Annotated in this window: 32 protein-coding genes and 1 pseudogene; 15 read left to right on the top strand and 18 right to left on the bottom strand. The window is 73.6% G+C overall.

Translation table 11 applies throughout. The annotated features are described in order from the left end of the window. Positions 1–294: 294 nt before the first annotated feature. Positions 295–1,338: a helix-turn-helix domain-containing protein gene (locus A6A06_RS08455; RefSeq protein ID WP_242440634.1), complete on the bottom strand. Its 1,044-nt coding sequence runs from the start codon at positions 1,336–1,338 to the stop codon at positions 295–297. Positions 1,339–1,506: 168 nt separating this feature from the next. After that, the gene (locus A6A06_RS08450) at positions 1,507–2,646 is read right to left on the bottom strand and encodes a S1 family peptidase (protein ID WP_079193893.1); all 1,140 of its coding nucleotides are present in this window, start codon (positions 2,644–2,646) and stop codon (positions 1,507–1,509) included. 455 nt (positions 2,647–3,101) lie between these two features. Here A6A06_RS08450 and A6A06_RS08445 point away from each other — a divergent pair, with 455 nt between their 5' ends. The 4 genes from A6A06_RS08445 to A6A06_RS08430 all read left to right on the top strand — a co-directional run bounded on the left by A6A06_RS08445 (position 3,102) and on the right by A6A06_RS08430 (position 7,943). After that, positions 3,102–4,604: an SDR family oxidoreductase gene (locus tag A6A06_RS08445; RefSeq protein ID WP_073760548.1), complete on the top strand. Its 1,503-nt coding sequence runs from the start codon at positions 3,102–3,104 to the stop codon at positions 4,602–4,604. A gap of 250 nt (positions 4,605–4,854) precedes the next feature. After that, entirely contained in the window at positions 4,855–5,667 is an 813-nt protein-coding gene (locus tag A6A06_RS08440; RefSeq protein WP_073760547.1) for a DNRLRE domain-containing protein, read from the top strand. A 156-nt stretch (positions 5,668–5,823) separates the two neighbouring features. After that, the gene (locus A6A06_RS08435) at positions 5,824–7,104 is read left to right on the top strand and encodes a VWA domain-containing protein (RefSeq protein WP_073760546.1); all 1,281 of its coding nucleotides are present in this window, start codon (positions 5,824–5,826) and stop codon (positions 7,102–7,104) included. Beyond that, positions 7,104–7,943, top strand: a complete 840-nt coding sequence (locus A6A06_RS08430) for a hypothetical protein (RefSeq protein WP_073760545.1) — start codon at positions 7,104–7,106, stop codon at positions 7,941–7,943. The genes A6A06_RS08435 and A6A06_RS08430 overlap by 1 nt, the downstream gene beginning before the upstream one ends. Positions 7,944–8,025: 82 nt before the next feature. Here A6A06_RS08430 and A6A06_RS08425 read toward each other — a convergent pair whose 3' ends face one another. The 5 genes from A6A06_RS08425 to A6A06_RS08405 all read right to left on the bottom strand — a co-directional run bounded on the left by A6A06_RS08425 (position 8,026) and on the right by A6A06_RS08405 (position 12,740). Beyond that, positions 8,026–8,256 (bottom strand): phosphopantetheine-binding protein, encoded by a 231-nt coding sequence (locus tag A6A06_RS08425; protein WP_073760544.1) that lies wholly within the window; start codon positions 8,254–8,256, stop codon positions 8,026–8,028. A 5-nt stretch (positions 8,257–8,261) separates the two neighbouring features. Continuing rightward, the gene (locus A6A06_RS08420) at positions 8,262–8,894 is read right to left on the bottom strand and encodes an isochorismatase family protein (RefSeq protein WP_073760543.1); all 633 of its coding nucleotides are present in this window, start codon (positions 8,892–8,894) and stop codon (positions 8,262–8,264) included. Between the two features lie 56 nt (positions 8,895–8,950). Next, positions 8,951–10,612 carry a (2,3-dihydroxybenzoyl)adenylate synthase gene (locus tag A6A06_RS08415; protein ID WP_073760542.1) on the bottom strand — a complete coding sequence of 554 codons (1,662 nt, stop codon included), beginning with the start codon at positions 10,610–10,612 and terminating at the stop codon, positions 8,951–8,953. Continuing rightward, positions 10,609–11,814, bottom strand: coding sequence for an isochorismate synthase DhbC (dhbC, locus tag A6A06_RS08410; RefSeq protein ID WP_073760541.1), 1,206 nt, complete (start codon positions 11,812–11,814; stop codon positions 10,609–10,611). The genes A6A06_RS08415 and dhbC overlap by 4 nt, the downstream gene beginning before the upstream one ends. A gap of 137 nt (positions 11,815–11,951) precedes the next feature. Continuing rightward, positions 11,952–12,740: a 2,3-dihydro-2,3-dihydroxybenzoate dehydrogenase gene (locus A6A06_RS08405; protein WP_073760540.1), complete on the bottom strand. Its 789-nt coding sequence runs from the start codon at positions 12,738–12,740 to the stop codon at positions 11,952–11,954. Between the two features lie 109 nt (positions 12,741–12,849). Between A6A06_RS08405 and fhuB the strand changes: the two genes are divergently transcribed. Together fhuB and fes are read left to right on the top strand one after the other, a co-directional pair. Continuing rightward, entirely contained in the window at positions 12,850–15,195 is a 2,346-nt protein-coding gene (gene fhuB, locus A6A06_RS08400; protein WP_242440633.1) for a Fe(3+)-hydroxamate ABC transporter permease FhuB, read from the top strand. An 87-nt stretch (positions 15,196–15,282) separates the two neighbouring features. Next, on the top strand, positions 15,283–16,458 hold the full coding sequence (gene fes / locus A6A06_RS08395) for an enterochelin esterase (RefSeq protein ID WP_073760576.1): 1,176 nt from the start codon (positions 15,283–15,285) through the stop codon (positions 16,456–16,458). 72 nt (positions 16,459–16,530) lie between these two features. Here the strand turns inward: fes and A6A06_RS08390 are convergent, their stop codons facing one another. Then, positions 16,531–17,973, bottom strand: coding sequence for a DHA2 family efflux MFS transporter permease subunit (locus tag A6A06_RS08390; RefSeq protein ID WP_073760538.1), 1,443 nt, complete (start codon positions 17,971–17,973; stop codon positions 16,531–16,533). 4 nt (positions 17,974–17,977) lie between these two features. After that, the gene (locus tag A6A06_RS40720) at positions 17,978–25,735 is read right to left on the bottom strand and encodes an amino acid adenylation domain-containing protein (protein ID WP_079193883.1); all 7,758 of its coding nucleotides are present in this window, start codon (positions 25,733–25,735) and stop codon (positions 17,978–17,980) included. 98 nt (positions 25,736–25,833) lie between these two features. On the opposite strand from A6A06_RS40720, the gene A6A06_RS08375 reads away from it, so the two are divergent. Then, a complete protein-coding gene (locus A6A06_RS08375; protein ID WP_443333725.1) occupies positions 25,834–27,084 on the top strand; it encodes a M20 family metallopeptidase in 1,251 nt (416 codons plus the stop codon). 148 nt (positions 27,085–27,232) lie between these two features. Here the strand turns inward: A6A06_RS08375 and A6A06_RS08370 are convergent, their stop codons facing one another. After that, on the bottom strand, positions 27,233–28,231 hold the full coding sequence (locus tag A6A06_RS08370; protein ID WP_073760537.1) for an ABC transporter substrate-binding protein: 999 nt from the start codon (positions 28,229–28,231) through the stop codon (positions 27,233–27,235). Between the two features lie 154 nt (positions 28,232–28,385). Between A6A06_RS08370 and A6A06_RS08365 the strand changes: the two genes are divergently transcribed. Then, positions 28,386–29,183, top strand: coding sequence for an ABC transporter ATP-binding protein (locus A6A06_RS08365; protein ID WP_073760536.1), 798 nt, complete (start codon positions 28,386–28,388; stop codon positions 29,181–29,183). 224 nt (positions 29,184–29,407) lie between these two features. Here A6A06_RS08365 and A6A06_RS08360 read toward each other — a convergent pair whose 3' ends face one another. Beyond that, positions 29,408–30,667 (bottom strand): glycosyltransferase, encoded by a 1,260-nt coding sequence (locus A6A06_RS08360; protein WP_073760535.1) that lies wholly within the window; start codon positions 30,665–30,667, stop codon positions 29,408–29,410. Between the two features lie 340 nt (positions 30,668–31,007). Between A6A06_RS08360 and A6A06_RS08355 the strand changes: the two genes are divergently transcribed. Next, positions 31,008–31,775: a 2OG-Fe dioxygenase family protein gene (locus A6A06_RS08355; protein ID WP_199930760.1), complete on the top strand. Its 768-nt coding sequence runs from the start codon at positions 31,008–31,010 to the stop codon at positions 31,773–31,775. 8 nt (positions 31,776–31,783) lie between these two features. Here the strand turns inward: A6A06_RS08355 and A6A06_RS08350 are convergent, their stop codons facing one another. Then, positions 31,784–32,962 carry a carboxylate-amine ligase gene (locus A6A06_RS08350; RefSeq protein WP_073760573.1) on the bottom strand — a complete coding sequence of 393 codons (1,179 nt, stop codon included), beginning with the start codon at positions 32,960–32,962 and terminating at the stop codon, positions 31,784–31,786. A 133-nt stretch (positions 32,963–33,095) separates the two neighbouring features. Between A6A06_RS08350 and A6A06_RS08345 the strand changes: the two genes are divergently transcribed. Then, entirely contained in the window at positions 33,096–33,758 is a 663-nt protein-coding gene (locus A6A06_RS08345) for a HemK2/MTQ2 family protein methyltransferase (RefSeq protein WP_079193881.1), read from the top strand. Next, entirely contained in the window at positions 33,739–34,191 is a 453-nt protein-coding gene (locus A6A06_RS43885) for a CDGSH iron-sulfur domain-containing protein (RefSeq protein ID WP_443333724.1), read from the top strand. Before A6A06_RS08345 ends, A6A06_RS43885 begins: the two co-directional genes overlap by 20 nt. Here A6A06_RS43885 and A6A06_RS08335 read toward each other — a convergent pair. Next, complete coding sequence (locus A6A06_RS08335; protein WP_073760533.1) at positions 34,171–35,148, bottom strand: iron-containing redox enzyme family protein; 978 nt, start codon at positions 35,146–35,148, stop codon at positions 34,171–34,173. The two genes, A6A06_RS43885 and A6A06_RS08335, sit on opposite strands and share 21 nt — an antisense overlap. A 169-nt stretch (positions 35,149–35,317) precedes the next feature. Beyond that, positions 35,318–36,679 carry an FUSC family protein gene (locus A6A06_RS08330; RefSeq protein WP_073760532.1) on the bottom strand — a complete coding sequence of 454 codons (1,362 nt, stop codon included), beginning with the start codon at positions 36,677–36,679 and terminating at the stop codon, positions 35,318–35,320. 455 nt (positions 36,680–37,134) lie between these two features. Between A6A06_RS08330 and A6A06_RS08325 the strand changes: the two genes are divergently transcribed. Together A6A06_RS08325 and A6A06_RS08320 are read left to right on the top strand one after the other, a co-directional pair. Further along, complete coding sequence (locus A6A06_RS08325) at positions 37,135–37,377, top strand: hypothetical protein (protein WP_199930759.1); 243 nt, start codon at positions 37,135–37,137, stop codon at positions 37,375–37,377. 148 nt (positions 37,378–37,525) lie between these two features. Next, entirely contained in the window at positions 37,526–38,182 is a 657-nt protein-coding gene (locus tag A6A06_RS08320; protein ID WP_073760530.1) for a hypothetical protein, read from the top strand. Between the two features lie 111 nt (positions 38,183–38,293). Here A6A06_RS08320 and A6A06_RS08315 read toward each other — a convergent pair whose 3' ends face one another. Beyond that, positions 38,294–39,391 carry a cytochrome P450 gene (locus A6A06_RS08315; RefSeq protein ID WP_073760529.1) on the bottom strand — a complete coding sequence of 366 codons (1,098 nt, stop codon included), beginning with the start codon at positions 39,389–39,391 and terminating at the stop codon, positions 38,294–38,296. Positions 39,392–39,440: 49 nt separating this feature from the next. Next, positions 39,441–39,521 carry a tryptorubin family RiPP precursor gene (locus A6A06_RS43880; RefSeq protein ID WP_385238127.1) on the bottom strand — a complete coding sequence of 27 codons (81 nt, stop codon included), beginning with the start codon at positions 39,519–39,521 and terminating at the stop codon, positions 39,441–39,443. A gap of 457 nt (positions 39,522–39,978) precedes the next feature. Here A6A06_RS43880 and A6A06_RS42610 point away from each other — a divergent pair, with 457 nt between their 5' ends. Next, positions 39,979–40,320 (top strand): hypothetical protein, encoded by a 342-nt coding sequence (locus A6A06_RS42610; RefSeq protein ID WP_242440644.1) that lies wholly within the window; start codon positions 39,979–39,981, stop codon positions 40,318–40,320. A gap of 72 nt (positions 40,321–40,392) precedes the next feature. On the opposite strand, the pseudogene A6A06_RS42605 reads toward A6A06_RS42610, so the two are convergent. Beyond that, positions 40,393–40,461, bottom strand: a pseudogene (locus tag A6A06_RS42605) (hypothetical protein); the annotation flags it as partial. A gap of 114 nt (positions 40,462–40,575) precedes the next feature. Then, complete coding sequence (locus A6A06_RS08300) at positions 40,576–41,175, bottom strand: DUF2637 domain-containing protein (RefSeq protein ID WP_073760528.1); 600 nt, start codon at positions 41,173–41,175, stop codon at positions 40,576–40,578. Here A6A06_RS08300 and A6A06_RS08295 point away from each other — a divergent pair. Then, positions 41,167–41,446 (top strand): hypothetical protein (locus tag A6A06_RS08295; RefSeq protein WP_443333723.1); only part of this gene is annotated, 280 nt, incomplete at its 3' end. The genes A6A06_RS08300 and A6A06_RS08295 overlap by 9 nt on opposite strands.

The following is a 41,446-nucleotide window of genomic DNA, read 5'->3' as shown; positions in this document are numbered from 1 at the left end:
TCCGCTTTCCGTTTCCGGCCCCTGTTGGAGCGGGTTTGTTTCGCGCCTTCCGGCGTGATCACTACTTTAGCGGTTTTCCCCGGTGACTGCTAATCGAGTCGCGGTTCTGAATTTCGGCATGCCGAAATTCATCCCGTTCGAGGGCCGTGCAGTGGTGATGGTGCCGCCGGTGTGGCGTGAGGGGCTGCCGCGGTTCCTGTCGGCTCCGTGGCAACTCGGAGAACACTACACGAAGGCCGGGGGCTGGAGACGCCCCCCTCCACCCCCACGCCGGGCGCCGATTCGATGGTCGGATCAGCCCGGTGCGCCGCGCCGCCCGTTCCAGAGGATGCCGTAGACGCCTGCGCTGCATTTCGCGGGCAGGATGTGGACGCTGTGCGAGACGTCCAGGGTGAGAGGCCGGATGTCGGACCGGTCGGCTCCGGTGTTCTGCCGGTAGTAGCCGTAGGCGGCCGACGGAACGTGCCGCGGGTGGAAGTAGATGTGCAGGAGGTACTGCCGCACGCTCAGGGGCAGGGTGCGCTCGTGGTGCTCCGAGGGCTTCCAGCGGAGGCCGACGTCGAGGGTGTAGTTGATGATCGCGGTTTCGCCGCGGCCGAGGGCGCGGCCGAAGTCGATGTCGAAGACCGCGGACCCCAGCTCCTGCCGGAACCGCAGGGCGCTCAGGCGCCCGCAGTCAACGGTCACCTGGACGGAGGGGGTGTCGGGGTCGTCCAGCTGGTGGTGGGCGGTCAGCCGGCGTACGCCGTCCCGTGTGGCCCGTACGACGTTGCTGACCGTGTAGCGCGCTATGCACCCGTAGGCGTCGAGGTGCACGGTTTCCTGGACGGAGAGGGAGACCAGGTGCTCGTTGAACCGGTAGGCGTCGGCGCCGAGCGCTTCCGGCAGCGGGGAGCCGGGCGGGTGGACGTGGGACAGGGCTTCGGCCATCTTGACCCCCGTGACCAGGGCATTGCCCCGCGGGCGGCGGTGGCTCAGGAGACTCTGCAGGGCGCCCGGCGCGGTGCCGAGGATGGCTTCGACCTCGCCCACGGCGCGCAGCGACTGCCGGCGCTCGGGCTGGCTGCGGCCACGCTGCCAGTGGCTCAGTGTCGCGGAGCTGATGGAGATGCCGCGTACGGCGAGGTGGTGGTGCAGCCGTTGCAGGGTCAGGCCGCTGGCCTTGAGTGCCTGGCGGAACGCTTCCCCGAACGTTTCGTGGACCGGCTCCCCCGCCCGTTCCGATATCCCTTCCGGCCGCGTGTCCGAGCTGCCCGGCCGCGTGTCCGGCCCGTCCGCCCACGCCGCCGCCCCGTCCGGTGGCTCCGCTGCCGGTTCTGGGTGATCTGACGGGTTCATCGGCGAGGTGCTCCCGGTCGGCGGAAGAAGTCGGCAGGACTGCCGCTCCGGAGGGAGGGCAGTCCTGCCGCTGCGGATCATCGGCAGAGTGTTACCGACGGTATACCTACGCCGTGCGGTGGGGCGCCGTCAGCCGGCCGCCGTACCGCGGTGTGCATCACCGCCCGGTCAGGCGGTGGTGAGGCGCAGTCCGTAGTGGTTCAGTGCGTCGTCGAGGGGCTGGAAGTAGGAGGTGCCCTCGCCGTACACACCGTTGCACCGGTTGGCGGTGAGGCCGCCGGAGGTCACGCCCTGGCCCTGATTGCCGGAGACCCAGGCGCCGCCGCTGTCGCCGCCCAGGGTGCACACGGTGCTCAGGCCCAGGTGGGAGACGAGGGTGTCGGGCTGCCCTTCGTCGGAGTAGGTCACCGAGTAGTTGTAGGACTTGATGGATCCGCAGGTCCAGCGTGAGGTGGCGCCGGATTTGCAGATGTCCGAGCCGACCGGTGCGCGTCGGCTGCCCTTGACGGCGACCTCGCCGCCGTTGCCCCACGTACCTATCCGGGGGGCGATGGCCGTGCCGGGGTCGACGGCGGCCAGCCCCATGTCGATGCTGTTCCGGCCGTGCTGGAAGCGGGTCGTGATGCCCTTGGCGAAGTGGGTTCCGTCGTAGGTGAGGTCCGGCAGGTTCTCGACGCAGTGCCCTGCGGTGACCAGGACCTGTCGGCCGGCGGAGTCGCGGGCGCCGAAGCCGACCGAGCAGTAGTGGTTGCCGTAGTCCATGCGGCTTCCCGGGTAGACGGTGGCGGCGGTCGTCGCCGCCTCGCCGTGGCCGCTCTTCAGCGCGACTGCCGGACCGTAGGACGCGGCCTGCCGGAGGAATGCCGGGTCGGCTGCCGCGGAGTCGCCGCTGAGCCGGACGACGACCTGGTTCGACGCGGGCTCCACACCCCAGCCCTGTACGCCGGCGGGCAGGTGGCGGGCGGCCGCCTTGTCGAGCGCTGCCTTGATCCCGTCCAGCTCGTCGGCGGTGTGCCGGACGACGCGTGCCGTGAGGCCGGCGGCTTCGACGTCATGGGCCGCCTGCCGGGCCGTGACGTTGACCGTGAGCTTGCCCTTGGCGTCGAAGAAGGCGCCTCGCGTGTCCGCGCCCGAGGATTGCAGCGATTTCTGCTGGGCGGCCTGCGAGTCCAGTCTTCGTACGGCGATGGTGTCGTCGATGCCGAGTGAGTCGGCGAGGGCCCGGACCAGCTGCTTCTGGTAGTGCCCCGGTCCGGTGGCGGAATCGGCCGGGGGAGCGCCGTGGGCCGTTACCGCACCTGCCGACATGAGCAGGGCCGCCGTAGCGGCGCCGGATACCAGGATTGCGCGTGGACGCAGCACGGTGTCTCCATTTCCGAGAGGCCGCTGACCGCGGCCCGGCGAGGGGGAAGGAATGCGGACCGGTGTGGGGGACCGGCCCGCATTCGAGGAGAACTCTCGTGGCGAGGCCCGTGCATGACAAGACTGGTGATCGAAGGTGAAATCAACAGAACCGCGGCCAACTGTTTACGGTGAAGTTCGGCGCCCCTTTTCCGGAATGGCCTGGACCAGTCGATTCCCCGGGTCTGCGGACCCGACCGCCACGCGCGGCGGTGCTGATCATGGCGCCGTCGGCGCCGGGGTTTCGCCCATCCGGCAGGCCCCCGATCCGGTGGAGGGGGCAGCCCCAGCCCTCGCGGCGTGGGTCATCGGTGCCGGTGCGGGTACCGGTACGGGCCTGGGACGGCTAAGGGAGGCGTGGCGTGGAACGGTGTCTGGTGACCGGGGCGACCGGGTACATCGGCGGGCGGCTGGTGCCGGAGCTGCTGGCGGCGGGGTATCCGGTGCGGTGTCTGGCGCGTACGCCGGGCAAGCTGCGGGACCATCCCTGGTCGGGGCAGGTGGAGACGGTGCGGGGCGACGTCACGGACGCGGAGTCGCTCACGGCGGCGCTGGAGGGCGTCGGGGTCGCCTACTACCTGGTGCACGCGCTGGGTTCGGGCCGGGACTTCGAGGACACCGACCGCCGGGCGGCCCGTACCTTCGCCGCGTGCGCGCGGAAGGCGGGGGTGCGGCGGATCGTCTATCTGGGCGGTCCGGTGCCGGAGGGCGTCGACCGGGACCGGCTCTCGCCGCATCTGCGGTCGCGGGACGAGGTGGGCCGCATCCTGCTGGAGTCCGGGGTGCCGACCGCGGTGCTGCGGGCCGCCGTGATCATGGGTTCGGGCTCGGCGTCCTTCGAGATGCTGCGGTATCTGACCGAGCGGCTGCCGGTCATGGTGACGCCGAGCTGGGTGCGTACCCGTATCCAGCCGCTGGCGGTACGGGACGTGCTGCACTACCTGGTGGGGTGCGCGGCGCTGCCGGAGTCGGTGAACCGGGGCTTCGACGTCGGCGGGCCCGATGTGCTGACGTACCGGCAGATGATGCAGCGCTACGCGCGGGTGGCGGCGCTCCCCCGCCGGCTGATCGTGCAGGTGCCGGTGCTCACGCCGGGGCTGTCCAGCCACTGGGTGGGGCTGGTGACGCCCGTGCCGGCGGGCATCGCCCGGCCGCTGGCGGAGTCGCTGCGCCACGAGGCGGTGGCCGCGGAGCACGACATCGCGCGGTACGTGCCGGATCCGCCCGGCGGGCTGACGGGCTTCGACCGGGCGGTGGAGCTGGCGCTGCGGCGCGTACGGGAGGCGCGGGTCGCCACCCGCTGGTCGTCGGCCTCGGTGCCCGGTGCCCCCAGCGACCCGCTGCCGACCGATCCGGACTGGGCGGGCGGCAGTCTCTACACGGACCGCCGGGCACGCGCGGTGGATGCCTCGCCGGAGGCGCTGTGGGAGGTCGTCGAGGGCATCGGCGGTGAGAACGGCTGGTATTCCTTCCCGCTCGCCTGGTCCCTGCGGGGGTGGCTGGACCGGCTGGCGGGCGGCGTCGGGCTGCGCCGGGGGCGGCGGGACGCCCAGCGGCTGCGTGCCGGGGACTCGCTGGACTTCTGGCGGGTCGAGGAGATCGAGCGGGGGCGGCTGCTGCGGCTGCGTGCGGAGATGCGGCTGCCCGGCCTCGCGTGGCTGGAGCTGCGGGCCGCCCGGGACAAGGCGGGCCGTACGGTCTACCTGCAGCGGGCGGTGTTCCATCCGCACGGGCTGGCGGGTCACGCGTACTGGTGGAGTGTCGCGCCGTTCCACACGCTGGTGTTCGGCGGGATGGCGCGCAACATCGCCGCCGCGGCGCGCGAGCGGGACGCGCAGCGGGCGCGGGAGGGGCGAGCCGCGTAAGCGCGGGGAGCCGCGTAGGGAAGCCGACGCCGCCCGCCGCCGGTCCGGCAGCACCCGCCGTACGCCCGGCTGCACCCGCCGTACGTCCGACACCACCCGTCTGCCGTCACCTCCCGTCCTCGCCGTTCCGACGAACGAGTGAATTACCGGGTGGGTGGCGTCCCCGGTCGGGCGCAGGGGCGGCGCGGCGTGCGGGCGGCGGTGGCGGGCCCTTGTACGTTCGGCCCCTCCCGGCAATGAGAGGTGCGCAATGCCCACATCCCGTTCCCTCACCGGCTGGAGACCGTCCGGCCCGTGGTATCCCGTACTGGTCTGCGGCGTCGTCGGCGGACTGGCCGTTCCCACAGCATGGGCGGCGGGTTCCGACGCCCACGACACGAAGTCACGGCAGTCGGCGGCGCAGCAGGCCGAGTTCCGGCAGGCCTCCGAGAAGGCGGCCGATTCCGGTCAGCGGGTGGAGGTGCAGTCGCAGCGCACCGACACCGCGCGTGTGTACGCCAACCCGTCCGGCACGTACACCACCGAGCAGAGCCTTTCCGGGCCGCGCACCCCGCGGGGCCCCGTGGGCCTGTGGACCAGCGTCAACAAGAGGTATCCCGACACGTCCTACTGGGCGAAGACGGGGGACGTGGCGCGCGTCGGCCACGAGAGCCAGACGGGCGGCACCTGGCGCTCGTTCATCACCATGGGCACCAGGGATCTGCAGCGGACCGGAAAGATCGAGAGTGCCAGGTTCCGGATCAGGAACACCTACTCCTGGTCGTGCGCCAAGCGGCCCGTCCAGCTGTGGGACACCGGCCGGGCCTACAAGAGCACGACCTGGAACAAGCAGCCGAGATGGTACAAGCTGCTGGACACGGTCAACGAGGCGAAGGGCCACGACAGGCGCTGCCCGGCCGGTGACCTGTCCTTCAACGTCACCGGCAACGCCCGTACGGCGAAGGCCAACAACTGGGCGGACATGACCCTGGGGCTGCGGGCCGCGAACGAGAACGACACCTACGCGTGGAAGAAGTTCGCTCCGAGCACCGCCAAGCTGGACGTCACCTGGACCAGGGGCTGAGTCCACCGCGTTTCCCCGGCCGCCCCGGTGACCTCACGGTTCGCCGGGGCGGCCGGCTGCTGTCCGCGGGCGGCTGCCGCGGCCCTGGCGCCCCATCAGCACCTCCCGTGAAGCCTCGTTTTGGAACCGGAGCCGGATCCTCACTACGATCCGGCGATGATCACAAGAAAACGGCTGGCGGCCGGGGCGTGCGGCCTGCTCGCCGCCCTGGCCGTGGGGCTCCTTCCCACCTCCGCCGCGGCGGCCGACGAACCGGATGCGAAGAAGCCCTCCCCCAAGGTCGAGCTGGTGCTCGACGTCAGCGGCTCGATGCGGGCCCGCGACATCGACGGGCAGAGCCGCATGTCGGCGGCGAAGCAGGCGTTCAACGAGGTGCTGGACGCGGTGCCGGGCGAGGTCCAGCTCGGTATACGTACCCTCGGCGCGAACTATCCGGGACCGGACCGGCAGACCGGGTGCAAGGACACCAAGCAGCTCTACCCGGTCGGGCCGCTCGACCGGACCGAGGCGAAGACGGCGGTGGCGACGCTCGCCCCCACCGGCTGGACGCCGATCGGCCCGGCCCTGCTGGGCGCGGCCGACGACCTCAAGGGCGGTGACGCGACCCGCCGGATCGTGCTGATCACGGATGGCGAGGACACCTGCGCCCCGCTCGACCCGTGCGTGGTGGCGCGGGAGATCGCCGCCAAGGGCATCCACCTGACCGTGGACACGCTCGGTCTGCTGCCGGACGCGAAGACCCGCAAGCAGCTCAGCTGCATCGCGGAGGCCACCGGCGGCACGTACACCTCCGTCCAGCACACCAGCGAACTGCGGGACCGGGTGCACCAGTTGGTGGACCGTGCGGCCGATCCGGTGGTGACTCCGGTGGCGACGCAGGGCGCGGACCAGTGCGCCAAGGCTCCGGTGCTCAAGCCGGGCCTGTACAGCGACCGGGAGAAGTTCGCCGAGCACCGCTGGTACCGGGTGGACGTACGGCCGGGTCAGGAACTGCGGGCTTCGGTGAGCATCGGCGCCGACCGCGCCGTCGGCAACGACTACGGCGTCCTGCTGCGGGCCTCGACCGTGCACGGCCGGGAGATCGTGCGCGGTTCGGAGGCGGGCGACGGGCGCACCGACGTCATCTCGTCCGGGCTGCGCTACCCGAAGGCGCCGCTGAAGAACGCCGACGGTGACGCGAAGGACGCGCCGGAGACCGTCTGCCTCCAGCTGAGCAACTCCTTCGCGGCGCCCGCGTCGGTCAAGACGGAGCCGGGGCTGCCCGTGGAGCTGGCCGTCGACGTCGTGGACGGTCCGTCGGACGCCTCGGACGTGGCGTCCTTCGGTCTGGGCCGCGGCTGGTGGCTGCTGGGCGCGCTGGCGCTGGCCGGTCTGGTGGCCGGTCTGCTGTGGGGCTGGCTGTCGCGCTGGCGTGTCGCCGTCTGGAGGACCAACTGATGCGTACGCGTACGTTCGTGACCGCCGCGCTGCTGGCGGGTACCGCGCTCTTCGGTGCGGCGGGCCCGGCGGGGGCCGACAGTCCGTCGCCGTCAGCGTCGCCGAGCGGCAGCGCCGCGGGGCCGACGGAGGCGGGTACGTCGTTCCGTACCGCGACGCCGGTCAAGGCGGGGCAGCGGGCGACGGCCGGGGCGTCCACCGGTGACTACCTGTACTGGGCGGTGCCCGTGGACACCGGGCAGCGCGCCACCATGAAGGCGAAGGTGTCGCTGCCCAAGGCGGCCCGCCACGGGGCGGCGACCTGGCAGCTCGACGTGTACGACGGGCTGCGGCGCCGTCAGGCGTGCTCGTACGGCGCGCAGACGAGGGCGGCGGCAGCGGACGCCGCTTCGGTGGAGCTGTCCTGCACGCTGCGGACGGTCCGTTCCTGGGCGGAGCAGTCGTCGAACGATCCGCTGCCGGGCACGTACTACGTGCGTCTGACGGTCACCGATCTGCCGCAGGACGATCTGGGGCTGCCGGTGCACGCCGAGTTCGAGCCGGTGGTCGACGAGGCGGGCGGTGCGTACGCGGTGGACGGGAAGCTGGCCGCGCCGCTCGTGCCGGGGGCGGCCACGGCGAGCCCGGAAGGCGTGCAGAGCGCGTCGCCGGAGCCGTCGGCGACGGGCAAGCGGTCCGCCGCCGCGTCCGAGCCGGACGGCGGCTGGTCCTCGGGCCGGTGGTCCGACCGGTGGGTGTGGACGGCGGTGGGCGGTCTGCTGGCGGCGCTCGCCGGGATCGGCGGGTACGCCATGACGCGCGGCAGGGGCCGCCCGTCGCGGGTGCCGCCGGGCGTCTGACAGCACCTCGGTCATACGGAGCGGGGCGGTGCGCGGAGTGGTCCGCGTACCGCCCCGCCGCCGTACGGAAGGGCGCCGGCGCTCAGCCGGTGACGCCGAGCAGCACCGCCCACTTCTCCAGGGCGGGCTCCTCCGACAGGTCGGTGACGGCGACCTCGATGCCGTGGTCGCGGTTCCAGCGGCCGGCCAGGGACATCAGGCGGACCGAGTCGAGGCCGTAGTCGACGAGGTTCTCGTCGTCGGGGATGTCGGCGGGGTCCTCGCCGAGGACGTCCGCCACGTCGTTGCGCAGCTGCGCCAGCGTCATTGCCATGGTGGTCAGTTCCCTTCGAAGACGGTGCCGGTGGTGGTGACCACGGCGCACTTGCCGGCCGCCCAGCGCAGCGCCATCGCGTGGTCGTCCGCGGAGAAGTCGGCCACCGCGTCGGCCACGAGGAACGCCTGGAGGTCGCGCATCCACGCGTCGCAGGCGGTCATCAGCACGCCGATGTGGGCGTAGACGCCGGTGATGACGAGCTGGTCGCGGCCCAGGTCGCGCAGTCGTTCTTCGAGGTCGGTGCGGACGAAGCCGCTGTACTTCCACTTGGTCAGCACGGTGTCGCCGGGTCCGGGGGCGACCGCGTCGGCGATGGCCGCCGCGTGCTCGTCGGCGGGCAGGCCGGGGCCCCAGAAGTCCTGCTGGAGGCCGCGTTCGGCGGGGCTCTGGCCGCCGGGCTGCGCGGTGTAGAGGACGGGGATGCCGAGCCGGGCGGCCTCTTCCTTCAGCGTTGCGACGTTGCGCAGCAGGTCGGTGACGGGGGATGCCTGGGTGTCGTAGGCCGTCAGGAAGTAGTTCTGCAGGTCGTGGACGATCAGGACGGCGCGCGAGGGGTCGGCCTTCCAGTCCACGCGGTTCGCGGGCAGGTCGCCGGCGGACGGCATGGGGTAGGGGGCGATGGCGGGCAGGGCCATGGTGCGGTGCGGTCCCTTCAGGACGGGTCGGTGCGGTGCGGTGCGGGGTCGGGCGGTCAGGACGGGTCGGCGGCGCCGGTGGCGGCGGACCTGAGGTCCTTCTTGGAGATCTTGCCGACGCCGGTCTGCGGGAAGGCGTCCACGAACACGACGCGGTCGGGCACCTTGTAGGCGGCGAGGCCGCGGGCGCGGATGAACTTCTTGACGGCGACGGAGGTCACCGGTTCGGCGCCGGAGCGCAGGATCACGTAGGCGAGGGTGCGTTCGCCCAGGTACGGGTCGGGTTCGGCGACCACGTTGGCGTCGTGGACCGAGGGGTGGGCGAGCAGGTGGTTCTCGACCTCCTCGGCGGCGATCTTCTCGCCGCCGCGGTTGATCTGGTCCTTGGCGCGGCCCTCGACGACGAGGTGGCCGGTGGGGGTGAGCCGGACGACGTCGCCGGTGCGGTAGAAGCCGTCCGCGGTGAAGGAGCGGGCGTTGTGCTCGGGTGCCTTCCAGTAGCCGCGGATGGTGTAGGGGCCGCGGGTGAGCAGGTGGCCGGTCTCCCCCACGGGCAGGTCGTGGTCCTGGTCGTCGACGACGCGGATCTCGTCGTCCGGGGAGATGGGCCGCCCCTGGGTGGTGACGATGGTCTCCTCGGGGTCGTCCAGCCGCGTGTAGTTCACCAGGCCCTCGGCCATGCCGAACACCTGCTGGAGGGTGCAGCCGAGGGTGGGGCGCACCCGCCGGGCGGCCTCCTCGCTGAATTTGGCGCCGCCCACCAGCAGGACGTCGAGGCTGCTCAGGTCGTGCGGCGTGTCCGGGGCGGCGTCCGTCCAGACCAGTGCGAGCGGCGGGACGAGGCCGGTGAGGGTGACGCGTTCGCTCTCGATGAGGGGGAAGGCCACTTCGGGGGTGGGCTGCGGGCTCAGCACGACGCGGGCGCCCGCGTACAGGGCGCCGAGGGAACCGGGCGAGGAGAGCGGGAAGTTGTGCGCGGCGGGCAGCACGCACAGGTAGACGCTGTGTTCGTCGACGCCGCACAGCTCGTTGGAGCCGCGCAGCGAGTAGATGTAGTCGTCGTGGGTGCGCGGGATGAGTTTGGGGACGCCGGTGCTGCCGCCGGAGAGCTGGAGGAAGGCGAGGTCGTCCGGTGCGGGCTCCTCCCGGGCCGTCGTGCCGGCGGGCGGGTCGGCCGGTACGGCGTCGAGCGCCTCGAAGGGGCCCGGGTCGCCGCCGGTGACGAAGACCTGGCGCAGGCCCGGGACCTGGTCCTGGACCGTCGCGGCGAGGCCGCGGTAGTCGTAGCCGCCGTGTTCGGCGGCGATGACGTAGGCGGCGGCGCCGGTGAACTCGCAGAAGTAGCGGATCTCGGTCTCGCGGTGTGCGGGCAGCGCGAAGACCGGGAGGGCGCCGAGGCGGAACAGCGCGAAGACGACCTCGAAGAACTCGGCGACGTTGGGGAGCTGGACCACGACGCGGTCGCCCCGGCCGATGCCGCGCGCGTGGAGTCCGGCGGCGAGCCGGTCGGCGCGGCGGTCGAGTTCCGCGTACGTCCAGCGGCGGCCGTCGCCGGCCGGGTCGACGACGGCGACCCGGTCCGGGTGGGCGGCGGCCCGGTCGCGCAGCATCTGCCCGAAGGTCTCGCCGCGCCACCAGCCCGCGGCGCGGTAGCGCTCGGCGAACTCCGCGGGCCAGGCGGGGGCGTGGGTGTGGGCGTAGGTGTACTGATCGGTCACAGCTCGGCTCCGACGGCGCTGAGGAAGGTACGGAACTTGGCTCCGGTCTCGGCGGTCTCGGCGCCGGGATCGGAGGCGGCGACGATGCCCGCGCCCGCGTACAGGCGCAGGGAGCGTTCCTCGGCCTCGGCGCAGCGGATGGTCACCACCCACTCGCCGTCGCCGGAGGCGTCGCCCCAGCCGACCATACCGGTGAAGAAGCCGCGGTCGAACGGTTCGGTGTCGGCGATCACCTGGCGGGCGGTGGCGGTGGGGGTGCCGCAGACCGCCGGGGTGGGGTGCAGGGCGCAGGCCAGTTCCAGCGCGGAGGTGTCCGGCGTGGCGAGGGTGGCGGTGACGGTGGTGGACAGGTGCCACATGGTGGCGGTGCGCAGCAGGGTGGGCTGCGCGGGGACGTCGAGGCCGGTGCAGTACGGGGCGAGTGCCCGGTGGACGGCGTCCACGACGACGGCGTGCTCGTGCAGGTCCTTGGCGGACTCCAGCAGCGCGGCGGCCCGGCGGACGTCCTCGGCGAGGTCGTCGCTGCGCGGGATCGAGCCGGCCAGCGGGTTGGCGACGACCCGCTGGCCGCGGCGCGAGACCAGCAGTTCGGGGCTGGCGCCGAGGAGGGTGCGGCCGGGTGCGGTGGGCAGCGCGAAGGTGTAGCCGGAGGGGTCGCGGCGGGCCAGGCGCTGGAGCATCGCGGGGATGTCGAGGGCTTCGGGGGTGGTCAGTTCGAGGGTGCGGGCCAGGACGACCTTGCTGAACTCGCCGCGCCACATGCGCTCGACCGCGGCGGCCACGCCGGCGCCGTACACCTCGGGGGCCGGTACGGGTCTGATGTCCCAGGCGGCGGCCGCGGGCGGGTCGGCGGGCAGCGCTATCAGCGGGTCGGCGGTCAGCGGCGGCGCGGTCTGCGCGGTGGCGGGTACGGCGAGGGCGGCGGGGGCCGTCTGGTCGAACGGTACGGCGCCCATGACCAGGGGCGCGGCGTGTCCGGCGGCCTGCGCGGCGTCGAGGGTGGCAGCGACCCGCTGCGGCAGGGGGCGTTCGTCGTGGGGGACTTCGCTGTGGGTGCCCTGCGCGAGGATGGTGCGCGTGGGCGTGCCGAGGAAGCGGGCGCCGGGGGTGTAGGCGCCCAGGAGTGAGGTGACTGCTCCTACGGCGGGGTGGGCCGTCTCGGCGAAGGGGACGTGCGTGGCGACTTCGGGTGCCGTCGGCACGGGAGCTCCAATTCTCGGAAGGGTGCGAGGTTCCGGGGAAGGCTGATACGGGTCGTGGTGCGCAGGGGTGTCCGGTGAGCGGTTGCGCGGTGGTGCGTGCGTCCCCGGCGGCCGGTGGGCGGCGGGGCGCGGGCGGGTCAGCGCAGGGTGGCGCCGCCGTCGACGTACAGCTCCTGCATGGTGATGTGCCGGGCCCGGTCGGAGGCGAGGAAGACGACGGCGTCCGCGATGTCGGACGGGTCGGCGATCCGGCCGAGGGGGATGCCGGTGCGGTACGTCTGCGGGTCGCCGGCGATCACGCGGCGGGGTGCGTCGTCGTCGGTCCACAGGGCGCGTTGCATGGCCGTGTCGGTGGAGCCGGGCGCGACGATGTTGCAGCGCACGCCGCTGCGGGCGAGTTCGAGCCCCAGGCACTTGGTGTACATGGCTGCCGCGGCCTTGGAGGCGGCATAGGCGGCCATTCCGGTACGGGGGACTCCGGCGGCGTTGGAGCCGACGGTGACGATGCTCCCTGAGCCGCGTTTGACCATGTGCGGTGCGATGGCCCGGGTGGTGTGGAAGACGCCGGTGGTGTTCACGGCGAAGGTGTCGGCCCAGTCCGCGTCGGACAGCTCGGCGGCCGGGCCGGGACGCAGGATGCCGGCCACGTTCACCAGGACGGCGATCGGGCCGAGTTCGCGCTCGACGCGTGCGACGGTGGTGTCGACCGCGGTGCGGTCGGTGACGTCCATGACCTCGGCGGTAACCGTTCCCGTGGTGCCGCTCTCGGGCGGCGGGACCGCGGGTGCGGTGCGGTCGGTGGCCACGACGTGGGCGCCCTGTCGCGCCAGGGCCGCGGCGACAGCGGCACCGATGCCCTGCCCGGCGCCGGTCACCAGCGCGATGCGCCCGGTGAATTCGGCGCGGCCCGGTATGTGCTCAGGCATGAGCAACCTCCCCATTTGTTAGGCAAGCCTAACCTAATATAGGACAGGAGCCCAGCCACTCCGGCATTCCGCGCGCACGCGGGGCAAATGGTTAGGCTAGCCTCACCTTATGCAAAAGCAGTGCACGGGTATAGCCGCCCCGCCCCACGAACACGGCGCCGAGGGCGGCACGTTGCCGGGCGCGGTGGCGCAAAAGGACGCCCGGCCCGCTGCCGATGACCCGCGCTTTGCCTCCGCGGAGCCCGGAGCGGCCCCCGGAGCGGAGCCCGGATCGGACCCCGGCGGCCGTCCCGCGGACAGCACGCGCCGGACCGTCGCGCTCGCCGTGGCGGGCTTCGCCGCCGCCGTCCTCGTCCTCGCCGCGGTGTCCCTGTGCGTCGGCGCCGGGGAGGTCGGCGCGAGCGGCGTCCTGGACTACCTGCTCGACCGCGGCGGCGCGCGCAGCGACCCGCGGCTGGCCCTGGTCGTCGGCGACCTGCGGCTGCCCCGTACGCTCACCGCCCTGCTCGTGGGCGGCGCGCTCGGCGTCGCCGGGTGCCTGCTCCAGGCCGTCACCCGCAACCCGCTCGCCGAGACCGGGCTGCTCGGCGTCAACGCCGGGGCCTCGTTCGGTGTCGTCGCGGGCATCGCGCTGCTGGGCCTGGACAGCGGCTACGCCTACCTCGTCTGCGCGTTCGCCGGGGCGGTCGTCGCCAGCGGTCTGGTGCTGCTCATCGCGGGCCGCCGGGGCGGCGGTTCGCCGATGCGGCTGGTGCTGGCCGGGTCCGCGCTGGGCGCCACCTTCGGCGGGCTGACCAGCGTGATCGTGGTGAACTCGGCCGAGACCTACGACCGGTTCCGGTTCTGGGTGCTCGGCTCGCTGGCGGGTGTCGAGGGCTTCGGCGAACTCGGCCGGCTCGCGCCCGTGCTGGCCGTGGGTTTCCTGGTGGCGCTGCTGGTCGCGCGGCCGCTGTCCGCGCTGGCGCTCGGCGACGACCTGGCCCGCAGCCTCGGCCACCGGCCGCCGGTGATCCGTACCGTCGTCGCCGTCGGGGTGACGCTGCTGACCGCGGCGGCCGTGGCGCTGGCCGGTCCCGTCTCGTTCCTCGGGCTGCTGGCGGGCTTCCTGGCGCGGGCGGTCGCCGGGACCCGGCTCGCCGCCCGGCTGCTGCTGGCCGGGCTGATCGGCGCCGCCGTCCTCGTCCTCGCGGACGTGGCGGCCCGGGTGGTCTCGCGCCCGTTCGAGGCGCCGGTCTCCGTCATCGTGGCGCTGATCGGCGCGCCCGTCCTCATCGGCATCGTCCGGTCCCGGCAGCTCACCGCGATGGGCATGACCGAGCCGGCCACCGAGGAGCGGGCGCCGGGCAAGGCGGCGCGCGGGGCGCTGCACGCGCTGCGGCAGCGTCTCCCCCGCCGCGGGCCGAAGTCCGCCCGGGTGCGCCCCGCCGACACGTTCGTGCTGCGCCGCGGCCCGCTCTCCTTCCTCGTCGCCCGGCGCGCCACGCTCGCGGCGCTCCTGCTGGCCGCGCTGCTCCTGCTGGCCGTGGTGCTCTCCGCGTACGCCGGGCAGAGCGAGATGGGCGTGGGCCGTACGTTTCGCGCGATCTTCGGGGAGGGGGACCGGTTCGACGTCCTGCTGGTGCAGAAGTTCCGGCTCGGCCGCATCGTGGCCGGGCTGGCGGCGGGCGCCGCGCTGGGCCTGGCCGGCTGTCTCACGCAGACGCTGGCCCGCAACCGCCTCGCCACACCCGAACTGCTCGGCGTCAACGACGGTGCCACCGCCGCCGTCCTGCTGTCCGTCACGCTCAGCGCGACCGGCACGTTCGGCGCCTGGTGGGCGGGTCCGCTGGGCGCGCTGGCCGCGGCGGTCGTGGTCACGGTGGTCTCCGGCGGTCTCGGGCAGCGCGGTTACCGCGTGCTCGTCGTCGGCCTGGCGATGTCCGCGCTGGCCTCCGCCGTCACCCAGGTGGCACTGTCCCGGCGCTCGCTCAACTCGGCGAGTTCGCTGTACGTGTGGACCTCGGGCAGCCTCAACGGGCGCAGCTACGCCGTCGCCGTACCCGTCCTGATCGGCCTGGCCGTCCTGGTCCCGCTGAGCCTCGCGGTCGCGCGCCATCTGGGCGTGCTGCGCTTCGACGACGCCACGGCCTCGTCGCTGGGTTCCGCTCCGGGCCGTACCCGCGCGGTGTGCCTGCTGCTGGCGGTGGCACTGGCGGGGCTGGCCGTCGGCATCTGCGGGCCGGTCGGTTTCGTGGCGCTGGCCTCCCCGGTCATCGCGTCGCGGCTGGCGGGGCCGCTGCGGGTGCCGCTGGTCGGCACGATGCTGACGGGCGCGCTCCTGGTGGTGGCGGCCGACACGGTCGGCAGGATCGTTTTCGCGGGCACGGAGGTGCCGGTGGGCGTCGTGACGACCGTGCTGGGCGGGCCTTTCCTGCTGTGGGTGCTGCTGGGCCGTTCGGCAGCCACCCGTGTATGACGAACGCGTCGTTCTGACGCCACCCCTGAGAGGAAGACGCAAGTGACCGCTGTCCGAAGCCCGCTGCTGCGCAGGCTCGCCGCCGACATGCGGGCCGGGCGCCCCGACGCCGAGGAGGAGTTCTGGCGCCGTGCCGCGGCGGCCGGGACGCCGCTCGTCGAACCGGACCCGGACGGCGATCCCGGGCACGCGCTGGTCACCTTCGTGTGGCGGGACGACCCCGCGTCCCCGGCCACGGACGTGCTGGCGCTCCTGCACACCGTCACCGACCGGGACCGGCACGCGGGCGATCTGACGCCGCACCTGATGACCCGCGTCGAGGGCACCGCGGTGTGGGCGCTCAGCCACCGGCTGCGGTCCGACCACCGCGCCTCGTACCAGTTTCGCCCCGGCAGCGGACCGCGCGAGGACCTTCTGCGTACGGACCGCAAGGCGTGGCTGAAGGTCCTGGACAGCGCCGTGCCCGACCCGTTGAACACCGCGCCCGTCCTGCCGTCGCGGGACGGCCGCAACCCGGCCTCCGTCCTGGAACTGCCCGGCGCTCCGGCGCAGCCGTGCACCGGGCGCAGGCCGGGCGCGGCACGCGGCACGTCCGTACGGACCGAGGTGGACGGCAGGCACGTCACGGTGCACCTGCCGCCCGGCCACCGTGACGGCGGCGGCCCGTACGCGGTCGCCGTGCTGCTGGACGGCGAGATGTGGGGGCCGGTCCTCGGCGCCGGTGACCTGCTGGACAATCTGCACGCCGATGCCGCTGTGCCGCCGACCGTCGCGCTGCTCGTGGACACGATGGGGCGGCGGATGGAGGACCTCAGCTGCAACGGTGAGTTCGTCGACTGGCTGGCGGACACGCTGCTGCCGTGGGCGGCCGACGCGTACGGAGCCGGCGCGCGCCCGGAGCGCACCGTCGTCGCCGGGCAGAGCGCGGGCGGCCTGACCGCGGCGTTCGCCGCGTTCCGGCGGCCGGACCGGTTCGGCCTGGCCCTGTCGCAGTCCGGCTCCTTCTGGTGGCCGGACGACGCGGAACGCGGCACCGAGTGGCTGACCCGCCAGTACGCCACCGCGGAACGCCGTCCGGTCCGGCTGCGGCTGGAGGTCGGTCTCCAGGAGTGGATGCTCCTCGCGGAGAACCGCCGCCTGCGCAACGTGCTGCGGGCCCGCGGCTACGACGTGGCGTACGAGGAGTTCAACGGCGGCCACGACTACGCGTGCTGGCGCGGCGGGCTCGCCGCCGGGCTGGGGGCGCTGCTGTCCGGCAGCTGACCCGCAGGCCATGGGCCGCGCCCCGGACCCATCCGCGGGTCCGGGGCGCGGTCGTTTCTCTCGCGACGGGGGTCAGCCCGCCGCCGGGGCCTGCGCCGCCTCCTCCCCCGCTTCCTCGTCGTCGAACGGCGGGGGCTGCGGCGGGTCCTTCGGCAGCCGCAGCGCGATCAGCGCGCCCACCGCGACCAGCGCGGCCGTCACCCACACCGCGACCCGGTACGGGCCCGGACCGGTGGCGCCGGTGCCGTGGCCGCCGATCACTCCCGCGCAGACGGCGATGCCGAGGGCGCCGCCCAGGGTGCGCACGATCTGGAAGAGGCCCATCGCGCGTCCCATGTCGGGCGGGGCGATGTCCTCGAACCCGGCGAGCTGGACGGTGAGCACGGCCGTGCCGAGCACCAGGCCGATGGCGAACATCAGGCCGCGTACGAGCCAGGCGCTGTCCGCGGCTCCCGGCACGGCGAGGGCCGCGAAGACCACCGCGGCAAGCAGCAGCGCGGGCACCGCGAGCCGCCGCGGGCCGATGCGCGGCAGCAGCCGGTCCACGACCTGGGAGGCGAGCATCAGGCCGACCGCTTCCGGGAAGACGCTCAGGCCCGCGTCCAGGGCCGAGGCGCCCAGTGCCGCCTGGTAGAGCAGCGGGAAGACGAACAGGACGCCCATCAGACCGGCGGCGGTGAGCACGGCGAGCGCGGAGGCCGTGCCGTACGCCCGGCCCGCCAGCAGCCGCAGTTTCAGCAACGGCTCCGGCGTGCGGAGCTGGTGGACGACGGCGGCGGTCAGCAGGGCCACGCCGAGCACGGCGCCGACCGCGACGGCGGGTTCCGTCCAGCCGTGGGAGGGGCCGAACCCGAGCGCGTACGTGAGCAGTCCGAGCCCCGGGGTGGCGAGCCAGAACCCGGCGCGGTCGAACGGTCCCGGTACGCCCTCGACGTGCTCGCGCAGTCCGACGACGCCGAGCAGGACGGCTGCGATGCCGATCGGCACGTTCACGAAGAACAGCCAGTGCCAGGACAGGTGCTGGGTCAGGAAGCCGCCCAGCGGCGGGCCCAGGGCGGGCATCAGGGCCGTCGGCACGATCAGGACCTTCGACAGCTTGGCCCGTTCGTGCGGCGCGAACGCGCGGAACAGCAGGGTCATGCCGACCGGGGTGAGCAGGCCGCCCGCCAGGCCCTGCACCGCCCGTGCCACGACCAGCGCGGGCAGGCCGGGGGCCAGGCCGCAGGCGGCCGAGGCGGCGGTGAAGACGGCGAGCGCGCCGAGGAAGACGCGTTTGGTGCCGAAGCGGTCGCCGAGCCAGCCGGCGGCCGGCAGGGCCAGTGCGAGGGCGACGAGGAAGGCGGTCTCGACGGTGTTGGCCGCGGAGACGGGCTGCCCGAAGTCGCCCGCGATGGTGAACAGGGCGGGGTTGACGATGGTCGAGTCGAGGCCGTTCATGCACATGGCGGCCGTGTAGACGAGGACGACGGCGGTCTTCGGGGACAGCCGGGGCCGGGTGGTCGGTGCGGTGGTCACCGGGTCACCCCTCCAGTTCGGTGAGGCGGTCGGCCACCACGCGGGCGATGTGCGCGATCGGCGCGGGCAGGGTCATGTCCTTGTGGGAGCACGCGATGTTCGTGTTGTCGATGCGGCCGGTGACGTAGGGGGTCCAGGTGTCGGGGGTGAGGGTGTCGTCGATGGTGTCCACGACGGCCCGGAAGAAGAGCACGTCGCCCCGGAAGACGCGGTGGTCGTAGGCCCGTACGAGGTCGTTGGTGTTGAGGTAGACGGTGCCGAGCGCCTTGATGGTGTCGGTGGACAGGGTGGACAGCGGGCTGCCCTCGCGTTGCAGGACCTCCACCACGTTGGCGGTGGTCAGCGGCTTGCCCTCCAGGCTGTCGGGTCCGTAGCCGCCCATGGTGAGCAGCGATTCGAGCGCTTCGGCCTCGTCGGGTACGGGCAGGCCGCGGAAGCCCTCGGCCGGGTAGGCGTCCAGGACCGCCAGCAGCTCGACCTCGTGTCCCTCGTCCTGGAGGTGGGTGGCCATGGCGTGCGCGATGATGCCGCCGGTGGACCAGCCGAGCAGCCGGTACGGGCCTTCGGGCTGCACCTCGCGGACGCGGGCGGCGTAGTGGGCGGCCAGTTCCTCCAGGGTGGCGGGCAGCGGCTCGTCCGCGGTGGCGGCGCCGACGCCCTGGGCCTGGAGGCCGTAGATCGCTACGTCGGCGGGCAGGTGGCGGATGAGTCCGGCGTAGCACCAGCTCAGGCCGCCTGCCGGGTGGACGCAGTGCACGGGGGTGCGCCCGCCCTCGGCGCTCGGGGCGATGGGGCGCAGCGGCAGCAGGACGTCGAGCGGGTCGTCGTGGCGTACGGCGTCCAGGGCGGCGTCGAGGGCCGCGACGGTCGGCGACTGGAAGACCGTACCGATGGACACCTCGGTGCCGAGGACGGCCTTGACGCGGCCGGCCAGCCGGACCGCGAGCAGCGAATGCCCGCCGAGGTCGAAGAAGTTGTCCTCGACGCCGACCCGGTCCAGGCCCAGTACCTCGGCGAAGACCGAGCAGAGCAGTTCCTCGCGGGGGGTGCGGGGCGGGCGGCCGGTGGCGGCCGGGCGGTCGGGCGCGGGCAGCGCCTTACGGTCCAGTTTGCCGTTGCCGGTCAGCGGCAGCCGGTCGAGCAGGACGACGGCGGACGGCACCATGTGGGCGGGCAGTTCCGCGGCGGCGTGGTCGCGGAGGGCGGCGGGGTCGGGGGCCGCGCCGGTGGCCGGTACGGCGTAGCCGACGAGCCGCTTGTCGCCGGGAGCGTCCTCGCGTACGACGACGGCCGTGTCCGCGACGGCGGGGTGTGCGGCCAGCACGGCCTCGATCTCGCCGAGTTCGATGCGGAAGCCGCGGAGCTTGACCTGCTGGTCGGCGCGGCCGAAGTACTCCAGGGCGCCGTCGGCGCGGCGCCGGGCGAGGTCGCCGGAGCGGTACATGCGGCTGCCGTGCCCGCCGAACAGGTCGGCGTACGGGTCGGCGACGAAGCGGGTGGCGGTCAGCTCCTCGCGCCCCAGGTAGCCGCGGGCCAGGCCCTCGCCCGCGACGTACATCTCACCGGTGACGCCCGGCGGTACCGGCTGGAGCCGGTCGTCGAGGACGTAGACGCGCAGGTCGGGGATGTTGACGCCGATGGTGCTGGAGGTGGCGCCGGAGGCGGTGGCGCGGTCGAGCGGGACGTACGAGACGTGCACGGTGGTCTCGGTGATGCCGTACATGTTGACCAGGACCGGCGCGTCGTCGGCGTGCCGCTCGTACCAGTCGCCGAGCCGTCCCAGCTCCAGCGCCTCGCCGCCGAACACCACGTACCGCAGGGCCAGTTCCGCCCCGTCGCTCTCGCGGTCGGCGGCGGCGAGCTGGTAGAAGGCCGACGGGGTCTGATTGAGGACGGTGACCTGCTCGGTGGCCAGCAGCCGCCGGAAGGCGTGCGGGTCGCGGCTGGTCAGGTGGGGTACGACGACGACCTTGCCGCCGTACAGCAGCGCGCCCCACAGCTCCCAGACGGAGAAGTCGAAGGCGTAGGAGTGGAAGAGCGTCCAGACGTCTTCGGGGCCGAAGCCGAACCAGTGATCGGTGGCGGTGAACAGGCGGGTCACGTTGTGGTGGGTGACGACGACGCCCTTGGGGCGGCCGGTGGAGCCCGAGGTGTAGATGACGTACGCGGCGTCGTCGGGGCGCAGCGGCCTGGTGCGGTCGGCCTGGGTCAGCGGTTCGGTGCCGTATCCGTCGGCCGCGCCGCCGTCCACGGTGATCAGCGGCAGGGTATGGGCCGGGAGCCGGGGCGCGGTCGCGGTGTCGGTGATCAGCGCGGCCGGGGCGGCGTCGCCGAGCATGTAGGCGAGGCGGTCGGCCGGGTAGCCGGGGTCGAGCGGCAGGTAGGCGGCTCCGGCGAGGGACACCGCGAGCAGGCCGGTGACCAGGTCGGCGGAGCGCGGCAGCGCGAGCGCCACGATGGCGCCGGGGCCGATGCCGCGGGCGGCGAGCAGCCGGGCCAGGCGGTGGGCGCGGGCGGAGAGTTCCGCGTAGGTGAGGGACTGGCCTTCGCAGCTGACGGCCGTGCGGCCGGGGTGGCTGCGGGCGGCGGCCTCGTAGACGTCGGCGAGCGTCGTGGCGGGGCGGACGGTGCGGGGCCCGGCGGGGGTGTTCCACTCGACGAGGGCGCGGTGGCGCTCCTCGGCGCCGAGCAGCGGCAGCAGGCCGAGCGGGGTGTCCGGGCTGTCGGCGGCCGCGGTGAGCAGCCGGGCCAGCCGGTCGGCGAGGCCCTGTACGGTCGCGCGGTCGAACAGGTCGGTACGGAACTCGAAGAAGCCGCCGATGCCGCCGCCGGGCTGCTCGCCCGCGTTGAGCGTGAGGTCGAACTTGGCCGTACCGGACGGCACGGCCGTCATCCGGGCGGTGGCCTGCGGACCCAGCGCGAACGCGGCGTCGGGCAGGGACTGCCAGGCCAGCATCGTCTGGAACAGGGGGTGCCGGGCCAGCGAACGCCGCGGGTTCAGTGCCTCGACGAGGTGGTCGAAGGGCAGCGTGTCGTGCTCGTACGCGGCGAGGGTGGCGGACCGTACCCGCTCCAGGAGCGTGCGGAACGCGGGGTCGCCGGAGGTGTCGGTGCGCAGCACGACGGTGTTGGTGAAGAAGCCGACGAGGGCGGCGGTGGTGTCGTCGGCGCGGCCGGCGACGGGGGTGCCGAGGGGGATGTCGGTGCCGCAGCCGTGCCGGGTCAGGAGGGCGGCGAGGCCGGCCTGCACCGTCATGAAGACGCTGGTGCCGGTGGACCGGGCGAGGCGCTGGAGCGCGGTGTGCGCTGCCGCGTCGAGGGTGAAGGGGACGGTGTCACCGGCGTGCGAGGCGACCGCCGGGCGCGGCCGGTCGGTGGGCAGGTCGAGCGTGTCGGGCAGACCGGCGAGGGCCTGCTTCCAGTGCGCGAGCTGGGCGGCGGCGAGCGGGGTGGGCTCGGCGGGCGTGCCGAGCAGCTGCTGCTGGCGGGCGGCGTGGTCGGCGTACTGGAGGGGCAGCGGAGCGAACTCCGGTTTCCGGCCCGCGCGTCTCGCGGTGTAGGCCGTGGCGAGGTCGCGGGCCAGGGGCGTGGTGGAGGCGCCGTCACCGGCTATGTGGTGCAGCAGCAGGAGCAGGGTGTGACGGTCGGGGCCTTCGCTGAACAGGGTGGCGCGCAGCGGGGGTTCGGCGGCCAGGTCGAAGCAGTGGCGTACGGCCTCGGTGAGGTCGTCGCCGGGCCCGGCGACGTGCACGCCCGGCCGCGACATCGGGTCATCCGCGGACAGTATCCGCTGGTAGGGCTGCTCTTCCCCGCCGTTGTCAGTGGTCGGATATACCGTTCTGAGTGTCTCGTGGCGAGCGGTCAAGTCGCGCAGGGCGAGCTGGAGCGCGCCACGGTCGACGGGTCCGTCGATGCGCAGCACGAGCGGGATGTTGTAGGTGGGGCTGGGACCTTCGAGCCGGTGGAGGAACCAGAGCCGCTTCTGGGCGGGCGAGAGGGGGAGGTGTCCGGTGCGGGGTACGGGGGACGCGGGCAGGGACGCGGACGGCTCCGCGGTGCCGTCCGCCGGGTCGGCGGAGTGGACGAGCGCGGCGAGCGCGGCCGCGGTGGGGTTGCGGAAGACGTCCGCGGTGCTCATGGGCGCCTGGAAGATCTCCCGAATACGGGCGGCCAGGCGGGCCGCCAGCAGCGAGTGACCACCCAGGTCGAAGAACCCGGCGTCCGCCGGGGGGCTCGTGTCCAGTGAGAGGAGATCGGCCAGCAGACCGCGGATGATGTCGGTGTGGGGGTTGCCGGTGAGGGCGGGGGCCGGGTCGGCGGGGGCGGTGTCGGGGGTGCTGCCGCTGCCGAGGCCGAGGCGGAGGCTGGTGTCGCTGCCGAGGTTGGTGCCGGGGCCGGTGCCGTCGGGGCTGCCGTTGCCGGGGCCGGGGACGCCCGGTTCGGGGTCCGGCAGGGCGCGGTGGTCCAGCTTGTCGTTGGCGGTGCGCGGCAGTTCGGCGAGCAGCGTCACCGTGGCCGGGACCATGTGCGCGGGAAGCGCCGCGGCGAGGTGCGCCCGGAGGGCGGCGGGGGTGGGGACGGGGGTGGGCGGGGTGGGGGTGGGGGCCCCGGGGGAAGCGGAGGACGGAACGTCGCCGGTCCCCGCGCCAACGGTCCCCGCGCCCACGGCCCCCGCGCCATCGTCCTCCGTGCCACCACCCCCGGTCCGCGGCACCGCGTACGCCAGTAGCCGCTTGCCCTGTGGGGTGTCGCGGGCGATCACCGCGGCGTGGGCGACGGACGGGTGCTGGGCCAGGGTCGCCTGGATCTCGCCGAGTTCGATGCGGAAGCCGCGGATCTTGACCTGGTCGTCGCTGCGCCCCAGGAACTCGACCGTGCCGTCCGCCCGGCGCCGTACGAGGTCCCCGGTGCGGTACATGCGGCTGCCGGGCGCGCCGTGCAGGGCGCCGTACGGGTCCGCGATGAAGCGTTCGGCGCTCAGGTCGGGCCGCCCGAGGTAGCCGCGGGCCAGGCAGGCGCCCGCCACGTACAGTTCCCCGGCCACGCCGTTGGGCGCGGGTCTCAGGCAGTGGTCGAGGACGTAGGCGCGGGAGCCCCGCACGGGCCGCCCCATGGGGGACGCGGTGTTGCCCGCGTCGGTCGCGCTGGCCGCGCCGGTCGTGCCGCTCGTGCCGCTCGTGCCGCCCGCGCCGGTCGCGCTGCCCGCGTCGCTCGTGCCGCTCGTGTTGCTCGTATCGCTCGTGGCGCGGTCCGCCGCGGGTGCCGTCCAGTAGTACGCGTCGACGGTCGTTTCCGTCGGCCCGTAGAGGTTGACCGCGTGCAGCCCGTCGGTCGTGGTCAGCCGTTCCCACAGCGGTACGGGTACGGCCTCGCCGCCGACGACGACCACGGCCGGGTGGTGCCGGCCGTCGTCCAGCAGCCCTTCTGCGAGCAGGGCTTCGGCGTAGGACGGGGTGACGTCGAGGTAGTCGATGCGGTGCTCGTCCACGTAGCGGGCGAGGGCGGCGGGGTCGCGGTACGACGCGTCGTCGAGGAGGTGCAGTTCGTGCCCGTGCACCATCCACAGCACCGGGTCCCAGGACGCGTCGAACGCGAACGACGCACTGTGCGCGACCCGCAGCCGTTGCCGGCCGGTGCGGGCGACGGCGGGGGCGATGTGGTCGCTGCCGTGCCCGGCGTACAGGTTGGCGAGCGAGGCGTGGGTGACGACGACGCCTTTGGGGCGCCCGGTGGAGCCGGAGGTGTGGATGACGTAGGCGGCGTGGCCGGGCGCGGGCGGAGCCGCGGGCGCCCCGGCGGGCTGTGCGGCGAGTGCTTCGGCGGTGGCGGTGTCGTCCAGCGCCACGGCGGGCAGGCCGTGCGGCGGGAGCGCGGCCAGCGTTCCGGTCGTACCGACGACGCATACGGGACGGGCGTCTTCGAGGACCGCCAGTGTCCTGGCCGCCGGGTGGCCGAGGTCGAGGGGCTGGCAGACGGCGCCCGCCTTGAGGACCGCGAGCAGCGACACCATCATGTCGGTGCCGCGCGGCAGCGCGAGGGCGACGGGGCGCTCCGGGCCCGCGCCCAGGCCGGCCAGCAGGTGGGCCAGCCGGTCGGCGGCGGCGTCGAGTTCCGCGAAGGTCAGTGCGGTGCTGCCGGTGCGGACGGCCACGGCGTGCGGGGTGCGGGCGGCCTGTTCGCCGAAGTACGCGGGCAGGGTGCGGGCGGCGGGCGGTTCGTCGCGCCCGGTGGTGGCCCGGCGTACGTCGGCGGCGTCCAGCAGGTCGATGGTGCCGACGGGGCGGTGCGGGTCGGTCAGCAGCAGCTCGGCGAGCCCGTCGAGGTAGTGCAGGAACGATTCCTGGTGCCCGGCGAGTTCGGCCTCGGCGTACCGTCCGGTGTGGGCGTCGAGGCTGATGCGCAGCCCGCCGTCCGCGGCGGGCGAGGCGGTGACGGCGAGGTCCTCGACGGGGCCTGCGGCGAGGTTGTGGACCGTACCGGTCAGGCCCGCGAAGTCGAGGCCGCCGTCGAACGGCTTGATGTTGACCATGGGACCGGTCAGCGGCGTACCGGCCGAGGAGAGCGCGAGGTCGCGGCGGATGTCGGCCTGCGGGTAGCGCTGGTGGCGGCGTACCGCACGCATTTCGAGGACGACGCGGCGCAGCAGACCGGCGCCGGTGTCCTGGGGGCGTACGGCGATGCGCAGGGGCAGGACGTTGACGGTCATGGCCGGGGTGCGCAGAGCGGCGGGGCCGCGCCGGTTGGTCAGCGGCAGGCCGAGCACCACGTCCTCGGCGCCGGTGACGCGGTGCAGGTGGCCGGCGGTCGCGGCGATGACGAGTTCCGCCCAGGTCGCCTTGACCGCTTCGGCGGCCCGGGTGAGCCGGTCCAGTGCTTCGGCGGGCAGGTCGGTACGGGTGCGGAGCACGTCGTCGGCGGCGATGGCGTCGGCGAGCGAGGCGGCCGACGGGGCCGAGGAGTCCGAGGCGGCCGAGGTACGGGGTGCTGCGGCCCCGGCGGCTCCGGCGGCCCCCACGGTCCCAGCAGACCCGGCATCCCCCACAGCCCCGCTCGCAAGCGTCACCGGCTCCGGCCGTCCCGCCATCCGGCCGGCCCAGAACTCCCGGTCGGCCGTGTACTGCTCGCCCTCCAGGTACCGCGTCTCGTCCTCGACCAGGTCGCGCAGCGGCGCGAACCGGGTGGCCGTGGGCTCCTGCCCGGTGGCGAAGGCGGTGTAGAGCTCGGCGACGCGGCTCCCGACGAGTTGCAGGGCGTACGCGTCGACCGCGATGTGGTGCACCCGCTGGTACCACCAGTACCGGTCGTCGGCGAGGCGCAAGAGGGCCTCGGTCGTGAGCTGTCCGGCCTGGCCCAGGTCGGCGGCCCTGGTGAGGTCGGCGTGTATCCAGTCGCGCGCCGCCTCCTCAGCGGGCCGGTCGGCGTCGCGCAGGTCGATGCGGTGCAGGAGGCGTTCCGCGTCCGGCGGTATGACGCGCTGCTGCGGAAAGCCGTCCGTCTCGCTCACACACACGCCGAGCGTCTCGGCCTCGGTGACCGTGCACAGCAGGGCACGCTCGAACAGCGCCTCGTCCAGGACGCCCTGGATCTCGACGACGTCCGCCGTGTTGAGTGCCGGGCTCTTGGGGTCCAGTTGACTTGCGTAAAGGATGCCGGACTGCGAGGTGAGCAGGGCGAAATCGGCGGGCTCCGCGGGCCGTGGCGAAGGGGCGCTGGGGCGCGACAGTGCCGCGGGGGCTGCCTGGTCGACCGGACGCTGATGCATGTGTGTGACAACTCCCAGGGAGAAAACCGACCTTCGCGGGCGGGCCGGCAGCCCGCGCACAAACTTAGGGAAGCCTAAGTTATTTTTACTCTTCTGCGGTGCCGAGGGCCGCCCCCGGCACCGCCACCGAGCCCGAAGAGGAGACGATGACGCCCGCACCAAGCTCCACCCCCGGCGCCACCCCCGGCCCCACCCCCGGTCCCGCCCCGCTCGACGCCGTCAAGGACGCCATACGGCAGCACATCACGGGCAAAATCGCCGCCCTGACCGACCTCAGCCACCGCATCCACAGCCATCCGGAGACAGCCTTTACCGAGCACCGGGCCGCCGCCTGGTGCGCCGGACTGCTGCGCGAGCACGGCTTCGAGGTGACCGCGCCCGCCCACGGCCTGGACACCGCGTTCGTGGCGACCGCCGGGTCAGGGCCGGTCACGGTGGCCATCGCCTGCGAGTACGACGCCCTGCCGGACCTCGGTCACGCCTGCGGCCACAACCTGATCGCCGCGGCCGGCGTCGGTGCGGCGCTGGGTCTGGCTCCGTACGCGGCGGAACTGGGCCTGACCGTGCGGGTCGTGGGCACGCCGGCCGAGGAACGCGGCGCGGGCAAGGCGCTGCTGCTGGAGGCCGGCGCGTTCGACGGGGTGGACGCGGCGATGATGGTGCACCCCTGCCCGTTCGAGGTGTCCGACTTCCGGTCCTTCGCGCTCGGCACCCTGTCCGTCACGTACACCGGCCGTACCGCCCATCCCAGCCTCAACCCGCACGAGGCCCGCAACGCGGCCGACGCGCTGACCGTCGCCCAGGTCGCCCTGGGCCTGCTGCGCCAGCAACTGCCGCCGCAGTGGCGGGTGCACGGCGTCACGACATCGGCGGGTTCCGCGCCGAACGCGATACCCGACCGCGCGACGGCCGAGTACGAGATCCGGGCGCTGGCCGCCGAGGACCTGCGCGAGCTGCGGGAGCGCGTCGAGGCGTGCTTCCGGGCCGGTGCGCTGGCGACCGGCTGCGAGGTGACCCTGGAGCGCCCGGAGCCCGACTACCTGGACTTCCGCGGCGACCCCGGGCTGATCGCCCTGTGGGAGGCCAACGCGCGCGCCCTGGGCAGGCCGGAGCCGGTGGAGCGCGGGCCCTTCGCCTGTACGGACATGGGCAACGTGTCCCACGTGGTGCCCGCCATCCATCCCGTGCTGGACATCAGCGGGGGCGCCTGCGGGCCGCACGAGCCGGAGTTCGCCGAGGCCGCGGTGTCACCGGCGGCCGGACAGGCCCTGTTCGACGGCGCGGTGGGCCTGGCCTGGACGGCCGCGGACTTCGCGTACGCCAGGAACGGCGGCGCGCCCCGGACGTGAGCGGGCACCGGCGGCGCCCCGGGTCTCCCGGAGGCGCCGCCGGCGCCACGACGGCCGCACGGGTCGCCGTACGAGTCGCCGTACGAGTCGCGATACCACCCGGCCGTACGATCAGCCCCGTACGATCAGCGCCGTACGGCCGCCCGGCTCAGGCCCCGGACAGTGCCTTGCTGATGTCGCTCATGACGACATCGCTGGCCAGCGGGCCGCCGCGGGTGGACCAGACGGAGCCGTTGACCGTCACCACGTGGCCCTTCTTCACCGCGCCCAGCTCCTTGTAGGCGGGCTTGGTCTGCACGTCCTTGAGGGCCTTCTCGCCGTCGGCGGTCAGGGTGGACAGGAACAGCCAGTCGCCGTCGATCTCGTTGATCTTTTCGAGGCTGAGTGACGGGGCGTGCGCGTTGCCGTCCTTGTTCTGGTTGGCGGGCCGCTGGAGGCCCATCTCCAGGGCGACGCCGCTGGCGAACTGCTTCTTCTCCATCCAGCTCGGCCCGTCCGGGTTCCAGCGCACGATGGAGACGGCGGCGCCCTTGCCCGCGCCCAGCTTCTCGCCCGCCTTCTTGGCGGCGGCCTCGTGGTCGGCGATGACCTTGTTGGCGTCGCCGAGCTTGTTGACGGCGTTGCCGATGCCCCGGAACGACATCTTCCAGTCGTCGGTGGGCGCCATGGTGACCAGGGTGGCGGGGGTGATCTCGCGCAGCTGCTTGAGCACCTGCTCGTCCTGCATGTCACCGGCGAGGATCAGGTCCGGCCTGGCCGCGACCACCTTGTCCATGACGGGCTTGAGCAGGCCGCCGACGATGTCGATGCCCTTGACCTTGCCGGCCAGGTAGGCCGGCGGCTCGTCCAGGCCCTGCCCGTTGGTGATGCCGACCGGCTTGATCTTCAGCGCGAGGACCGCGTCCAGGTCCTCCTGGGTGAGCGTGACGATGCGCTGCGGGTTCGCGGGCACCTCGACGACCTTGCCGGTGGCGTCCTTGACCGTACGGGTACCGGAGGCCGCCGCGTCCTTGCCGTCGCCCTTCGCCCGGTCCGCGCCGGAGTCCGAGCCGCAGCCCGTGAGCAGCAGCGCCGCGGCACCGAGGGCGGCGACGGCCGATGCGGTACGGCGTCGGGCGGTGAGAAGCGGGCGGCGGGACACGGTCATCGGGAACTCCGGGTTCAATGGGGCATGACGTGACGAGGCGTGCGCACGGCTGCCGCGGCAGCCGCACTTCCGCCGATTGGCGTTAAGGTTAGCCTTACCTTATGACAAATAGGCAAGAGGTGTGACCTCTCGCCCCGGGGAAAGGCCGGCTTCAGTGGAACTCCGCGTCGAGCAGCTCACCGCCGGATACGCCGGACACCCGGTCGTCGACCAGGTCGATCTGACGGTCGGTTCGGGTCAGGTGGTGGCGGTGGTCGGGCCCAACGGCTGCGGCAAGTCCACTCTGCTGCGCTGCATGGCCCGGCTGCACGAGCCCGCGTCCGGCCGGGTGTTCGCGGGCGACGCCGACGTCTGGCGGCTCAAGCAGCGGGAGGCGGCCCACCGCATCGCGCTGCTCCCCCAGTCCCCGCAGGCACCCGAGGCGGTCACGGTGGCGGGCCTCGTACGGTACGGACGCCACCCGCACCAGGGCCTGTTCCGCCAGTGGTCCCACGAGGACGAACGGGCCGTGACGCGCGCCCTGGAGGCGACCGGCACCACCGGCCTGGCCGGCCGCCGCCTCGACCAGCTCTCCGGCGGCCAGCGCCAGCGCTGCTGGCTGGCCATGGCACTCGCCCAGGAAACGCCCGTCGTCCTGCTCGACGAACCGACCAGCGCCCTCGACATCGGCCACGCCGTGGAGGTGCTGGACCTGGTCCGTGAGGTCGCGGCGGCCGGGCGGACCATCGTCATGGTCGTCCACGACCTCGCGGCGGCGGCCCGCTACGCCGACACGGTCGTCGCCATGCGGGCGGGCCGGGTGGTCGCCGCGGGCCCGCCGCGCAAGATCATCGACGCGGCGCTCGTGAAGGAGCTGTACGGCGTCGAGGCGGAGATCCTCGCCGCGCCCTCCGACGGCGCTCCGGTGGTCGTCCCGACGGCCCGCACGGCGGCGGAACCCGTCCGGTCCTGACGGCGCCCGACGCCCGGCCGGGCCGTCGCGCGTACGGCGGGAACGGTTCACGTCCCTCGGCCGGGCTCGTCATACGTACGGCGGGAACGGCCCGCGCCCCACGTACGGCGGCGGGAACGGCCCGCGCCCGCCCCGTCACACACACGCGCCCACCCCGTCGCACAGCAGAGGGACGGCGGCCCGCCCCGTGACGGGCCGCCGTCGTCCCCCTGCCGGTGAACGTCTCAGGCCACCAGCTTCTCCAGGTCGTCCACGACCTGCCCGACGTCCGGCAGGGCGAGGCTGGCCAGCTGTGCCTTCCGTACCCGGGCGGCGATGCCGCGGTCGTCCAGGATCTCCTGGCAGACGGCGGCCACGGCCTCGGGCGAGGTGTCGGTCAGATGCCGGCCCAGGCCCAGCTCCTGCACCCGCTCGGCGTTGGGCGGCTGGTCTCCGAAGTTCGGCAGCACCGCCATCGGCGTACCCGTGCGCAGCGCTTCCCTGATGCTGTTGTACCCGCCGTGGGTGAGGAACAGGTCGGCGCACTCCAGCAGCAGCGGCTGTGCGAGGCGGTCCGTGAGGTGGACGTGCGGGGCGGGTTCCGCGCCGGCCGGTTCGATGCCGCCGGTGGCCACCACGGCCGTGCAGTCCAGCCGGTTCAGGCCCGCGATGATGATTCCCAGCTGCTCGGCCGGGTCGGTCATCCCGACCGGCAGCGGGGCACCCTCGGGCAGCACCTCGCGGAACATCGGCAGCGCGGTGCCCACCGCGGCGAACACCAGCGGCCGGTCGGTGGGCAGTTCGGCGACCCAGCCGGGCAGCCCGGCGGTGCGGTCCACCACGGTGGTCTGGCGGTAGGCCAGGACCTTCGCCGGGAACCGGGCGAAGGAGTACGCGGCGGGCAGGTAGTCGAAGCGGCCGTGCGGGTAGAGCGAGCCGGGCGACTCCTGGACGGGCAGCCCCAGCTGCTCGCGCAGCCGGTTCAGCGCGGGCAGCAGGAGCGCCGGGTCGAGGACGTTGACCGTGCCCGCGGGGATGGGCAGCTGGGGTACGCCGAGCTGCTCGGCGAGCAGGCACGCGGCGACGTCCATGCCGTCCCGGATGATGGCGTCCGGGCGTACGGTACGGGCCAGTTCGGCCAGTACGCGGTGGCTCTCGATGGCCATGTCGCCGGTGAGCCGCTCTATCAGTACCCGCAGGTGCTGCTCCTGACCCGACTCCTCGCCCTGGCTCTGGTCCGACTCCTGGCCCGACTCCTCGCCCTGGCCCTGGGCCGCTCCGGCGTCCGTGCCCGTCGCGTCACCGGTGTCCTCCTGCTGGTCCGTCCCGAAGTCGAGCCGCGGCAGGCACGGCTCCACCGTGACGGCGTCGGCGGCGAATACGGACGCCACGTCGGTCGTCGTGGCCACGGTGACGTCGTGGCCGGCCCCGGCCAGCGCACGGGCCAGGGGCAGCAGAGCTCTGCCGTGCGACGGTGAGCCGGTCGCGGTGCACAGGACGCGCATGGTTCCTCTTCTCAGGGCGGGGGGGGAGGCGTGTGATCACCGTAGAAAGCGCCGAAATGGCATGTCAAAGCAGGCTGACGACTTACGGCGACATTGAGTCATCAGGCATGGAAGGGCCGTCGGGCGGGCAGTGCCCGGCCCCGGAGCCACCGCGACGGCCCCGTGCCGCGGACCGGGTGCGCGCAAGATGCGATCAGCGTCCGTCCCCCACACGATGGGACCACGCGTGCGCCACGGCGCACGCCCGGTAAAACCTGGCAGAACCCGGCAGAAACCGACAGAACCCGGCAGAGCCGGGCAAGGACACGGCAGGCCCCCGGCAGGAAGGCGGACATCCGACGTGGAGCACATCGACGACCGCTCGGCACCGTCCGGCACCGGTGGCGCGGCCGGGGCCGATTCCCCGGTCGAGGCCGCCCGCTCGTGCCTGACCCGCTCCTCCGTCTGCCTGATGTCCCCGGCCTCGGTCCGGGAGCAGATGGGCGCGGACGACCAGTCGTGGGCGCGCTTCGCCGCACACTGGGACGAGCTGGGCGAGGACCGGTACGCGGCCGAGCAGGGCACCCGCAGGCTGCGCCGTTACGGCCGGTTCTCCCTCACCCCGGCCACCGGGGAACTCGTCCAGCTGCCCCACACGCCGTTCGTGCAGCCGAAGGACACCAACCCGCTGTACGAGACGATGGACCGCGACTTCGAGCCGCTGACCGGCACGTTCGTCTCCGACCCGCTGCTGCGCCCGCTGTTCGCCCTGCTGGGGCGGGCGGCGGCCGCCCTGGACGACGCCGGGCAGTGGATCGTCAAGGTGCACCCCTTCCGGGTCGTCGCGACGGCCGACGACAAGGGGGACCCGACTCCGGAGGGCCGTCACAAGGACGGCGTCACCCTGGTGTCCTCCCTGCTCGTCAACCGCGAGAACGCCAGCGGCGGCCAGAGCAGCGTCTACACCCACGACGGGCGGGAACTGCTGTCCACCACCCTGCACCGGCCGGGCAGCCTGCTGCTGTCGGACGACCGGGACTCGCTGCACTGCGTCTCCCCGATCCGCCCCATGGACCTCTCACGGCCCGCATACCGCGACGTGCTGGTGACCACGCTCACCGCCGCGTGACGGCAGGCTCACCGCCGCGTGACGGCAGCCACCGGGCGCTCCGGTGCGCCGGCGGTCAGGTCCGCGAGGTCGTCCACGATGTCGCTCAGCCGTGATCGCCGGTTCCACGAGGCACGCTGGCGCTGGGCGCCGCTCCCGCGTTCCGCGAGGCGGCGCAGGAACGCCGTGACGGTGTCCAGGTCGCCGTACTCCTCCAGCTCCGGCCGTACGTGGCCCACCAGCCGGTCCGCCTGGACGCGGGACGGGAGCACCTCACCGCTCAGCGCGTCCACACCGTCGCCCGGCCAGCCGTCGCGCGCCGCGCGCCAATAGGCCGCCCGGACGAGCTCGCCGCACACCCGCGGGCCCCGGTCGCCGTCCCGCACCAGCTCGACCGACCGCGCCACCAGCGCCCTGACCAGCACCGCGAGGGCCACGGTGTCCTCGACATCGGCGGGTACGTCCATGACGCGGATCTCCAGGGTGGGATGGCGCGGGTTGGGCCGTACGTCCCAGAACGGCACATCGGCGTCGAGCATCGCCTCGGAGGCGTGCAGGGCCCGGGTGAGCTGCCGGTAGTCGTCGAGGGAGGTGACGTACGGCTGCGGACCGAGCGCCGGAAAACGGCCCCGGACGATGGTGCGCCAGCTCGCGTACCCCGTGTCACGGGCGTCCGCGAACGGGGAGTTGGCGCTCATCGCCAGCAGCAGGGGCAGCCAGGGCCGCAGGTGGTTGCCGACCAGCACGCCCAGGCGGCGGTCCGGCATGTGTACGTGGACGTGCAGGGCGCAGATGGCGTAGTCGTCGAGCATGACGCCGAACTGGTCCACTCCGGCCCGGTAGCGCGGGTGGTCCCCCAGCGTCGCAGGTCCCTGCGCGCCGAGTACGGGCGTCCCGGACGCGCAGATCCGTACGCCCTCCGCGGCCGCGGCACCGGCGACGGCCGCCCGTACCGCGCCCAGTTCGCGGCGCAGCTCGTCGGCGCCCGCGCACGGCGGTGTCTTCACCTCGGCCTGGCACGAGTCGAACTCTCCGGAGACAAGGTCACCGACTGTCCGTGCGGCCCGGGCGACGACGCGGCTGCCCGCCGGTACGAGGGCACCGCCGCCGGGGCGGACGAGGAAGAACTCCTCCTCCACGCCGAGGGTGGGCGCCTGCCCGGGGCCCGCCGGGGGTGGCGGCGGTCCGGAGCGCTGCGGACTGCTCACGTCCCCAGCTTCGGCCACCGGGATGGTCCTGTCGCGGCGCGTGGTGCGGACGAGACCGCCGTGCACTGCGCTGAAGGGCGAACCGCTTCCGTCCGTCGTGCAATGAATGATGCTTCCGGGGTACCCGTGGCGCGTGTTCTTCATCAACCCCCCCGGCGTGTACGCGCCGCAGGAAGACACCGGGATGCTGGCCGCGGCCCTCCGCCGGGAGAGCCTGCGGCCCGGCGCTGAGGTGCTGGACGTGGGCGCGGGCAGCGGGGCCCTGGCGGTCGCCGCGGCCCGGCACGGCGCCGGACGGGTCACCGCGACGGACGCCGCGTTCGCCGCCGTGCTCACCACCCTGCTCAACGCCTGGTTCGCCGGGCACGGGAACCGGGTACGCGCGCACCGGGGCGACCTGCTGCACCCCGTGGCCGGGCGTCACTTCGACCTGGTCATGGCGAATCCGCCGTACGTGCCCAGCGCGGCGCCCGTGCTGCCGCGGCGCGGCCGGGCGCGGGCGTGGGACGCCGGACCGGACGGCCGGGCCGTACTGGACCGGCTGTGCGCGCAGGTGCCCGCGCTGCTCGCCCCGTACGGTGTGCTGCTGCTCGTCCATTCGCAGATCTGCGACCCCGCCCGGACCGTGGGACTCCTGGCGGAGGCCGGGCTGGAGACCTCGGTCACCGACCGCAGGTTCATCCCTTTCGGGCCCGTGATGCGGGGGCGTGCCGCGTGGCTTGAGGCCCAGGGGCTGATCGTCCCCGGCCAGGACAAGGAGGAGTTGGTGGTGGTCCGTGCCCAGCGCGCCGCGTGAGCAGGAACCCGTACCCGGGAGCGAGGGGACCGGCGATACCGGAGAGGCCGAAGAGATCGGAGAGGCCGGAGAGGCCGAAGAGACCGAAGAGACCGGACGCGACGGGGCCGGGCACAGGGAGGCCCGCCGGGTCGTCCGGGACCCCGGAGGGCCGGTGCTCGTCGAAGGCCCCGTCGAGGTGGAGTTGGACGACGGGACGACGGCCCGTTCGGACCGCCCGTTCGTGGCGCTGTGCATGTGCCGCCGCAGCCGGACCTTCCCCTGGTGCGACACCAGCCACCGCGGCCGCAAGCGCTCCCCGGCCGCACGCACGGCCACGGCAGCCACGGCCGCCACAGGAACAACGGCAGCCACGGCCTCGCAACGGTGCGAACCCGCGCAGCGGTACGACCCCTCACAGCAGGGCGAACCCTCACAGCGGGGCGAACAGTGAGGACTCGTCCGCCTGCCAGGCGCTGAGCAGGTGCGCGCCCAGCCGGTCCTCCAGCAGACCAGTGGCCGCGATGCCGAACGCGACGTCCGGCGCGAGCGCGGGCTCCTCCCGCAGCAGCCCCTTCACGACCTGGTGGCGCACCACCTGTTCGTGCGCGGCGTCCGCCTCGACGTGCTCGGCGTAGAAGTGCACGGCCGCCGGGCCGGCCCCCAGCCGCTCCAGCGCCTGCGCGAGGCGGCGCGAGCCGGGGGACGAGGTGACCTCGACCCAGGCGAAGTGGCCGACCAGCGCGCCCCGGTGGGCGCGGTGCAGCCCGAAGAGCGACATCAGGTTGTTGACGGCCAGCATCTGCCGTGGACAGGCGCCCAGGTAGTGGCCGTACGCGCTGTCCAGGCCGAGGTCGGCCATCAGGTCGGCGTAGAGCCGCGCGTGCACCCGCTCCGCGCGGCCGGCCCCGAACTCGTCGTACTCCACCGCCATCATCCCGGCCTTGGCCTGACCCCACAGGCGCGGCACCACCCACAGGTGCGGGTCGGCCTCCTTGAGGTGGTACAGGGACCGCTGGGCGACGTACTCCCGCATCTGCCAGTGCTCGCCCCTGTCGCGCAGGAAGTGCGAGACGCCGCCGCCGTCCGCCGGCTCCACCAGCAGGCCGTCGAGCAGCGTGTCCACGTCCTCCGATGCGGGGGCGTCGGCGCGCAGCGCGACGAGGAAGGCATGCTCCAGGGCGGCTCGGAAGCGCAGCAGTTCCGGGTCCCACTCCCAGGTGTCGGGTACGGCGTCGAAGCCGCGGTAGTGCAGTTCGTAGCAGAGGGCCAGGGCGAGTTGCAGATCATCGCCGTACGGGTCCGACGCCGCCGCCGTACGGCTGTCCGGCAGGTGTGCGGTGCCGGGCGACTGCTCCAGCGCGGAGACGACCGCCGCTGACAGGTCTCCGCGCGCCGGGGGGCGTTTCACGTCGCGGTCTTCCCTTCACCCGTACGAGGGCACGGTGTGCCGTGTGGCTGACGGGTGCCCCTGGCGATCCCGGAGAAACGCGGTGGCCTGCCCTTATGCGGACGGGGCGGTGGTCGGCGGGCGTCCGGGGGGGGGGAGATCCGGGGGGGGAGAGATGGGAGGACGGGGGTCAGCGGGCGTCCGGGGGCCGAGCGGGGGCGTCGGCGGGCCCGGCGGAGCGGCCCTGAAGCCGTGGCTTCACCGGTTTCACCGGCTTGCCCTGCCGGTTCTGCCGGTCCTGCCGGTCCTGCCGCATCGGCTTGCCCTCCCGGCCCTGCCTCATCGGCCTGCCCTGGCCGCCCGGCTTCCCGGCGGCCGCGCGTTCCGGGGCGTCCGGCTCCGCGAACTCCGTCAGTTCGTGCAGCAGCTGCTTCATCTCCACGAGCAGTTCGCCGCTCGCCGCGGCCGCCGGCGGGTCGCGCTGTTCCCGGAAGTCGTCCGCGAGCCCGTCGTACAGCTCCTGGGCCCGCTCACGGGCCTTGCGGTAACGCTCCCCCGCTTCCGCCCGCTCGCTGTCCGCGATCAGGTCCGCCTCGGCCTGGCACAGCGTCGCCGCCTCGTCCGCAAGGTCGGCGTACCGCCGCAGGAACGCGACGCCGGGCGCGGTCAGCCGGGCCTTCTCCCCGGCGGTACCGGCCAGCGTGCGGGTGATGGCCGCCAGGTGGGCGGCGGCCCGTTCCCATACGGCGTCCGCCTTCTCGGGCGGTGGCGGGGGCGGCCCGGTACGGCGCAGCCGGAAGCCGGGGTTGAAACGGGAGCTCTCGGCGTTCCACTCCCGGGCACTGGCCAGGGCCCGCAGCACCTGGCTGAGGCGGCGCGCGCGGTCGTGCCAGCCGGCCGCGTCCGTGGCGCTCCACTCCTCGCCGCGCAGGCCCTCGGCCATCGTCTGCAGCAGCTCGGCGCTCTCCCGGGGCAGCCGGCGGAGCTGGTCGTGCACGTTGCGCAGGTGCACCGGCGGGAGGACCAGCGCGTTGACGGCGATGCCGATGGCCGCCCCGATCATGGTCTCGACGAGCCGGTGCCTGACCTCGGTGAGCGAGTAGGCGCCGTAGGTGATGACGAACAGGGCGGTGGTCGCGCCGTAGATGCCCTGGGCACCGAGTCTGCGGTGGGTGCCGACCAGCGTCATCACCGGCAGCACGATCAGCATGGCACCCAGCTTGCTGCCGTCGGTCACGGCCATCGCCGCGGAGGCCAGCAGGGCGCCGAGCACGATCACCACGAGCTGCTGGAGCCCGGACCGCAGCGAGCGGTAGACGGTGGCGTCGACCAGCGCCAGCGCGGTCCAGGGGGCCATCAGGGCCAGCGGCGCGTTCAGCCACCAGCCCGTCAGCGCCCAGGCCATGACCGCGGCGCCGGCCGCCTTCAGCGACTGGACCACGGTGTCCCGCTCCGGCCCGGACTGCCGCACCGCGTCCCGCACCGTGCGGCCGACCGCGGTCAGTTCCCACCACAGCCACCGCCACCCGGCCGTGCCCCTCGCCTCCGCCAACTCCGCCTCCCGGCTCACTCCTGCGCGGTCGGGTCCGCCGCGGTCACCGGTGGCCCGGCGCGCTGGGTACCCATGATCGTCCTGGCTAGTCGCGGCGGTCCCCCGGCCGCGGCCACCTGACAGGGGCGTACGGTCCTGAGCCGGCCGGCGCGGGCGTACGGGCCGGAGCCGGGCGACGCAGGTGTACGGGCAGGGCGGCACGGGCGTACGAGCAGGGCGACGCAGGCGTACGGACCGCGCCGCGCGAGCGTAAGAACCGGCACCCGCGCTGCCTTCGAACACGCCTGCCGCCTCTTCGGCCACCCGGGTGATCCCGGGCCCCCATAGGGGTGGTCGCGCGGACCACGGCGCTTCGTAACAGCGCGTGCCCGCCTTGACTTGAGTGCGCGCCTCGCTCGCGTCGCGTTCCGCTCTTCCGTCCTCCGCCCCCGATCCCCGTGGAAGTCCTCATCCTGATGCGTATCCGTTCCGCAGTCGTCACAGTGCTCGCCGCGGCCGGCGCGGCCGCCCTGGCCCCGCAGCCCGCCGCCGCGGACCCGGCGTCGAGTCCGGCGGTCTCCTCCCTCACCGAGTCCGAGGTCGTCGGGCTCCTGCGTATTCCGCTGAGCGAGTCCAACGTCAAGGCGGTCCTCGGCATCGTCGAGACGACCGCCCGGCCGCTCAACATGGAGAAGGGCGCCTCGCTCACCGGGAAGTGACGCCCGCAGGACCGACACCCATGGGGCGCACACACGTACGAGCCATCACGCGCGTGTGCGCCCCCGTCTGCGCCTGCCCGCCCCCTCGCCCCGGCGGGACCGTGGAGTACGAGACCGGTCCCCCCGGACCTTCGACGAGGAGAGCGATGTGATTCACATCAGCGAGACGCTCATGCTGCAGACGGTCGAGGAGTTCCTCACCGCGGAGGAGATCTCCCGACTGGTCAAGATCATGGACAGTGAGACGGCCGGCTGGCGGCCCCGCCACCAGGCCGAGGTCCTCACGGCCCCGGTGACCGCCCAGAACGTCCTGGCCGACGCCACGCAGCGGGCGCTGCCCGCGATCCGGCGCAGCATGCCGTCCATCGCCGGGGCCGGCCCCTGGGGCTACACCGAACTCGCCGTGGGCCAGGGCGTACCCACCCACCTCGACGGCATCAGCAGCCCGCGGACACCGCCCCGGCGCATCGGCCGGATCGGGGTGACGATCGCGGACGCGGCGGAAGGCGGCCGGTTCTACATCGAGACGACGTCGGACTCCGCCCCCTGGACCGACACGATGCTGGGCGCGGCCGACGGGTACGAACCGGGCACACCGCTGAGCCACAGCCTGCCGCACGGCGCCGCGGTGCACGAGGAGACACCGCAGTGGCTGAGCGCGCCGCGCAAGAGCCGGTGGCTGACCGACGCCGGACCGGGTGTGGCCGTCGCCTACGGGGCGCAGGTCATCCACGGCGTCACGCCGGTGCTCCGCGGCCGGGTACGCAAGTTCGTCACCGATCTCGTGGACACGGCGACGGCCTGACGGCACCCTCCGGATGCGTGCCCGGCCCCACCGGGGCCGGGTGGGCCGGGCACCGCGCTGTCGCCGGACTCCGCGCTGTCCGCAACCGGCACCGCGCTGTCCGCCGTCGGCTCAGCGCCGTACCACCCGCACCCGCGACACTCCGAGCAGACCGGCCAGCGGCACCTCCGCCGACGTCTGCTCCGGGCTCACCGCGAGCCCCTGCTCCCGCACCATGTCCAGCAACCGTTCGGCCAGCGGCATGACCATGTGGCGCCCCCAGCACCGCTCGTTGGCGTGCCCGAAGGGCAGGTAGCCGGGCTGGTTCTCGGGGTCCAGCGTCTCCCAGCGCTCGGGGCGGAACTCGTCCGGCGCGTCCCACAGGGCCGGATCGCGGTGGCTGAGCAGCGGGAGCAACAGCACGTCGTCGGTGGCGCCGATCCGGTCGTCGAGGGCCGCGAACTCCGGCGACGCCACCCGCAGCAGGTTCCAGGACGGCGGCAGCAACCGCATGGCCTCGTACAGGATGTGGCGGTTCGGTACGCCGTCGTCGAAGGGCGAGCCGAGCCAGAGCGCGTTGGCGACGAGCGTGGAGACGGTGAAGCACACCGGTGCCGCGGCCCGCCGGTACAGGCCCATGGCGTAACGGCGGTCGCCGTAGCCCGCGGCGGCTGCGGTGAGCCCGGCCAGGCGGGAGACCGGCGCACCGGCCCCGGGGCACCCGGGCAGTGCGGCTCCCGCCGCGATCACCGTCCAGGTCAGTTTGGGTGTCCATTCCAGCTTGCGGTCCACCAGCACCTGGAGCCGGAAAGGGTCGGAGCCGAATACCAGGTCGCGCAAATACAGGTGCCCCGCCCGCGGCCATTCCCCGGAGAGGTCGACCGCTTTTCCACCGGGCTTTTCCGGTCCCGCTCCTGCTACTGCTCCTTCTCCGTCTCCCTCTCCATCGCCTTCCAATGCCGCACGGACGTCCTGGGAAACGGCTCGCATGACGGCGGAGGATTCCGGTCGGCTGACCGCCCTCCCCTGCAGGGGTTTGAAGGTCGGCCGTTCGGCCGCGTTGGCCGGTCTGCTGCGCAGCACGGCCTCGATCAGGGCGGATCCGGCGACGCCGACGGTGTCGGCCTCCAGCCGGAAGACGTCCGCACCGCGGTGTTCGCTCAACAGCCGGGCGAGCCGCGGTGTGAAGACCGTGACCCGGTCGCTCCGGTCCGTGCCGTACGTACGCATCGGCGGCCTCCGAGAGCCTGGATGGGGAAACTTCCGGGTCACGTGCCGATCAGTACCAGATGTACCAGGCGTACGCCTTCAGGCTCTTCTCGGCCTTGAACTTCTTCTTGAGAGAGTTGACGAGCTTCATGGCAGCACCTCCGAGGGACGGCGAACTGACTGAACTGCGCTCCGAATTCGGTGGGCCGGAACAGCAACAATCCATCGCTGCCGCAGAATCCGGCTTTCCGCTTGGAGTCACGGGAAAGTGAAGCGGAGCACGAAAGGCGCGTCAATGTGGTGTGGATCACCGTAAAATCCCGGTATTACGGGTTTCGTTCGCTCTGGTGACCGGACGGCCCATGGGTGTCCCCGGCCCCGGACGCCGCACGCGCGGACCGCCGTGAGAAATCGACACCACACGCACCGCTGACGGCAGGAATCGTCCAACGCGCCGCTCCGGCTGGAGCCTTCCGACGTCCACGCCCCACGCTGACTCGCGGCCGGTCCCGACGTCCTCACCCAGAGGCCGGGACGCGTACCGATCCCGCCGCCCTCACCCACCCAGAGGCCGGGACCGCGTACCGACAACCGTGGAGGGGATCCTGATGACTGCTGAGCGTGTGCTTCCGCCACCGGGCACGGCGCACCGCCGACGCCGGCCGGCCCTCGCCGCCCTGCTGCTCGGTGAGGCGATGAACCTGCTGGACGCAACGATCGTGCAGGTCACCGCCCCGGCGATGCACGCCGATCTGGGCGGATCGGCGTCCGACATCCAGTGGTTCACGACGGCCTACCCCCTGCCGTTCGCCGTGCTACTGATCACCGGCGGCCGCCGGCGGGCCAGGGCGTGCGGGCAGGTCCTGGGCCGAGCCCACGGTGGCGGTGAGCCGGACGAGCCACTGCGTCCGGCCTGCCTGTCGGGGGTCCGGAAGCCCTACGACACGTAACGACTCCTCCGTACGCAGCCGCTGGTAGCGGCGGGCGACGGTCTGGGGCGAGACGTCGAGGGTTGCTGCGATCCGGCTGAACGGCGCGCGCCCGTCGATGTGCAGCGCATGAATCACGGCACGGTCCAGCTCGTCGAGCATGTGCCCACCCTCCGGTGGCGGCCTGGCCGTGCCGGGCGGCACGTCGACCCAGGTCGCCGTCGTCTCGCAGGGTTGACTACCGCGCCCCCGTCCGACGCCGGGTCCGGGGCCGCCTCATCCGCCGGAGCGGTGGCGGTGCTGGCCCCGGCTGCTCTGCGCGTGCCGGGCAGCGGGCTGGGGGGCGGTGGCGTGGTCGAGCTGCCGTACGAACTGATGGAAGCAGAGCAGAACGGTCAGCGGCGGGAGCCCCGCCACGGCGATGCCCGCCGGGGAGGGATGCACACGGGCGATGCACAGCAGCGTGGCCACGGCGGCGAAGAAGATCACGACGGCCCAGGAGTGCAGCGTACGGCGCCGGTGGACGCGGGCCCGCAGGATCGACAGGGTGGCCACGACCCAGGGCCCGTAGATCAGCAGCGGCCACAGCGCCGCTACGTCCGACGGGGCCACGCCGGCCGCAATCGCGCGCAGCGACGGGTAGGACGCCACCGCGCCCAGCGCGGCGACGGCGACCGCGATGGCCGCCGTCATCAGCACGGACGTCGCACTCAGCAGCCGCTTCCAGGACCAGCCGTCGGGCTCGGCGCCGGAGTCCGCGCAGGCGTCGGCGGCCCGCGGAGCACGGTCCCCGGACCCGGCGGAACAGAACGCCGGCTCGTCCGAACGAAAGCCGTCCCCGGAGCCATGGAAAACAGCTTCACCCGGGTGGAACACAAGCCCGTCCCGCTGAAACCCGGTGCCGCCACGATGGAACCCCGCACCATCCCGGTGGAGTTCCGCACCACCCCGATCGAACCCCACACCACCCCGATCGCCCCCCGCCGCCCCGTCACGATCGAACCCCACACCATCCCGATCAAACCCCACCCCATCAGCCAGGAATCCGGCATCACCAGGATGAAAGGCATCCTCAGCAGGCGGAAACACCACCCCGCCGACCGAAAACGCACCCTCCCCAACCGGGAACACCCCCTCGTACACCCCG

The organism is Streptomyces sp. CB02923, assembly GCF_001905005.1.
GTDB lineage: Bacteria > Actinomycetota > Actinomycetes > Streptomycetales > Streptomycetaceae > Streptomyces.
This window is presented reverse-complemented; position numbering and strand designations above follow the sequence as displayed.

Excerpts from the sequence above, each read along its gene's own strand:
- A6A06_RS08455 (WP_242440634.1), bottom strand. The coding sequence starts at position 1,338 with ATGAACCCGTCAGATCACCCAGAACCGGCAGCGGAGCCACCGGACGGG.
- A6A06_RS08450 (WP_079193893.1), bottom strand. The coding sequence starts at position 2,646 with ATGTCGGCAGGTGCGGTAACGGCCCACGGCGCTCCCCCGGCCGATTCC.
- A6A06_RS08440 (WP_073760547.1), top strand. The coding sequence starts at position 4,855 with ATGCCCACATCCCGTTCCCTCACCGGCTGGAGACCGTCCGGCCCGTGG.
- A6A06_RS08435 (WP_073760546.1), top strand. The coding sequence starts at position 5,824 with ATGATCACAAGAAAACGGCTGGCGGCCGGGGCGTGCGGCCTGCTCGCC.
- A6A06_RS08430 (WP_073760545.1), top strand. The coding sequence starts at position 7,104 with ATGCGTACGCGTACGTTCGTGACCGCCGCGCTGCTGGCGGGTACCGCG.
- A6A06_RS08425 (WP_073760544.1), bottom strand. The coding sequence starts at position 8,256 with ATGGCAATGACGCTGGCGCAGCTGCGCAACGACGTGGCGGACGTCCTC.
- A6A06_RS08420 (WP_073760543.1), bottom strand. The coding sequence starts at position 8,894 with ATGGCCCTGCCCGCCATCGCCCCCTACCCCATGCCGTCCGCCGGCGAC.
- A6A06_RS08405 (WP_073760540.1), bottom strand. The coding sequence starts at position 12,740 with ATGCCTGAGCACATACCGGGCCGCGCCGAATTCACCGGGCGCATCGCG.
- fhuB (WP_242440633.1), top strand. The coding sequence starts at position 12,850 with ATGCAAAAGCAGTGCACGGGTATAGCCGCCCCGCCCCACGAACACGGC.
- fes (WP_073760576.1), top strand. The coding sequence starts at position 15,283 with ATGCGGGCCGGGCGCCCCGACGCCGAGGAGGAGTTCTGGCGCCGTGCC.
- A6A06_RS40720 (WP_079193883.1), bottom strand. The coding sequence starts at position 25,735 with ATGCATCAGCGTCCGGTCGACCAGGCAGCCCCCGCGGCACTGTCGCGC.
- A6A06_RS08370 (WP_073760537.1), bottom strand. The coding sequence starts at position 28,231 with ATGACCGTGTCCCGCCGCCCGCTTCTCACCGCCCGACGCCGTACCGCA.
- A6A06_RS08360 (WP_073760535.1), bottom strand. The coding sequence starts at position 30,667 with ATGCGCGTCCTGTGCACCGCGACCGGCTCACCGTCGCACGGCAGAGCT.
- A6A06_RS08325 (WP_199930759.1), top strand. The coding sequence starts at position 37,135 with ATGCGTATCCGTTCCGCAGTCGTCACAGTGCTCGCCGCGGCCGGCGCG.
- A6A06_RS08315 (WP_073760529.1), bottom strand. The coding sequence starts at position 39,391 with ATGCGTACGTACGGCACGGACCGGAGCGACCGGGTCACGGTCTTCACA.
- A6A06_RS43880 (WP_385238127.1), bottom strand. The coding sequence starts at position 39,521 with ATGAAGCTCGTCAACTCTCTCAAGAAGAAGTTCAAGGCCGAGAAGAGC.
- A6A06_RS42610 (WP_242440644.1), top strand. The coding sequence starts at position 39,979 with ATGACTGCTGAGCGTGTGCTTCCGCCACCGGGCACGGCGCACCGCCGA.